This window comes from Sphingopyxis sp. YF1 (genome assembly GCF_022701295.1).
Taxonomy (GTDB): domain Bacteria; phylum Pseudomonadota; class Alphaproteobacteria; order Sphingomonadales; family Sphingomonadaceae; genus Sphingopyxis.
This window is the reverse complement of the sequence record NZ_CP033204.1, coordinates 3,617,697-3,675,367: the sequence shown is the minus strand read 5'-3', so window position 1 is coordinate 3,675,367 and position 57,671 is coordinate 3,617,697. Positions and strand designations below refer to the sequence as shown.

At 68.0% G+C, this 57,671-nt stretch carries 43 protein-coding genes (2 of these 43 cut by a window edge); 29 read left to right on the top strand and 14 right to left on the bottom strand.

All coding sequences use genetic code 11. The features are described 5' to 3' along the window. From secA to EAO27_RS17685, 3 genes are all read right to left on the bottom strand, one after another. Window positions 1-1,244 carry the start of a preprotein translocase subunit SecA gene (gene secA / locus EAO27_RS17695; RefSeq protein ID WP_242772559.1) on the bottom strand. Its footprint begins 1,492 nt before the window's first position, so only the first 1,244 of its 2,736 coding nucleotides appear in the window; it begins with the start codon at window positions 1,242-1,244; its stop codon lies off the left edge, out of view. A gap of 114 nt (window positions 1,245-1,358) precedes the next feature. Continuing rightward, complete coding sequence (locus EAO27_RS17690; RefSeq protein WP_242772556.1) at window positions 1,359-1,610, bottom strand: hypothetical protein; 252 nt, start codon at window positions 1,608-1,610, stop codon at window positions 1,359-1,361. A gap of 99 nt (window positions 1,611-1,709) precedes the next feature. Next, window positions 1,710-2,405 carry an energy transducer TonB gene (locus EAO27_RS17685; RefSeq protein ID WP_242772553.1) on the bottom strand — a complete coding sequence of 232 codons (696 nt, stop codon included), beginning with the start codon at window positions 2,403-2,405 and terminating at the stop codon, window positions 1,710-1,712. Window positions 2,406-2,534: 129 nt separating this feature from the next. Here EAO27_RS17685 and EAO27_RS17680 point away from each other — a divergent pair, with 129 nt between their 5' ends. From EAO27_RS17680 to EAO27_RS17665, 4 genes are all read left to right on the top strand, one after another. After that, window positions 2,535-3,338, top strand: a complete 804-nt coding sequence (locus tag EAO27_RS17680) for an SDR family oxidoreductase (RefSeq protein ID WP_242772548.1) — start codon at window positions 2,535-2,537, stop codon at window positions 3,336-3,338. A 135-nt stretch (window positions 3,339-3,473) separates the two neighbouring features. Continuing rightward, entirely contained in the window at window positions 3,474-3,956 is a 483-nt protein-coding gene (locus EAO27_RS17675) for a peroxiredoxin (RefSeq protein WP_242772545.1), read from the top strand. A 195-nt stretch (window positions 3,957-4,151) separates the two neighbouring features. Beyond that, window positions 4,152-5,648: an AMP nucleosidase gene (locus tag EAO27_RS17670; protein ID WP_242772529.1), complete on the top strand. Its 1,497-nt coding sequence runs from the start codon at window positions 4,152-4,154 to the stop codon at window positions 5,646-5,648. After that, window positions 5,645-6,418, top strand: a complete 774-nt coding sequence (locus tag EAO27_RS17665) for an SDR family NAD(P)-dependent oxidoreductase (RefSeq protein WP_242772526.1) — start codon at window positions 5,645-5,647, stop codon at window positions 6,416-6,418. The genes EAO27_RS17670 and EAO27_RS17665 overlap by 4 nt, the downstream gene beginning before the upstream one ends. 158 nt (window positions 6,419-6,576) lie before the next feature. On the opposite strand, the gene EAO27_RS17660 is transcribed toward EAO27_RS17665, so the two are convergent. After that, complete coding sequence (locus EAO27_RS17660) at window positions 6,577-7,263, bottom strand: hypothetical protein (RefSeq protein ID WP_242772523.1); 687 nt, start codon at window positions 7,261-7,263, stop codon at window positions 6,577-6,579. A 65-nt stretch (window positions 7,264-7,328) separates the two neighbouring features. Next, complete coding sequence (gene purD / locus EAO27_RS17655) at window positions 7,329-8,606, bottom strand: phosphoribosylamine--glycine ligase (RefSeq protein ID WP_242772520.1); 1,278 nt, start codon at window positions 8,604-8,606, stop codon at window positions 7,329-7,331. On the opposite strand from purD, the gene xseA reads away from it, so the two are divergent. From xseA to EAO27_RS17630, 5 genes are all read left to right on the top strand, one after another. Beyond that, the gene (xseA, locus tag EAO27_RS17650; protein ID WP_242772517.1) at window positions 8,605-10,038 is read left to right on the top strand and encodes an exodeoxyribonuclease VII large subunit; all 1,434 of its coding nucleotides are present in this window, start codon (window positions 8,605-8,607) and stop codon (window positions 10,036-10,038) included. The two genes, purD and xseA, sit on opposite strands and share 2 nt — an antisense overlap. Before the next feature lie 77 nt (window positions 10,039-10,115). Beyond that, window positions 10,116-10,322, top strand: a complete 207-nt coding sequence (locus EAO27_RS17645; RefSeq protein WP_242772500.1) for a DUF2093 domain-containing protein — start codon at window positions 10,116-10,118, stop codon at window positions 10,320-10,322. Beyond that, window positions 10,319-11,257, top strand: a complete 939-nt coding sequence (locus EAO27_RS17640; protein WP_242772497.1) for a M23 family metallopeptidase — start codon at window positions 10,319-10,321, stop codon at window positions 11,255-11,257. Before EAO27_RS17645 ends, EAO27_RS17640 begins: the two co-directional genes overlap by 4 nt. A 200-nt stretch (window positions 11,258-11,457) precedes the next feature. Next, window positions 11,458-14,598 carry a TonB-dependent receptor gene (locus EAO27_RS17635; RefSeq protein ID WP_242772494.1) on the top strand — a complete coding sequence of 1,047 codons (3,141 nt, stop codon included), beginning with the start codon at window positions 11,458-11,460 and terminating at the stop codon, window positions 14,596-14,598. 75 nt (window positions 14,599-14,673) lie between these two features. Continuing rightward, on the top strand, window positions 14,674-16,656 hold the full coding sequence (locus tag EAO27_RS17630) for a tetratricopeptide repeat-containing sulfotransferase family protein (protein WP_242772491.1): 1,983 nt from the start codon (window positions 14,674-14,676) through the stop codon (window positions 16,654-16,656). Here the strand turns inward: EAO27_RS17630 and EAO27_RS17625 are convergent. Continuing rightward, complete coding sequence (locus tag EAO27_RS17625) at window positions 16,653-17,369, bottom strand: 2OG-Fe(II) oxygenase family protein (protein ID WP_242772489.1); 717 nt, start codon at window positions 17,367-17,369, stop codon at window positions 16,653-16,655. The two genes, EAO27_RS17630 and EAO27_RS17625, sit on opposite strands and share 4 nt — an antisense overlap. A gap of 115 nt (window positions 17,370-17,484) precedes the next feature. Here EAO27_RS17625 and EAO27_RS17620 point away from each other — a divergent pair, with 115 nt between their 5' ends. The 5 genes from EAO27_RS17620 to EAO27_RS17600 all read left to right on the top strand — a co-directional run bounded on the left by EAO27_RS17620 (window position 17,485) and on the right by EAO27_RS17600 (window position 23,276). Further along, on the top strand, window positions 17,485-17,751 hold the full coding sequence (locus EAO27_RS17620) for a hypothetical protein (RefSeq protein WP_242772480.1): 267 nt from the start codon (window positions 17,485-17,487) through the stop codon (window positions 17,749-17,751). 4 nt (window positions 17,752-17,755) lie between these two features. Further along, a complete protein-coding gene (locus tag EAO27_RS17615; RefSeq protein ID WP_242772478.1) occupies window positions 17,756-18,709 on the top strand; it encodes an aspartyl/asparaginyl beta-hydroxylase domain-containing protein in 954 nt (317 codons plus the stop codon). A gap of 5 nt (window positions 18,710-18,714) precedes the next feature. Beyond that, window positions 18,715-19,338, top strand: coding sequence for a sulfotransferase family 2 domain-containing protein (locus EAO27_RS17610; RefSeq protein ID WP_242772476.1), 624 nt, complete (start codon window positions 18,715-18,717; stop codon window positions 19,336-19,338). A 70-nt stretch (window positions 19,339-19,408) separates the two neighbouring features. Next, complete coding sequence (locus EAO27_RS17605) at window positions 19,409-19,957, top strand: aspartyl/asparaginyl beta-hydroxylase domain-containing protein (protein ID WP_242772474.1); 549 nt, start codon at window positions 19,409-19,411, stop codon at window positions 19,955-19,957. A 418-nt stretch (window positions 19,958-20,375) separates the two neighbouring features. Beyond that, window positions 20,376-23,276, top strand: a complete 2,901-nt coding sequence (locus EAO27_RS17600; protein WP_242772473.1) for a TonB-dependent receptor — start codon at window positions 20,376-20,378, stop codon at window positions 23,274-23,276. A gap of 364 nt (window positions 23,277-23,640) precedes the next feature. Here EAO27_RS17600 and clpB read toward each other — a convergent pair whose 3' ends face one another. Both clpB and EAO27_RS17590 read right to left on the bottom strand, forming a co-directional pair. Beyond that, complete coding sequence (gene clpB / locus EAO27_RS17595) at window positions 23,641-26,220, bottom strand: ATP-dependent chaperone ClpB (protein WP_242772472.1); 2,580 nt, start codon at window positions 26,218-26,220, stop codon at window positions 23,641-23,643. Window positions 26,221-26,350: 130 nt separating this feature from the next. Continuing rightward, window positions 26,351-27,928 (bottom strand): leucyl aminopeptidase, encoded by a 1,578-nt coding sequence (locus tag EAO27_RS17590; protein ID WP_242772471.1) that lies wholly within the window; start codon window positions 27,926-27,928, stop codon window positions 26,351-26,353. A gap of 153 nt (window positions 27,929-28,081) precedes the next feature. On the opposite strand from EAO27_RS17590, the gene EAO27_RS17585 reads away from it, so the two are divergent. From EAO27_RS17585 to EAO27_RS17570, 4 genes are all read left to right on the top strand, one after another. After that, window positions 28,082-30,241, top strand: a complete 2,160-nt coding sequence (locus tag EAO27_RS17585; protein ID WP_242772467.1) for an acylase — start codon at window positions 28,082-28,084, stop codon at window positions 30,239-30,241. A 101-nt stretch (window positions 30,242-30,342) separates the two neighbouring features. Beyond that, complete coding sequence (locus EAO27_RS17580; protein ID WP_242772465.1) at window positions 30,343-33,222, top strand: pitrilysin family protein; 2,880 nt, start codon at window positions 30,343-30,345, stop codon at window positions 33,220-33,222. A gap of 25 nt (window positions 33,223-33,247) precedes the next feature. Continuing rightward, complete coding sequence (locus EAO27_RS17575; RefSeq protein WP_242772463.1) at window positions 33,248-33,550, top strand: hypothetical protein; 303 nt, start codon at window positions 33,248-33,250, stop codon at window positions 33,548-33,550. A 490-nt stretch (window positions 33,551-34,040) separates the two neighbouring features. Then, entirely contained in the window at window positions 34,041-35,300 is a 1,260-nt protein-coding gene (locus EAO27_RS17570) for a multidrug effflux MFS transporter (RefSeq protein ID WP_242772461.1), read from the top strand. A gap of 36 nt (window positions 35,301-35,336) precedes the next feature. Here EAO27_RS17570 and EAO27_RS17565 read toward each other — a convergent pair whose 3' ends face one another. From EAO27_RS17565 to EAO27_RS17545, 5 genes are all read right to left on the bottom strand, one after another. Continuing rightward, window positions 35,337-36,878, bottom strand: a complete 1,542-nt coding sequence (locus EAO27_RS17565) for an amino acid permease (protein ID WP_242772451.1) — start codon at window positions 36,876-36,878, stop codon at window positions 35,337-35,339. Window positions 36,879-37,060: 182 nt separating this feature from the next. Continuing rightward, entirely contained in the window at window positions 37,061-39,214 is a 2,154-nt protein-coding gene (pbpC, locus tag EAO27_RS17560) for a penicillin-binding protein 1C (RefSeq protein ID WP_242772448.1), read from the bottom strand. A gap of 173 nt (window positions 39,215-39,387) precedes the next feature. After that, window positions 39,388-45,222 (bottom strand): MG2 domain-containing protein, encoded by a 5,835-nt coding sequence (locus tag EAO27_RS17555; protein WP_242772445.1) that lies wholly within the window; start codon window positions 45,220-45,222, stop codon window positions 39,388-39,390. Between the two features lie 140 nt (window positions 45,223-45,362). Then, window positions 45,363-45,740 (bottom strand): histidine triad nucleotide-binding protein, encoded by a 378-nt coding sequence (locus EAO27_RS17550; protein ID WP_242772442.1) that lies wholly within the window; start codon window positions 45,738-45,740, stop codon window positions 45,363-45,365. 14 nt (window positions 45,741-45,754) lie between these two features. Next, window positions 45,755-46,087, bottom strand: a complete 333-nt coding sequence (locus tag EAO27_RS17545) for a phosphoribosyl-ATP diphosphatase (protein ID WP_242772439.1) — start codon at window positions 46,085-46,087, stop codon at window positions 45,755-45,757. A 170-nt stretch (window positions 46,088-46,257) separates the two neighbouring features. Between EAO27_RS17545 and EAO27_RS17540 the strand changes: the two genes are divergently transcribed. The 6 genes from EAO27_RS17540 (at window position 46,258) to EAO27_RS17515 (ending at window position 52,205) form a co-directional block, all read left to right on the top strand. Then, entirely contained in the window at window positions 46,258-49,338 is a 3,081-nt protein-coding gene (locus tag EAO27_RS17540; RefSeq protein ID WP_242772437.1) for a TonB-dependent receptor, read from the top strand. A 296-nt stretch (window positions 49,339-49,634) separates the two neighbouring features. After that, entirely contained in the window at window positions 49,635-50,342 is a 708-nt protein-coding gene (gene ung, locus EAO27_RS17535) for a uracil-DNA glycosylase (protein ID WP_242772434.1), read from the top strand. Window positions 50,343-50,352: 10 nt separating this feature from the next. Further along, window positions 50,353-51,111 carry a sulfite exporter TauE/SafE family protein gene (locus tag EAO27_RS17530; protein WP_242772431.1) on the top strand — a complete coding sequence of 253 codons (759 nt, stop codon included), beginning with the start codon at window positions 50,353-50,355 and terminating at the stop codon, window positions 51,109-51,111. Further along, window positions 51,108-51,569 carry a YaiI/YqxD family protein gene (locus tag EAO27_RS17525; protein ID WP_242772428.1) on the top strand — a complete coding sequence of 154 codons (462 nt, stop codon included), beginning with the start codon at window positions 51,108-51,110 and terminating at the stop codon, window positions 51,567-51,569. Before EAO27_RS17530 ends, EAO27_RS17525 begins: the two co-directional genes overlap by 4 nt. Window positions 51,570-51,768: 199 nt before the next feature. Next, entirely contained in the window at window positions 51,769-51,960 is a 192-nt protein-coding gene (locus tag EAO27_RS17520; protein WP_242772425.1) for a hypothetical protein, read from the top strand. 59 nt (window positions 51,961-52,019) lie between these two features. Next, entirely contained in the window at window positions 52,020-52,205 is a 186-nt protein-coding gene (locus EAO27_RS17515) for a hypothetical protein (RefSeq protein ID WP_242772415.1), read from the top strand. A 114-nt stretch (window positions 52,206-52,319) separates the two neighbouring features. Here the strand turns inward: EAO27_RS17515 and EAO27_RS17510 are convergent, their stop codons facing one another. After that, entirely contained in the window at window positions 52,320-52,835 is a 516-nt protein-coding gene (locus EAO27_RS17510; protein ID WP_242772412.1) for a DUF4402 domain-containing protein, read from the bottom strand. Between the two features lie 95 nt (window positions 52,836-52,930). Between EAO27_RS17510 and EAO27_RS17505 the strand changes: the two genes are divergently transcribed. From EAO27_RS17505 to EAO27_RS17485, 5 genes are all read left to right on the top strand, one after another. Further along, the gene (locus EAO27_RS17505; RefSeq protein WP_242772410.1) at window positions 52,931-54,001 is read left to right on the top strand and encodes a type III polyketide synthase; all 1,071 of its coding nucleotides are present in this window, start codon (window positions 52,931-52,933) and stop codon (window positions 53,999-54,001) included. Next, window positions 53,998-54,705: a methyltransferase domain-containing protein gene (locus EAO27_RS17500; protein WP_242772408.1), complete on the top strand. Its 708-nt coding sequence runs from the start codon at window positions 53,998-54,000 to the stop codon at window positions 54,703-54,705. Before EAO27_RS17505 ends, EAO27_RS17500 begins: the two co-directional genes overlap by 4 nt. A 4-nt stretch (window positions 54,706-54,709) precedes the next feature. Further along, the gene (locus tag EAO27_RS17495; protein WP_242772406.1) at window positions 54,710-55,807 is read left to right on the top strand and encodes an FAD-dependent monooxygenase; all 1,098 of its coding nucleotides are present in this window, start codon (window positions 54,710-54,712) and stop codon (window positions 55,805-55,807) included. Window positions 55,808-55,932: 125 nt separating this feature from the next. Then, the gene (gene msrB, locus EAO27_RS17490) at window positions 55,933-56,340 is read left to right on the top strand and encodes a peptide-methionine (R)-S-oxide reductase MsrB (protein WP_242772403.1); all 408 of its coding nucleotides are present in this window, start codon (window positions 55,933-55,935) and stop codon (window positions 56,338-56,340) included. Between the two features lie 152 nt (window positions 56,341-56,492). Further along, window positions 56,493-57,671, top strand: partial view of a PBP1A family penicillin-binding protein gene (locus EAO27_RS17485; protein WP_242780636.1) — the 5' portion only. The gene runs 927 nt beyond the window's last position; 1,179 of the gene's 2,106 nt are visible here — the first part of the coding sequence; its start codon is at window positions 56,493-56,495; its stop codon lies beyond the right edge, outside the window.

Sequence of the window (57,671 nt, the reverse complement as noted above, 5' to 3'; positions counted from 1 at the left end):
TAGAATTCGTCCTCGTCGTCCTTGCGCGCGATCGGGCGGTTGGTCGGGATGGTGACGCAGTTCATCTTGTAGATGTCGAAGAATTCGGCCGCCTCGGTCGCCGCGGTGCCGGTCATCCCGGAAAGCTTGGGATACATGCGGAAATAATTCTGGAAGGTGATCGAGGCGAGCGTCTGGTTCTCGGGCTCGATGTTGACGCCTTCCTTCGCCTCGACCGCCTGGTGCAGCCCGTCCGACCAGCGGCGCCCGTCCATCATGCGGCCGGTGAATTCGTCGATGATCACGACCTTGCCGTCCTTGACGATATAGTCGGTGTCGATCCGGAACATCTGGATCGCCTTCAGCGCCTGGTTGACGTGATGGACGACCTGCGTGTTCTCGATGTCGTAGAGGTTGTTGCCCTGGAGCAGCCCCGCGGCCTCGAGCAGCCGCTCGACATGCTCGGTGCCGTCCTCGGTGAGGCTGATCGACTTCTGCTTCTCGTCCTTCTCATAATCCTCGTCGACGAGCTGGAGCACCACTTCGTTGACGCGGATATAGAGCTCGGACTTGTCGTCGGTCGGGCCCGAGATGATCAGCGGCGTGCGCGCCTCGTCGATCAGGATCGAATCGACCTCGTCGACGATGCCGAAGTTGAATTCGCGGTGCACCATCTGCTCGCGGTCGAACTTCATATTGTCGCGCAGATAGTCGAAACCCAGCTCGTTGTTCGTCGCATAGGTGATGTCGCAGTTATAGGCCTCGCGGCGCTGCGTCTCGGTGAGGTTGGGGACGATGATTCCCGTCGTCAGGCCGAGGAAGCTGTAAACCTGGTCCATCCACTCGGCGTCGCGGCGGGCGAGATAGTCGTTCACCGTGACGACGTGCACGCCCTTGCCCTCGAGCGCGTTGAGATAGACGGGGAGCGTTGCCATCAGCGTCTTGCCCTCGCCCGTCGCCATCTCGGCGATCTCGCCGCGGTGGAGCACGATGCCGCCGATCATCTGGACGTCGAAATGGCGCATCCCGAGCGTGCGGATCGCGGCCTCGCGCACCGTGGCAAAGGCTTCGGGCAGGATCTGGTCGAGCGTCTCGCCGGCGGCGAGCCGGTCGCGGAACAGCTGCGTCTGCGCCCGCAGCGCGTCGTCGTCGAGCGCCTGCAGCGTCGGCTCGAAGGCGTTGATCTTTTCAACAATCTTGCGGATCGAGTTGACGTAACGCTCGTTGGACGAGCCGAACAGGCTCTTGGCAATGCTGCCGAACATAGGGATTTTCCTTGAAAACATGATGGGGTGAGACCGTATGACGGTCGCCGGGTCCTGCGCATGCAGGCCGGAAATCCTGGGGTGCGGGCGCGGTCGGCGCCCCGCCGTCAGCGGCTATTCGAGCGCGCGGTCGCTACCGATGAGGAGGCCGGGCAGGTGCGGCGGCGCGGTCTTGCGCGGCTTGCGGCCGGGAGGTGCGGTGGTGGTGCGGCGGGTCTGCGTCGCCGCCGCGGGGCGCCGGTCGGCGTCATTGGCCTCCGCCTGCCCGCCCGTTTCGGCGAGCAGGAGCAGCGACCCCATGGCGACCGGCGCCGCCGGAGCCGCCATGGCGCGGTCCGCGCCGGCGAGCCCGGTGATCAAGGCCAACAGGGTCAACAATAAACGCAAAGAAATGCCCCTCTTTTCGTCCGGCGCGCGATATATAGCATGCCGGAGGCTGAACATAGGGTGAAAGCGGCGCGGCGTCTAGGGGGACGGCTTGCGCGGTGCGGCCGGTCCGGTATCGGTCACGCTGACCGACATGTCCAGCCGGACGCGCCGCTCGACCGCCGTCCCGTCGGCGTTGCGGAAGGGTTCGAACCGCGGAACGCTCGTGCACGCATCCTCGCCGCGAAAGGGCAGGCCGCCGGGATCGCCGAATGTCTCGACCTTGCAACCGCGCGGCTCGCCGTCGGCGCCGAGTATGAATTCGAGGCTGATCGCGCCGTCGGCGAAGCGATTGGGAAAGGGCCCCGGCATCGTCCAGCGCACGCGGTTGCTGTAGGTCCCGCCGACCGCGTCGCCCGCCGCGTTGGTGCCGGGCCGGAAACGCGCGCGCTCCATCGCCAGGTCGCAGGTCCGGCCATCGAGGTCCTCGTGCCCGCTGCTCGACGTCACATCGCAGCGGGTCGGCGTTCCGCTCGCATCATAGGTCAGGCGAAAGCCCGTCGTGCCTTCGCGCCGCTCGCGCATCGCCAGCACCGGATAATCGTCGCTGGTCACCCATTGCCCCGGATTGCCGACCGGATGGCCAGGCGCCTCCAGTCCGACCCGCTTCGGCGCCATCGGCGGCGGAGCGGGGGGCCGCAGGATGACTGGCGGCGGCGGGACCGGGGGCACCTGTCCGTCCGGCGCCATGCCCAGCGCGGCCATCGCGATGAACCCGTTCACTGCCAGCAGCATCTTCACCCTCCCCGTTGGACTGCGTCCTGACTGCCAGTCACGCCGCGCGCTGCCAAGCACGATTGCCGCTTGACGCACGCCGCGGCTTTGCCGCATCCAATTGACAATCATGTAAGGAGGGAGAGGTCAATGGCGCGCAAGGCGATCTTCATCACCGGCGGCGGTTCGGGCATCGGCCGCGCGACCGCGCGCCACTTCGCAGGCCAGGGCTGGTTCGTCGGCATCGCCGACGTCAATCGGGCCGGGATCGACGAGACCGCGGCGCTGCTCCCCGACGGCGCCGCCTCGCGCCACGTCATGGACGTGCGCGACCGCGACCAGTGGACCGCCGCGCTCGCCGATTTCGCAAAGGAAAGCGGCGGACGGCTCGACGTGCTGTTCAACAACGCCGGCATCGGGTCGGGCGGGCAATATATGGACATGGCGCCCGAAGAAGCCGACCGGCTGATCGCGATCAATTTCGGCGGCGTCGTCAACGGCATCTATTGCGCGCTGCCGCTGCTCAGGGCGACCCCGGGATCGACGATCCTCAACACGGGGTCGGCCTCGGGCTTCTACGGCGTCGCGGGGCTTGCGGTCTATTCGGCGACCAAATTCGCGGTGCGCGGCCTGACCGAGGCGCTCGAAATCGAATTTTCCAAACATGGCATCAAGGTCCGCTCGCTGATGCCCGGTTTCATCGACACGCCGCTGCTCGACCAGGTCAGCGCCGACAGCAACGAACCCGCGCGCAACCGCCTGTCGGCCAGCGGCTTCGAAATCTCGCCGGTCGACGATGTCGCGCGCGCGGCGTGGGGCGCGGTGCACGGGACAAGCGTCCATGTCCCCGTCGGCAAGATGGCGCGCCGCCTGTCGCGCATCGCGCGCTGGTTCCCGGGGCTGATCGCGCGCCAGTCCAAAAAGATCGACGGGCTCGGCACCGCGGGGCACTGACCCTCCGGTCGGCGCGGCATCCATGGCCTTGCCGCGGCGTTGAAATTCCGTGCCGCCGTGTCGTCATCCTTGACTCGCGCCCGCGCGCACCCAATGTCACGCCCCGACCAATCCCCCCAATGAAAGGATGCCGAGATGACGATCCAGACCGGAGACAAGCTGCCCGAGACCACGCTGGTCAAGGTGACCGAAAGCGGTCCCGAACAGGTCAGCACCGCCGATTATTTCAAGGGCCGCAAGGTCGCACTCTTCTCGGTCCCCGGCGCCTTCACCCCGACCTGCTCGGCCAAGCACCTGCCGGGCTTCGTCGACAAGGCCGACGAACTCAAGGCCAAGGGCGTCGACGAGATCGTCTGCACCGCGGTCAACGACGCCTTTGTGATGGGCGCGTGGGGCAAGAATGCGCAGGCCGGCGGCGCGGTGACGATGCTCGCCGACGGTAATGGCGATTTCGCTGAAGCGGTGGGCCTGACGATGGACGGCAAGGCGTTCGGCATGGGCAAGCGCGGTCAGCGTTTCTCGATGATCGTCAACGACGGCGTCGTCGAACAGCTCAACGTCGAAGCCCCCGGCGAATTCAAGGTGTCGAGCGCCGACCATATGCTCGAACAGCTGTAACGGCGATACAATCCTCCCTGCGCCGCAGGCGTGGGGAGGTGGCAGCGGCGGAGCCGCTGACGGAGGGGCTTTGACGCCGACGTTGCGGCCCCTCCACCACCGCTTCGCGGTGGTCCCCCTCCCCATCGCTGCGCGAAAGGGAGGATCATGTCCGGCCCCTTCCCATCTGTCACAATTTCGTGCAAGAACGCCGCGATGACATCGACCTCATCGCACCAGACCCCCGACACCGCCGCCCCCGAAGTCGCCGAGCGCGTCGACGCGATCATCGCCGAGCTTCAGGACAGGTTCCGCGCCGCGGTGGGCAACCTCAAATCGGCGATCGCCGCCTATGTCCGCGACGGGACATTGCCCCCCGCCGACGCCGCCGCGACGGGGCTGTTCGACTATCCCGCGATCCGCCTCACCACCAGCGGCGAGCTGCGCGCAGGACAGGACGGGCACAACCTCTCCTTCGGCCGCTTCGAACGCGGCGGCGAGTTCGTCACCACCGTGACGCGTCCCGACCTGTTCGCCGATTACCTGCGCGACCAGCTCACCCTGCTCGTCCGCCACTATGACGTTACCCTGTCGGTGACGCGCACCGGGCAACAGATTCCCTTCCCCTACGTGCTCGACGCCAGCGACGGGTCGGACATGGGCCGCATCACCCCGCTCGAACTCGCGCGCCATTTCCCGACCACCGAACTCGCCGATATCGGCGACGAGCTCGCCGACGGGCTGTTCGGCATGGACCCGGCCAAGCCGCAGCCGCTCGCGCTGTTCGACGCGCTGCGCACCGACTTCTCCCTCGCGCGCCTCCGCCACTACACCGGCACCGCGCCCGAGCATTTCCAGCGCTACATCCTCTTCACCAACTATCATCGCTACGTCGACGAATTCGTCGCCTGGGCGGGCGCGCAGGTCGGCCAGGGCCGCTACACCGCGCTCGCGGGCGCCGCGGGGCTGTACGTCGACCAGCCCGGCGTCAACGCCAGCGCGCTCGTCGCCGACAGCGCCTGGCGCCGGCACCAGATGCCCGCCTATCACCTGATCGCCCCCGACGGCGCGGGCATCACGCTCGTCAACATCGGGGTCGGCCCCGCCAACGCCAAGACGATCTGCGACCATCTCGCGGTGCTGCGGCCCGAGGCGTGGCTGATGATCGGCCACTGCGGCGGGCTGCGGCCCAGCCAGCGCATCGGCGACTATGTGCTCGCGCACGCCTATCTGCGCGACGACCATATCCTCGACAGCGTCCTGCCTCCCGAAATTCCGATCCCCGCGATCGCCGAAGTCCAGCTCGCGCTCGCGAGCGCCGCCGAGGCGGTGTCGGGCACCAGCGGCGCCGACCTCAAGAAGCGCATGCGCACCGGCACCGTCGTCACCACCGACGACCGCAACTGGGAACTGCGCTACACCGATTCGGCGCTGCGCTTCTCGCAGTCGCGCGCGATCGGCATCGACATGGAATCGGCGACGATCGCCGCGCAGGGCTATCGCTTCCGCGTGCCCTACGGCACCCTGCTCTGCGTCAGCGACAAGCCGCTCCACGGCGAACTCAAGCTGCCCGGGCAGGCGAACCGCTTCTACGAGGAAGCGATCGCCGCGCACCTCCAGATCGGCATCCGCGCGTGCGAGACGATGCGCGACGAAGGCGCCAAGCTGCACAGCCGCAAACTCCGCGCGTTCAACGAGCCGCCGTTCCGTTGAGCGATGCCCCGAACCGCTCGCGCTCGGTGGCCGGCCGCGTCGCGATCGTCACCGGCGCGGCGAGCGGCATGGGCCGCGCCACCGCGCTGCTGCTCGCGAGCGAGGGCGCGAAGGTCGCGGTCACCGACCTCGATCGCGCCGCGTGCGAAGCGGTCGTCGCCGAGGCCGGGCCGAACGCGCAGGCCTTTGCGCTCGACGTCGCCGACGGCGAAGCGATCAAGGCGGTGGTCGCCGAGATCGCGGCCACCTTCGGCGGCATCGACATCCTGATCAACAACGCCGGCGTCTCCAGCTTTGCCCCGCTCGACGCGGGCGACGAATATGAGGCGATCTGGCACCGCGCGATCGCGGTGATGCTCACCGCGCACCAGCGCATGGTGCGCGCCGCGCTGCCCTGGCTGCGGCAAAGCGATGCGCCGCGCATCGTCAACATCGCCTCGACCGAGGGCCTCGGCGCGACGCCCGGCGACACGCCCTATGTCGCGGCCAAGACGGGCGTCACCGGGCTGACGCGCGGCCTCGCGGTCGATCTCGGGCGCGACGGCATCACGGTCAACTGCATCTGCCCCGGCCCGATCCGTACCGGGATGACCGACAAGGTGCCCGAAGAGGACAAGGCCATTTTTGCCAAGCGCCGCACCGCGCTCCGCCGCTACGGCGAACCCGAGGAGGTCGCGCATGTCACGCTCGGCCTCGTCCTCCCCGCCGCCAGCTATATCACCGGCGCGGTGATCCCCGTCGACGGCGGGCTGACGGCACGCAACGCATAGGCGGCGTCGTCGGGACCGGCGAGCGGACGTTCGGCGCGTTTCCGCCTTTCCGGATTGGGATCCGGATCAGAAGAAGCGCCTGCAAGGCGGCAGGCGGGCGCCTCCTCCCCATCGCTGTGCCGCAGGGCGGTCCGACGTCGGCAACCGGTCGGACGGGCCTAGAGCTCGCCGCCTAGCGCGCCGTATTTCGCTTCGAAGCCGGGCTTGTCGCCGCGCGCCAGATAGCCGGCCTGGTCGACCAGATTGTCGCGCGCGATGCGGCCCTGGAAGGCGCCGAGCTGCGGATCGATCGCCGCGATGTCGGTATCGGTCCAGTCGGCGATCTGCTGGAAACGGGTGACGCCCAGGCCGCCGAGCAGCGCGGCCAGCTTGGGGCCGACGCCCTTGAGCAGCTGGAGATTGTCGGCCTTTGCGGCGGCGGGCGCAGATGTGGGGGCTGGGGCCGCTGGCTCTTCGGGTGCGGCGGGCGCGATTGCGGGGGTGGGCGCCGGTGTCTCGGGTGTCGCCACCGGTTCGGTGGCCGCCACCGGGGTTTCGGCGGGCGGCGCTGCGGCTGCCGTCGGTTCCTCGGGAACCACCGCGGCAGCGGGCGGGGTGGGCGGCGCGGGCGTCTGCACGATCGGGGCGGCCGGCGCGGGCGGGGCCTTTTTGAAGGCGGGTTCGGCGACGACGATGTCGGGCCTGGCGGGCTCGAGCGGCTTGGCGGGCTTGGCCGGTTGGGCGGCGGGCGGCGCGATTTCGTCGGGCTTGCGGCGTGCGAACAGCCACCAGAGGAGCGCGATCGCGACGATCGCGACGATCGCGACGACCGCCGCGACGATCCAGTTTTCCTGCAGCCACATCATCTCGTCCACTCCTGCTTTGCTGTGAGCCTATCGGGCGTCGGGGCCGGCGACCAGCCCGTCGGTGTTCAGAGCGCTTCGCGCGCGACTTCGCGCCAGCCGATGTCGCGGCGGCAGAAACCGCTGGCGAAATCGAGCCTGTCGACCGCGGCATAGGCGCGCGCCTGTGCTTCGGTCACGCTCTTGCCCGTCGCGGTGACGTTGAGCACGCGCCCGCCCGCGGCGACGATCGCGCCGTTGGTGCGCGCGGTGCCGGCGTGAAAGACGCGCACTCCGCCGGCTTCGGCGTCGGCGATGCGGCGGATCGCGCCGCCCTTTTCGGGGGTGCCCGGATAGCCGTTGGCCGCCATCACCACGGTGAGCGCATAGTTGGCGGCGAAGGCGGGGGGCTCGGCAGCGGCGAGCGCCGCGGTCGCCGCGGCGTGCAGCAACGCGGCGAAATCGCCCCGGAAGCGCATCATCAGCACCTGGCATTCGGGATCGCCGAAGCGGCAGTTATATTCGATCAGCTTCGGGCCTTCGCCGGTGAGCATCAGCCCCGCGAACAGCACGCCCACGTAGGGCGTGCCCTCGGCGGCGAGGGTGGCGACCGTCGGGCGGATGATGCGGTCCATGACGGCGGCTTCGAGGTCGGGGGTGAGCACGGGCGCGGGGCTGTAGGCGCCCATGCCCCCGGTGTTGGGACCGGTGTCGCCGTCGCCGACGCGCTTGTGGTCCTGCGCGCTGCCGAACGCGATGACGTCGCTGCCGTCGGAGAGCGCGAAGAAGCTCGCCTCCTCGCCGGTCATAAATTCCTCGATCACCACTTCGGCGCCGGCGCCGCCGAAGGCGCCGTCGAACATGTCGGCGATCGCCGCCTCGGCGTCTTCGCGCGTCTCGGCGATAATCACGCCCTTGCCCGCGGCGAGCCCGTCGGCCTTGATCACGACGGGGATCGAAAAGCCTTCGAGCACGGCATGCGCTTCGTCGGCGCTGGTGCAGCGGACATAGGCGGCGGTGGGGATGCCCGCGCGCGCGCATAAATCCTTGGTGAAGCCCTTCGACCCTTCGAGCCGCGCGGCCGCGGCCGAGGGGCCGAAGGCGGGAATGCCGATCTCTCCGAGGCGGTCGGCGAGGCCCGCGACGAGCGGCGCTTCGGGGCCGACGACGACGAAGTCGATGCCGTGCGCGCGGACGAAGGCGATCAGCCCGTCGAGATCGTCGACCGCGATCGAGACGCATTCGGCGTAAAGCTCGATCCCCGGGTTGCCCGGCGCGGCATAGAGCTTGGCGCAACTCGGCGATTGTGCCAGTTGCCACGCCAGCGCATGTTCGCGGCCCCCCGACCCGATGAGCAGGATATTCATGTCAGTCCCTTTTCCCGATCCGGCGTCCGACGATGGCACCGAAGCGCGGCTGTTAGCCGAGGCCGCGCCCGGCGACAATGCGCCGGCTTTGTCGGTCAGCCAATTGTCGGCGGCGATCAAGCGCACGGTCGAGGGCGGCTTTGCGCGCGTGCGCGTGCGCGGCGAGCTGTCGGGGGCGAAACGCGCGGCGTCGGGGCATTTCTATGCCGCGCTCAAGGACGACAATGCGCTGATCGACATGGTGATGTGGAAGGGGCAGGCGGGCCGCCTCGCCTTCCGGCCCGAGGACGGGATCGAGGTGATCGCGACCGGCAAGCTCACCACCTATCCCGGCCGCTCCAAATATCAGCTCGTCGTCGACAGCCTCGAGGTCGCGGGCGAAGGCGCGCTGATGCTGCTCTTCGAAAAGCTCAAAGCACGATTGGGCGCCGAAGGACTTTTCGACCGCGAGCGCAAATATGACCGGTTGCCCTATCTGCCGCGGACGATCGGCGTCGTGACCTCGCCGACCGGCGCGGTGATCCGCGACATCCTCCACCGCCTTGCCGACCGCTGCCCGACGCATGTCATCGTCTGGCCGGTGCTGGTGCAGGGCGACGGCGCGGCGGGGCAGGTGGCGAACGCGATCCGCGGCTTTGACGCCATTTCCCCCGGCGGCCCGGTGCCGCGCCCCGACCTGGTGATCGTCGCGCGCGGCGGCGGGTCGATCGAGGATCTGTGGGCGTTCAACGAGGAAGTGGTGGTGCGCGCGATCGCCGATTGCCGCATCCCGACGATCAGTGCGGTCGGGCACGAAACCGACGTGACGCTCGCCGACTATGCCGCCGATGTGCGCGCACCGACGCCGACGGCGGCCGCCGAAATGGCGGTGCCGGTGCGCGCCGAGCTGATGGCGCAGCTCGCGGCGTGGAACGGCCGGATGATCGCGGCGGCGAACCGGCAGCAGGCGCTGTCCGGCGAGCGGCTGGCGGCGCTCGCGCGGCACCTGCCGAAGCGCGAGGCGCTCTACGCGCCGCAGCGCCAGCGGCTCGACGATGCCGGCGAGCGGCTCGACCGCGCGCAGCGCCACCGGCTGGCGGTGACGACCGAACGGCTCGCGACGCGCGCGGGGGCGCTGCGTCCGGCGCTGCTGGCGCGGGCGTGGGACCGCGACCGCGCCAGGCTTGAAGGGCTGGGGCGGTTGCTCGACAGCCTCGACCCGCGCGCGCTGCTGTCGAAGGGCTATGCGATGGTGCGCGACGCCGACGGCGCGATCGTCGCCAGCGCCGCGCGCGCGCGCGCCGCCGCGCACCTGCGGCTCCAGTTCGCCGACGGCGAGGTTCCCGTCGCGGTGGGCGGTGGCGAGGGAGAAGAGGGACCTCCGTCTGTCCCGCGACCGGCGCGCAAGCCGGGGGCGTCCGCGCCGGGGCGAGGGCAGGGCGAGCTTTTCTGAGCGGTGCAGGGGGTGGCCGCGGCGCGCCGGCCTGCTATGGTCACGGCGATGATCCTTTTCGAAACGGACCCCGAATCATGCTGATCGCCAGCCGCAACCGCCTCGCCCGCCTGCATTACGGCCCCAACGGCTATCGGGTGCTCGCGCCGGGCGACCATGTGCTGTGCGCGGTCAGCGGTGCGCCGATCGGGCTCGACGAGCTGCGCTATTGGTCGGTCGCGCGGCAGGAGCCCTATGCGAGCGCGGCGATTTCGGTGCAGGCGGCGCTCGACGCCAAGGCATGATCGGCGCGCACGACTGGCGGTTCGGCGCGATCGCGCTGGGGCTGCTCGCGACCGCGGGAGGCTGCGTGCCGCCGGTCGATGCCGCCGCGACGGCCTCGGCGCCCGATGCCGTCCGCGACGCGCCCGCGCACACCGCGCCGCCTCTGCCCGTCGTGCCGGCTGCGCCGGTCCTTCATGATTTCGCACTGGCCGGATCGCCCGAACAGGGCGGCGTGCTGCTCGGTCAGGCGCCGGGCGGGACGCGCACGCTGTCGCTCGACGGCAAGCCGGTCGCGCTCGCCGGCGATGGCGGCTTCCTGATCGCCTTCGACCGCGACGCCGGGCCGGTGGCGCGCCTCGTGGCGACGCTCGCCGACGGCCGCACGGTCGCGCGCGACCTCATCGTCGCGCCCGGGCGGTGGCGGATCGAGCATATCAACGCGCCGTATCGCGGCAGCGCGTCGAGCGATGCCGAATTCGCGCGCCGCCGTCCCGCCGAACTCGAGCAGATCGCGGCGGCGCGGGCGACCGACCACGCGTCGGATGGCTGGCGCCAGCGCTTCGTCTGGCCGGTGTCGGGGCGCCGGTCGGGCTTCTTCGGGGCGCAGCGCGTCTATCAGGGCAAGCCCGGAAGCTATCACAGCGGCGCCGATGTCGCGGTGCTCGCGGGCACGCCCTTCGTCGCGCCCGCCGACGGCGTCGTCGTGCTCGCGGCGGCGGCGCCCTTCACGCTCGAGGGACATCTGCTCATCGTCGATCACGGCATGGGGCTCAACAGCGCCTTCCTCCATTGCCAGCGGCTCGACGTGAAGGTGGGCGACCGCGTCGTGCAGGGGCAGCGGCTCGGCACCGTCGGTGCGACCGGGCGTGCGACCGGCCCGCACATGCACTGGGGCATGACATGGCGCGGCGCGCGGATCGATCCCGCCAAGGTCGCGGCGCCGATGGCGGGCTGACGCGCGGCCGAACTGGTAACCGTTGCAACAATATGTCGCCGTTAACGCTGCGACGAGTCATTGTATTTCGCCGGGTCCGGCGGTTGTTGCAAATACGTCACAACAGCGCGTGAAACGGCCTAAAGCGCCGGGAATTTCCTTTACTCTACATGAATGAAAGGTCATCCCCCATGCTATCGGGGCATCTGTACGCTGGAATTATGGCCTGCGCGACGGGGGTCCGGGTAACTCATCCATCAGTAGCAAGGGACTGCACTGTGAAGAAAACCCAATATTTCAAGTTGAAACTGAGCGCCGCGCCCCTCGTCTTGGGCGTCGCGATGGTTTCGGCTCCCGCTCATGCGCAGGAAGCGCCCGAAGCCGAAAGCGACGCGACCATCGTCGTCACCGGCTCGCGCATCGCGCGTCCGAACCTCGATTCGAACAGCCCCGTTGCGGTTGTCAGCGGTGAAGCGACGGTCGAAAACGCCGACGTCACGCTCGACACCTTCCTGAACACGCTGCCGCAGGTCAACCCGGCCGGCACGACCACCTCGAACAACCCCGGCAACGGCGGTCAGTCGAACATCAACCTGCGCGGCCTCGGTTCGAACCGCAACCTCGTGCTGATCAACGGCCGCCGCCCGATGGTGTCGGCGTCGGACCAGACGGTCGACCTCAACACGATCCCGCAGGGCCTGATCGAACGCATCGAAATCGTGACCGGCGGTGCCGGCGCGGCCTATGGCGCCGACGCGATCGCGGGTGTCGTCAACCTGATCCTCAAGGATAATTTCGAAGGCATCGACCTCCGTGCGAGCTATTCGAACTCGATCCCCGAAACCGATGCACGCGAATATCAGATCAGCGGCATCATCGGCGGCAACTTCGCCGACGGCAAAGGCAACATCGCCTTCTCGGCCGAATATTCGAAGCGTCAGGGCATGATCAAGGCGCAGCGCGACTTCGCGTCGCAGGCGACCTCGACGACGCTGTCGTTCCCGACCGGTTCGTACACGAACAGCGCCGGCAACCCGATCAGTCAGGCCGCTGTCAACGCGCTGTTCGCCAGCTATGGTGTTGCACCGGGTCAAGTACCGTCGACCGCCCAGCTTGGTTTCAACTCGGACGGCTCGCTGTTCGGCCGCGGCTCCTTCAACAGCCCGCTCGATGTGTCGAACTTCCGGTACGACCTTGATTCGCCGGCGAACCCGAACCTCAACTTCTTCCCCGATTTCTACAGCTACAACTTCGACATCGTGAATATTCTCGTCCTCCCGCTGGAGCGCAAATCGGCGTTCCTGACGGCGAACTACGAGATCAATCCGGCGTTCGACGTGTTCGTGCAGGGTGGCTACACCAACTATAATTCGGCGACTGCGCTGGCTCCGACCCCGGTTTCGACGGGTATCGTGAACCCCGGCAACACGGGGGCTTCGGTGCTCAACGCGCGCTCGCCGCTCGTGACCAACTTTCATGACACGGGCCCGGGCGAGGGCGTGACTCGCGGTCGTATTACCGGTTTCGTCGTTCCGGTCACCAACCCCTTCGTGTCGAACGACCTGCGGACGCTGCTCAACAGCCGTACCGGTGATGACCCGAACCTGACCGGCTCTGGCGCCAATGAAGGCATCCGCATCGGTTATCGCTTCCTCGGCACCGGCCTGCGCGAGCAGCAGCTTGAGAATGAAGTCATCCAGGGCCTCGTCGGCTTGCGCGGTGAATTCGCTCCCGGCTGGCGTTACGAAGCTTATTACAGCTGGGGCGAAACCACGATCGACCAGCGCGCGACGGGCAACGTCAACGTCCAGAAAGTCCAGCAGCTGCTCGAAGCGCCGGATGGCGGCAAGAGCCTCTGCGAAGGCGGTTTCAACCCGTTCGGTATCCAGCCCTTCTCGAAGGCATGCGTCGATTTTGTCGACGAAGTCGGTGTGACGAAGACGACCTTCACCCAGAAAGTCGCGCAGGCCTATGTTTCGGGCGAACTGACCGATCTGCCGGGCGGCCCGCTGGGCGTCGTGTTCGGTGTCGAGCAGCGCAAGTTCAAATATGAATTCGATCCGGGTGCGCTGTTCGGTCCGATCGCCGGTTTCAACACCAGCACGCCCGACCTTGGCACCAACAAGTTCCTCGACTTCTTCGGCGAACTTCGTGCCCCGATCATGGACAATCTGGAACTGTCGCTGACTGCTCGCCATTCGAAGAGCGATTTCAACGACATCGCCAATGGCGTCAACGGCGCGCCGTCGAACGACTGGACCTATGGTGGCACCGTCACCTTCAGCCCGATCGATCAGGTTCGTCTGCGTGCCAGCTATCAGCACTCGGTTCGTGCGCCGAACTTCGGCGAGCTGTTCTCGGGCGGCGGCAGCTTCCCGCAGATCTTTGACCCCTGCTCGGTCAACAGCAACTTCCGCCAGACGGGCGGCGCTGCGGCGGCAAAGCTGTGCACCGATACCGTCCGCGGTGGCGGTGTCAGCGATGCCAACATCAACAGCTTCGTCGCCTCGCCGGGCGCACAGGCGTTCATCACGACGACGGGCAACGCAAATCTGAAGCCGGAAAAATCGGATACCTTCACCGTCGGTGCGGTGTTCCAGGTCGCCGGCCTGACGGGCTCGATCGATTATTACAACATCAAGATCAAGGACACGATCCTCAACCCCGACGTCAACGAAATCATCGCATCCTGCTATGGTTATAATGACATCAATCCGAATCTTGATGCGGCGAACCCGTTCTGCGGCGCGATCGGTCGTTCGGGCGATTCGATGACCGGTATCTACCTTCCCGCTTCGCTGGGCGGGGACGCAAATGGTTACTTCCAGTTCGTCAACGCCGGGTCGGTCAAGACCTCGGGTGTCGACGTTCAGCTGGGCTACCGCCTGCCGACCGAGTTCATCAACGAAGACAGCGCGCTGAACTTCAACCTGGCGGTCAACTATCTGATCGACTTCAAGAACGTCGGTCTCGGCGGTCTGAAGACCGATTATGCCGGTACGGCCTCCTACTTCGGTGCGGGTCTCGGCACGAGCTTCCCGCGCTGGAAGGCGACGCTCAACACCAAGTTCAACATCACGCGTGAACTGAGCTTCGACAGCCGCATCCGCTTCATCGATGCGATGGAAAACCGTGCGGCGCGCCAGTATGTCGGCGAAACCTTCACGGGTCCGGGCAGCGTCTTCTACTTCGACTTCGCACTCCAGGCCGAAGTCGATGCGATGACCTTCCGCATCGGTCTGAACAACGCGTTCGACCGCAAGCCGGAAACCTACTCGCCGAACGTCCAGTCGGGCACCGATCCGTCGCTCTACGACGTCATCGGTCGTCGCGCCTATGTGTCGGCCCGCCTGAAGTTCTAAGCTTCGGACGTCACGAACAAGGAGAGGGCGGGACTGGTGTCCCGCCCTCTTTTTTTATACGCAGGGACGATGACCGTGACCGATCGATTGCGCGCCGCCTATGCCGCCTATGCCAGGGGCGATTTTGCCACTGCGCGTGCGCAGGGCGAGGCCGCGTTGCGCGCCCAGCCCGCCAATGCGACCGTGCTCCAGCTGCTCGGTGTCGTCAGCTGTCAGGCCGGCGCGCTACGCGAAGGGGCCGGTTATCTGCGCCGGGCGCTCGCCAACGGCGGCGATACGACCGATAACCGCATCAATCTTGCGCGCGCGCTCTCCGACCTCGGCGAGCATGACGAAGCCGCGCGCGTGTGCGCCGAAGGCGATCTTGCGGGATCGGGCGAACTGCAGGCGATGCAGGCGCAGATATTGAAGGCGCAGGGCCGTACGACCGAGGCCAGTTGGGCCTATGAAAAGCTGGTGTCCGAAAATCCGGAGGATTTCGCCGCGTGGAACAATCTGGGTAACGCCCGGCACGAGGCGGGTGACCTTGAGGGCGCGCTGACGGCATTCCAGCATGCGCGGCAGATCGACGAGAAATCCTCGCTCGTTCACACCAATATGGGGCGCGTGCTGATCTCGATGGACCGCTACGAGGATGCGTGCCTGATTCTGGAAAAGGCGGCGCTGCTCGCGCCGAAGGATCCTGCGCCGCTGCTCGAACTCGGCCGCACGCTGACCAGCATCAACCATCTCGAGGGCGGGCTCCGCGCGCTCGGCACCGCGGCGCGGCTCGATCCCAACGACCCGCGGATATTCCTTGCGATCGCGGTCGCCTTCCTCGACATGGAAAACAACGACCAGGCCGAGCGCGCGCTGCGCTTCGCGATCAAGGCCGACCCGAACTTCATCCCCGGCTATCTCAATCTCGGCATCCTGTTCGAAAAGGCCAATCGTGTCGACGAACTGGACCAGCTGATCGCGGCCGCCGAGGGGGCGAAGCTGGCGGGCGACGAAATCGATTATTTGCGGGCGCTCCGGTTGAGCCGCGAAGGCGACCGCGCGGGGGCGCTCGATCTCGTTCGCGATCTCCATTCGCCCGCGATCAACCCGTCGATCAAGGCGCAGTTCGCCGGTCAGCTCGCCGACCGTCTCGGCCGGACCGAGGACGCGATCACCTTCTACGACGAGATGAACCGCGCGCAGGCGCAGAGCCCGATGGGCGTCGGCGTCGATCGCAGCGCCTATCAGCGCGGCATCGCCCGCCTCGACGAACGCACGACGCCCGCGTGGTTCGCCGGCTGGCCCGCCGGCCCGACATCCGGAACGCGTCCCGCGCCGGCCTTCCTCGTCGGTTTCCCGCGGTCGGGAACCACGCTGCTCGACACGATCCTGATGGGGCACAGCGGCGTTCATGTGCTTGAGGAACTGCCGATCATCGAGACGCTGTCGAAATCGGTCGGCGACCTCGACGCAATCGCGGGCCTCGATGCCGCCGGCGTCGCCGGCTTGCGCGATCGTTATTTTGCCGAACTCGAGAAGGCGTCGCCCGCGGCCGCGGGCCAATTGGTGATCGACAAGAATCCGCTGTCGATGATCCGCATGCCGCTGATCCACAGGCTTTTCCCCGACGCAAAGATCATCCTTGCGATGCGGCATCCCTGCGACGTCGTGCTCAGCTGCTTCATGCAGAATTTCAAGCCGACCGAGGCGATGGCGAGCTTTCTCGACCTGCCCAACGCCGCGCGCACCTATGATCGCATCTTTCAATATTGGGAAACCTGCCGCGCGGTTTTTCCGCTCGATGTCCGGATGCTGCGCTACGAAGCGATGGTCGCCGACGCCGGTGCGGCGGTGCGGCCGTTGTTCGACTTCCTCGGGCTCGACTGGGAGGAGGCGGCGCTCGACCATCAGAAGACCGCTGCGGCGCGCGGCTATATCCGCACGCCGAGCTATGCGCAGGTGATGGAGCCGATCTATGCGTCGGCGAGCGGGCGCTGGAAACGATACGAAGCGCAGATGCGCGAAATCCTGCCGATCCTGGAGCCGTGGGTCGAACGTTACGGTTACAGCTTCGATTAACCTGCGGCGCGCAGCCAGCCGGTGATCGACAGGCGCGCTTCGGGAGCGAGCGGCGTCACATAGCTGACGCTGTGCGGTTGCGGGACGGCGAACAGGCGCAGCGCGCCCATTTGCGGGACAAAGGCCTCGTCGATATTGCCGTCTTCGCCGTGGAACATCAGCAGGCCGCCCCATTCGGCGCGCCAGCGCGGCGCCAGCGAAAAGACATAGGCGGCGCGGCGGTGCTTGCCGTCGACATCGTCGTCGTGGCAGGTCAGGAAATGCCCTGCGTCATAGCGCGTCGCCTGCCCGTCGGCGAAAGCGAGATCGCCGACGCCCATGGCGTCGCCGATGGTGCCGAGGACCGTCGGCGAGGAGAGAAAGGCGACGAAGCGGGCGACCGGGTCGTGCGAAGCGGCGTCGCCGCCATCGGGCGCGCGGATCGCTTCGTAGCGATACTGAAATCCGTCGCGCCCCGCCGCGACGATGCGCCGGTCGAGCTCGGCTCGCTGCGCGCCGTCGAGTGTCGCCCAGGCGTCGCGCGTCATTTCATAGACGTTGGTGCCGGCGTTCATCACCAGCGTCCAGTCGGTCCGGACGGCCAGATTCTCGCGCAGCGCAGCGGCTTGTCCGCCAGCAAGCAGGCAAGGGATTTCGATACGGCCATGGGCTGCGAAACGCCGCGCGATCCCGTCCCAGTCGATGCGGTCGGACAGCGCGAAATCGGAGCTCATCGGAAGCGCTTTTCCTGCGGTTTTCAGGCGAGACCAGGCACCTTGGGCAGTTTGACAGCCGGGGGGGCGAGCGAATATATCGACGACAGCGATATTGCTCTGGAGACGAGTTGTCATGCGCAAACTGAACTGGATGATTCTGGCCGTCGTTCCCCTGCTCGCAGGTGCGCCGGCCATCGCGTCCGACTCCGCCGGCTCCACCGAGGCCGCGAAGGCCAATCCGAAGGACAGGATGGTGTGCAAGCGCACGCAGCAGACCGGCACGCGCTTCAAGAAGGAAGTGTGCAAGACGGCCGGGCAGTGGGACGCGATTGCGGAACAGCACCGGCGCGACCTGTCGGAAACCGTCGACCGGCCGCAGGTCGAAATTCGCCGGGAATGACGCGATGAAGCTCGGCGCGCCGCTGATCAAGCTGCCCCGTCAATATTGTGCGGAGACGCTGGAGCAGGAGGTCGCGGCGCTGCCGCAATCGGCGTGGCTGCCGCATCCCGGCCGGTTGCCGGGCAATGACGCGGTGCCGCTCATCACCCCCGCGGGACAGGTTTCGAACGGCTTCAGCGGGCCGATGGCGCCGACCGACGCGCTGCGCCAATGCCCCTATATCATGGAAATCATGGCCGATCTCGGGGCGGTCTGGGGGCGAAGCCGGCTGATGGGGCTCGCGCCCGGTGCGGTGGTGCCCGAACATGTCGACGTGGGCTATTATTGGCGCACGCATATCCGGATCCACATTCCCGTGGTCACCAATCCGGGTGTCGCGTTCAGCTGTGATCAGGAAACGGTGCACATGGCGCCGGGCGAATGCTGGCTGTTCGACAGCTTCTGCCTCCACAATGTCCGCAACGCCGGCGACCAGAAGCGCGTGCACCTCGTCCTCGACACCGTCGGCGGCGAAAGGCTGTGGGCGATGATCGATGCGGCGAGGCGCGCGGGGCGTGACGGTCAGCCGGTCGAGCGTGTCGCGCCGGGATCGGTCAGGCCCGAGGCGCTCGCGTTCGAGCAGGTGAACCTGCCAGCGATCATGTCGGTCTGGGAAGTCCGCTGCCACGCCGATTTCCTGACGCGCCAATGTCCGGCGTCGCCCGCCCTCGACGAAGTCAGGGCGCGGCTCGAGCAATTCGCGAACGCGTGGGGCGCATTGTGGGCGCAGCATGGCATCGATCCCGCGGGCCTCCCGGCATATCGCGCGCTGATCGATGCGGTGCAGCGCGACCTGCAACGGCTCGGCGCGCCGCGGATACTGCTCGACAACGACGTGCCGCTCGACCGGGCGCTCGCCGAACTGATCTTCATGGTTGCCGCGCCTTCGCCGGCCGGCATGACCGCCGCGGCCGCCTGATCCCGATGATCGTTTCGCACCGGCACCGCTTCGTCTTTACAGCGATTCCGAAGACGGGGACGCATTCGGTCCGCCACGCGCTGCGCACGCACCTCGGCCCCGACGACATGGAGCAGGCGCGCCTTTTTGTCGAAAAGGCGTTTCCGATCCCCGAGCTCGCGCGGATCGGGCACGGGCACATCAGCCTCGCCGAAGTGCGGCCGTTCCTCGGCGAGGAGGCGTTCGGCAGCTATCTGAAATTCGCTTTCGTGCGCAATCCGTTCGACCGCTTCATTTCCTATTGCGCCTTCGCGACCAGCCGCGAAGGAACATTCGATCGCGATCCGAAGCGCGTGATGCGCCATTTCCTGTTCACCGCGCCGCCGATGCAGCACATCATCTTTCGCCCGCAGCACCTGTTCATCACCGGTCCCGATGGCGCGCTGCTGGCCGATGCGGTCGGCAAGGTCGAGGAGATGCAGGCGTCCTATGATGCGATCGCCGCGCGCATCGGCATCGCGACGACGCCGCTCGACCATGCCAATCGCTCGCGCCGCGGCGCCTACCGTGACTATTATGATCAGGAGACGATCGACGGGGTCGCGAAAATCTATGCCCGCGACCTCGATCTTTTCGGCTATGATTATTGACGCCGGGCAAGCGAGACCAAGCATGTATCCCAATCCGCGAAAGACGACGAGTATCAGGCGGCTGGGCGCGGTGGACATCGGCGCCCTCAAGGCGGCCGTGCTCGCGATTCCCGAGAGCCTCTGGCAGGCCGAGAATGCGGACAAGCCCAACCGCTTCGAAGCGCTCGATGCGACTGCACACATCGTCTTTCGCTTCGTGTCGAGCGTGCGCGACTGGCGCGAGTCTTACGCGCGTCCGCTCTGGGCCGAATGGGAGCCGCTGCTTGCGCCCGTCCTCGCCGCGGCGACCGCGGATTATGGCTATGCGAACGGCCTATTCCCGCGCGTGATGCTGGCGCGCATGCCGGCGGGCGGGGTGATCCGGCCGCACCGCGACGCCAACCCCGCCGCGAAATGGCCGCACAAGATTCACGTCCCGATCCAGACCAGCGACCGCGTGACCTTCCGCATCGACGGGCAGGGTTTCCATCTGCCCGAGGGCGAGGCGGCCGAGGTAAACAATATGGGGATTCACGCCGTCGAAAATGGCGGCAGCGAGCCGCGCATCCACCTGATCTTCGAATATTATGACGCCGACCAGCCTGACCCGGCGTGGCTGGCGTCGATGGCCGGAGCCTGAGCGCCCGCGCCGCCGGCAATTGCGCCTTCGCCGCCGCAATCTTCCCTCGCATTGGGGCTTGTCGTTCACGAAGGCTACGCCGTTCGGCTGGCCGTGCCGGCGATCGCGCCGCTCCCGACAGAAATGTTCGAGTCACCGAACGCGCCGCCGGTGATGGCGCCGTGACCCGGGGGGCTGCGCCGTCGCCGACACAAAATTACTCAAGAGGCTTGCGGGAAGTCATTGTATTACGACATGTTTTTGCAACTGTTGCATATGGGGCACAGTTGGGACCCAAATTCCCGTCGATACGGGTAATTCACTTTACTCGCTAAGCATCGGCCGTCAGCGGGGACCCCCTCCGGAACCGCGGGTCCGGACCGGCTTGGACCGGTTCGCGCTCGCCCGGTGATGTGTGTACAGTATAAGGGTCTGAATTTTGAAGAAAAACCAGTTCTCCAAGCTGAAGCTTGGGGTCGCCCCGGTGGTTTTGGGTGTCGCGCTCGTATCGACTCCCGCCATCGCGCAGGACGCCGCGGCAGATGAAGCCGCGAGCGGAGACGTCATTGTCGTGACCGGCTCGCGTATCGCGCGCCCCGACCTCGATTCGGTCGTTCCGGTCGCCGTGATCGACAGCCAGTCGCTCGAACGCGACGCCGCGATCAACATCCAGGACGTGCTTCAGGAAATGCCGCAGGTCGGCATCGGCACGAGCCGCACCAACAGCAACTTTTCCACCAGCGCCAATGGCGTGGCGACGATCAACCTGCGCAACCTCGGCGAGAGCCGGACGCTCGTTCTCGTCAACGGTCGCCGCTACATCGCGGGTCTCGCCGGTTCGTCGGCGGTCGATATCAACAATATTCCGACCGACTTCATCGAGCGCGTCGACATCACCACCGGCGGTGCCTCGTCGATCTATGGTTCGGATGCGGTCGCCGGCGTGGTGAACTTCATCCTCAAGGATTCGTTCGAGGGTGTTCGCGTTCGCAGCCAGTATAATGTGACCGAAAAGGGCGACAATCCGCGCTATTTCGCGAGCATCACCGCGGGCACCCGCTGGGGTGCCGACGATCGCGGCTCGATCATGCTCAATTTCTCCTACGACAAGGACACGGGCCTGCTGTCGCGCAAGCGCGCGATGTCGGCGGAGGATTGCTATTTCGACATTTGCGGTCCCGACGCTTATTCGACCTATTCGGCGCAGGGGCGGTTCGAGCTGCTCGATGCCGCTGGCGAGCTCGCCGACGGGTTCAATGGCGGCAGCCTGTTCTCGTTCGACGAGAACAACAATCTGATCGCGGGTGGCGGCACGGGTTTCAACCGCAACGGCGTCCGCCGCATTTCGGTGCCGGTCGAACGCTACCTCGCCAATGCGGTGATCAACTATGAGCTGACCGACAGCATCAAGGCCTTCTCGGAAATCACCTATGCCAAGGTGAAGTCGAGTTCGCAGATGGAAGCGACACCGCTCGATTACACCGACCTCTATGACGATGGTGGCATTCCGCTCACCAACGCCTTCATCCCGCAGGACGTGCGCGACCAGATCGCCGCCTATAATGCGACCCCCGAAGGCCTCGCCGCACCGATCACGTCGCTCGGCTTCCGTCGCCGCCAGAACGAGGTGTTCAACCGTTCGAACCGCGCGTCGCGCGACACCTGGCGCGTTGTCGCCGGGCTGAAAGGTGACATCACCGACAAGTGGCAGTTCGAAACCAGCTATGTCTATGGCCGTTTCAAGGACTTCACTGCCAGCGAGGACATCGACAGCGCACGTTACCGTAACGCGCTCGATTCGATCAGGCTCGGCGACGGCAGCATCGTGTGCCGCAGCGACGCCGCGCGCGCCGAAGGGTGCCAGCCGATCAACATCTTCGGGTTCGGCACCGCCAGCCCCGAAGCATCGGCCTATGTCCAGGCGGTGGTTCCCAAGTCGCAGGAAACCGTTCAGCAGCAGCATGTCTTCTCGGCGGTTGTGTCGGGTACGCCCTTCGCGCTTCCCGCGGGCGACGTCGGCGTTGTATTCGGTACCGAATATCGCAAGGAAAAGAGCGTTGACGACCTTGACGCCCTTACCAACAGCGGTGGCAATTCGGGCAATGAAATCCCCGACACGATGGGCAAGTTCAATGTCTGGGAAGTGTTCGGGGAGGTCAATGTGCCGCTGCTGCGCGATCGTCCCTTCTTCGAGAATCTGTCGGTCGGCGGTGCAGTACGCTACTCCGACTACAGCCAGCGTCAGGTGGGCGGCGTGGTGTCGTGGAGCGTCAACGGCGACTGGTCGCCGGTGCCCGGCCTCGGCTTCCGTTCGACCTATTCGGTGGCCAACCGCGCCCCGAATATCTCCGAATTCGCTTCGCCTCCCAGCGAAACCTTCGCTGCGGTTTCGGACCCGTGCAACGGCGTAACCGCTGGCCGCACCAATGCGGCGGACGATGCCTGCCGCGCGATTCCGGCGATTGCCGCCGCCATCGCGGCGAACGGCTCGTTTGCGTACTCCCTCGCGGATATTCAGGGCATCAACGGCTTCGTTGGGGGCAATCCCGACCTCAAGGAAGAAACGGCGAAGACGCTCACCATCGGTGCCGTCATCCAGCCGCGCATCCTGCCCGGGTTCAGCATGACGGTCGACTATTTCGACATCAAGGTGAAGGACGCGATCAATGTGATCGAGCGCGACGAGTCGATCAAGCAGTGCCTGCTGACGAGCAACGACACCTTCTGCGATAATGTCGTCCGCAACGCTGCAACGGGCCGCGTCACGCGGGTCGATGCAACGCTGCTCAACGTGGCGAAGCTGAGCACCAAGGGTATCGACGTCGGCATGCGTTACCGCACCGGGCTTGGCCTGTGGGGCGACGACCGTCTCGAGCTGTCGGGCAACTACACCTACCTGATCGATTTCAAGTCGCAGGGTGACCCGTCGGCAACCGTGCGCGATCTGGCGGGCGAGGTCGGCTATTCGGAGCACAAGGCGTCGGTGCGCGCGGCCTATCTGAAGGGTCCGCTGACCTTCAGCTGGCAGATCAACTATCTGGGCAAGGCCGTGGGCGACATCGACTATATCGGTGACACCACCGTCTATGGTGACAAGCTGACGCTCGACGAACTGAACCGCGTCGGCGATCGCTTCTACCACGACGTCCAGGCGCGCTTCGACGTGGGCGACAACAAGGACTTTGCTTTCTACGCAGGCATCGACAACCTGTTCGGAAGCAAGGCGCCGTTCCTGCCCGGAACGCCGTTCGCGAATTCGCCGACCGGCACCGAAACCGCCGCGGACGTCTATGACGTCTTCGGTCGCCGCTTCTATGTTGGTGCGACGATCAAGTTCTGATCGATCCGCCAATGGCGAAATGAGAAAGGCGGGCCTCGTGCCCGCCTTTTTTATGCCCGCGAAAGCGGCTGTGGGACGCGCTACCAAGACGTGGCCGGTTTCGGCACGCCCCGTTGGCGAGCGGCGAAAACGAGCATCCGCTTATCGACGATGAACCTCGCTTGTTTGGTCCCGGCTTTTCACCAGCGGATTGAGTGAGTCCGCTTCGCAGCGCGTGCTGCGCGATCGGGCGGCGACGATCAGCAGCGGTATGATGTTGCGCCGCGTGTTCCGGCGCATGCGCGCTGGTTGGGGCGGAATTTCGGCCCCTAGGGGCGGCCTTCGCTTCAAAAATGAAAGGGCGGCATTTCTGCCGCCCTTTTTGTTACGCTGCAGCCAGCTTCAGCGCGCCGTCGCCTTCGTCGACGCGGATCGTCGAACCGTCCCTGACCTCGCCCTTGAGGATCAGGTCGGCGAGCGGATCCTGCAGATATTTCTGCACCGCGCGCTTGAGCGGCCTTGCGCCATAGACGGGGTCGTAACCGACCCGTCCGAGCCAGGCGCGCGCCGCGTCGGTCAGGTCGAGCGTCACCTTGCGATCGGCGAGCAGCTTCTGCACCCGCGCGACCTGGATATCGACGATGCCGCCCATATGCTGTTGCGCGAGGCGGTGGAAGAGCACGATCTCGTCGAGCCGGTTGAGGAACTCGGGCCGGAAATGCGCGCGCACCACCTCCATCACCGCGGGTTCGGCCTGTTCGACCGGGGCGTCGTCGGGCAGCGCCGCGATCGCCTGGCTGCCGAGGTTCGAGGTCAGGATGATCAGCGTGTTGGTGAAGTCGACCGTACGGCCCTGCCCGTCGGTCAGGCGCCCGTCGTCGAGCACCTGGAGCAGGATGTTGAACACGTCCGGATGCGCCTTCTCGACCTCGTCGAACAGCACGACCTGATAGGGCCGGCGGCGCACCGCTTCGGTGAGCGTGCCGCCCTCTTCATAGCCGACATAGCCCGGGGGCGCGCCGACGAGGCGCGCGACGCTGTGCTTCTCCATGAACTCCGACATGTCGATGCGGACCATCGCATTGTCATCGTCGAACAGGAAGCGCGCGAGCGCCTTGGTGAGCTCGGTCTTGCCGACCCCCGTGGGGCCGAGGAAGAGGAAGCTGCCGAGCGGGCGATTGGGGTCCTGCAGCCCGGCGCGCGCGCGGCGGACCGCGGTCGAGACGGCGCGGACCGCCTCGTCCTGCCCGATGACGCGCTTGCCCAGCGTTTCTTCCATGCCGAGCAGTTTCTCGCGCTCGCCTTCCATCATCCGGTCGACCGGAATGCCGGTCCACTTGCTCACCACGGCTGCGATATCGTCGGCCGTCACTTCCTCGCGCAGCATCGCATTGCCTGCCGCGGCCTGCGCCGCTTCGAGCTGCTTTTCGAGGCCGGGGATGGTGCCGTAGCTGAGCTCGCCGGCCTTCGCGAGGTCGCCCGCGCGCTGCGCCTGATCGAGCGCCGACCGCGCCGCGTCGAGCTCTTCCTTGATCTTCGCCTCGGCGTGGATCTTGTCCTTTTCGGCGTGCCATTTCTGGGTGAGTTCGGCCGACTGCTGCTCGAGATTGGCGAGTTCGGACTGCAGCGTCGCGAGCCGGTCCTTCGACGCGGCGTCGCTTTCCTTGCCGAGCGCGGCCTCCTCGATCTTCATCTGGATGATGCGGCGGTCGAGGCTCTCGATCTCCTCGGGCTTCGATTCGACCTCCATGCGGATGCGGCTTGCGGCCTCGTCCATCAGGTCGATCGCCTTGTCGGGCAGGAAGCGGTCGGAGATATAGCGGTTCGACAGCGTCGCCGCGGCGACGATCGCGGCGTCGGTGATCCGCACGCCGTGGTGCAGCTCGTATTTCTCCTTGATCCCGCGCAGGATCGAGATCGAATCCTCGACCGTCGGTTCGCCGACGAAGACGGGCTGGAAGCGCCGCTGGAGCGCGGGGTCCTTTTCGACATGCTTGCGATATTCGTCGAGCGTCGTCGCGCCGATGCAGTGGAGTTCGCCGCGCGCGAGCGCGGGCTTGAGCAGGTTCGAGGCGTCCATCGCGCCCTCGCCCTTGCCCGCGCCGACCAGCGTGTGCATCTCGTCGATGAACAGGATGATCTCGCCCTCGGCCGCCTTGACGTCGTCGAGCACGCCCTTGAGCCGCTCCTCGAACTCGCCGCGATATTTGGCGCCCGCGATCAGTGCGCCCATGTCGAGCGCAAGCAGGCGGCGGTCCTTCAGGCTGTCGGGCACGTCGCCGTTGACGATGCGCAGCGCGAGGCCTTCGGCGATCGCGGTCTTGCCGACGCCGGGTTCGCCGATCAGCACGGGGTTGTTCTTGGTCCGGCGCGCGAGGATCTGCACGGTGCGGCGGATCTCCTCGTCGCGGCCGATCACGGGGTCGAGCTTGCCCTCGCGCGCGACTTCGGTGAGGTCGCGGGCGAATTTCTTGAGCGCTTCGTAGCGGTCTTCGGCCGAGGCGGTGTCGGCGGTGCGGCCGCCGGTCAGCTTGGCGATCGCGGCGTTCAGCGCGTCGGCCTTTACGCCCGCATCGGCAAAGACCTTGCCCACCGGCGTGCTCGGCGCGAGAACCATCGCGAGCAGGATGTTCTGCACGGCGACGAATTCGCTCCCCGCCTTCGCGGCGACCTGTTCGGCCTGGTCGAGCAGGCGCACGGCATCATTGTCGAGGCCTGGCGTTTGCTGGGCGCCCGATCCGGACACGGCGGGCACCTTGGCGAGGAGCACGTCGATGCCCTGCACCGCGCGCGCGGTGTCGCCGCCGCTGTTCGCGATCAGCCCTGCGGCCATGCCCTGATTGTCCTCGAGCAGCGCCTTGGCGACATGCTCGGGCGCGATCCGCTGGTGGTTCATGCGGATCGCGATCGTCTGCGCCGCCTGCAAAAAGCCCTTGGCGCGATCGGTGAATTTTTCGAGGTTCATTCGGAAAGCCCCTTTCTCTGATTGAGAGATAGTGTTGCTTTTGGGCAACACAAGGGGCTTGCGACGCGACGGGCGCCATCGGCCCCCGCCGCCCCGGTCGATGCCGGAGCGGCGGGAAAAACCGGCGCGATCAGTCCCCCGAACGCGCGAGCTGGTCGAGCAGGCGCACGCCGAAGCCGGTCATGCCCTTCGGGACCAGCGGCGAATTGCTCTCGCTGCGGTTGACGCCGGCGATGTCGAGGTGCGCCCACGGCATCTTTTCGTCGACGAAGAAGCCGATGAAATGCGCACCGAGGCTGGCGCCGGGGCCGCCGCCGCCGCTGTTGCGGACGTCGGCGATGTCCGATTTCACGCGGTCGGCGTAATTTTTATGGAGCGGCATGCGCCACAGTTCCTCGCCGCTCGCGGCGCCCGCGGCGAGCAATTGCGCGGCGAGCGCGTCGTCGCGCGCGAAGAGACCGGCATATTGGTCGTCGAGCGCGCCGACGATCGATCCGGTCAATGTCGCGATATTGACGATCGCGCGCGGCTTGTACGCCTGCGCGACATATTCATTGGCGTCGGCGAGGACGAGCCGGCCTTCGGCGTCGCTGTTGACCATCTCGATCGTCTTGCCCGACATCGTGCGCACGACATCGCCGGGGCGCTGGGCGTTGCCGTCGGGCATATTCTCGGCAAGTGCGGCGACCGCGACGACATGCACCGGCGCACGCGACCTGGCGAGCGACAGCGCGGCGCCGACCACCGAAGCGGCCCCCGACATGTCGCCCTTCATATTGCCCATGCCCGCGCCGGGTTTGAGCGATATGCCGCCCGAATCGAAGGTGATGCCCTTGCCGACCAGCGCCAGCGGCGCATCGGGCGATCCCGCGCCGCGATAGCGCACCAGCATCATGCGTGATCCGCGCGGGCTGCCCTGGCCGACCCCGACGATGCTGCCCATGCCGAGCTTGCGCATCGCGGCTTCGTCGAGCACTTCGATGCTGACCCCGCCGACGCCCGAAAAGGCCTTGCGGACGTCGGCCACGAAGCTTTCGGGATAGACGACATTGGCCGGTTCGTTGGCAAGGTCGCGCGACAGGCGCACCCCGTCGGCGAGCGGCTGGTAGCGCCCGGCGTAGGTGGCCCCGGCGGCGGCCGCATCGCCGCCGACGATCGTCACCGCGTCGGTGGCGGGCGGCTTGCGGTCGACGGTCTTGTAGCGGTCGAAGCGATATTGGCCGAGCGCGAAGCCATAGGCCGCCTCGGCGCCCTCGGTGCCGGTGAAGGCGCCGGTGAGCGTCACCGGCTGGGCGTCGGACCGGACCTCCTGCGCGGCCTTGCCGCCCGCTTCGGCGCGCGCGAGCAGCGTCGGGGCGCTGCCCGTGCCAACGAGCAGGATGCGGTTGTGTGCCCCGATACCGCGCAGCGACAAGGTCGCATTCGCCTTGCCCTCGAACTTGGCGCCGGCCACCGCCGCCTCGATCGCGGCGCGTTCGGCGGTGCCGATCCCGACCGCGTCGAGCGCGGGCAGCGCGGCGCTGTCCATCAGCACGACGAGCACGCCGCGCGCCGGGGCGGCGGCGGCGAAGCCGATCGGCCGTTCGGGGCTGTTGGCGATGGTACCGGGTGCGACGCCTGACCCGGTTACCGTCTGCGCGATCGCGGCGGGGGCGGTCAGCGAGGCGAAGGAAAGGCACGCGGCAAGCAGCAGGCTCTTGGTAGGCATGAAGAAGGAACTCCCTGTTATTCCGTCGGTCTTGGTCCGAACCATCGCCTAGCACGACCGGCCCGGCCTGCAATCGCCGCTCGACGAACGACAGGCGCTTGCCATCGGGCACCGCCGCCGCCAGACAGGCCATCCGCGAGCGAGGGGACCGACATGTTGCGCAGGCTGGGAATCACCATGCTGATCTTGCTCGCCCTCGCGGGTGTGACGCTCGCCGTGTGGGAGCCCTTCACCGCGCGGCCGCCGCAGGCGCCGGCGTTCTCGCCCGCCGATATCCGCATCGCGCGCGACCGTTTCGGGGTGCCGCATATCTTCGGCAAGACCGACGCCGACGTCGCCTATGGCGTCGCCTACGCGCACGCCGAGGATGATTTTGCGACGCTGCAGGAGGTGCTGGCGATGACGCGCGGGCGCGCCGGGGCGATGTTCGGGCCCGACGGCGCCGCGATCGACTATGCCGCCGCGCTGCTCGACATCCGCAAGACCAGCGCGCGCGACTGGCCGCGGCTCCCCGCCGACGTGCGCGCGCTGTTCACCGCCTATGCCGCGGGGCTCAACCATTATGCCGACAAGCATCCCGACGAGGTCCGGCTGTCGGGGCTGTTCCCGGTCACCGGCGAAGATGTCGTCGCGGGCTTCGTGCTGCGCTCGCCCTTTTTCTTCGGGCTCGATTCGGTGCTCGGCAGCCTCGTCGAGGACAAGGTGATGGGGCGCGAGGGCGGGCCCGAGATGGACGCGACGGGCAAGCTGATCCCGCGCAAGGACACGCCGTTCGGCAGCGATCCCGCCGCCAACGGGTCGAATGCGATGGCGGTCGCGCCGGGCCGTGCGGCCGACGGCGCGACGCGGCTCGTCTCCAATTCGCACCAGCCGTGGACCGGCGGCGTCGCGTGGTACGAACTCGTCGTCCACAGCGAGGAGGGCTGGGATTTCGCGGGCGCGAACTTCCCCGGCTCGCCCTACCCCTTCCTCGGCCACAACAAATATCTCGGCTGGACCAACACGGTGAACCGGCCCGACCTGATCGACATCTATCAGCTGACGCTCGACGACAGCGGCGAGAATTACCGCTTCGATGGCGGATGGCGTCCGCTCGAGGCCGAACGGGTGTGGCTCAAGGTCAAATATGGCCCCTTCGTGCTGCCGGTGCCGAAGATGGTGTATCGATCGGTACACGGCCCGGTGATCAAGAATGACAAGGGCGCCTTTGCGATCCGCTACGCCGGGATCGACCAGGCGAATATGGTCACCCAATATTACCGGCTGAACAAGGCGAAGAATTTCGGCGAATGGCGCGCCGCGATGGCAGGACAGGGCGTGCCCGCGACCAATTTCATCTACGCCGACCGCGAGGGCAATATCGGCCTTTTCTACAATGCGATGTTCCCCGACCGGCCCGCGGGATACAACTGGCGCGGCATTCTGCCCGGCGACACGTCGGCGACGCTGTGGACCAGGACGCTGCCGTTCGACCGCGTGCCCGCGCTCGTCAATCCGCGCTCGGGCTATGTGATGAACGCGAACAATGCGCCGTGGGTCGCCGCGGGCCCCGGCGATGAACTCGACGCCGCCGCCTTCTCTCCGCTGCTCGGCATCGAGGATGACATGAGCAACCGCGCGTCGCGGCTGATCGACCTGTTCGAGGCATCGGGGCCGATCGACGAAGCGCGGCTGAAAGCGATCAAATATGACACGACCTACGCGCGGACGGGTTATGCCAAGGCGTGGATCGACCGCATCCTCGCGCTCAAGCTCGCCGACGATCCCGAACTCGCGAAGGCGCAGGCATTGCTCGGCGCATGGGACTGGAATCTCGACGGCAAGGGGCAGGGCGACGCGCTCGCGCTGATGGTGCTGCGCCCCGCGAACCGCGTCCATTACCAGCGGCTCGCCGAACGTCCCGATCCGCGCGCGACGCTCAAGGAAGCCGCCGACCATCTGCAGAAATATTTCGGGACGCTCGACCCGCGGCTGGGCACGCTGCTGCGGCTGCGCCACGGCGAGGGCGAGCATCGCGTCGACCTGCCGCTCGACGGCGGCAACGACACGATCCGCGCGTCGACGCTGTGGGATGCCGAGCCCGACGGACGGCTGAAGGTCCGCCACGGCGACAGCTTCATCATGTTCGTGACGTGGGACCGCGACGGGCGGCTGCATTCGGAATCGATCCAGCCTTTCGGGGCGGCGACGACGCGGCCGGACAGTCCGCATTACAACGATCAGGCACCGCTGTTCGTCCGGCGCCAGTTGAAACCCGTGCTGTTCGATCCCGCCGCGCTATGGGCGACGAAGCCGCGCGTCTATCGCCCTTGAACGCCGCGGCGCGCTGTCCTAAACCGCTGATACAGTGCCGTCCGGCACATCGAACTGACGCAGGCGCACCGCGCCTGCCCGCCTTGATCTAGGGGATTTTCATGGCTCGCTTTCATCGTTTCGCGCTGGCGCTGGCGCTGTCGACTTCGCTCGTCGCCGCCGGGCCGGCGCTCGCCAAAGCCAAGGCCACCGATCCGGCGCCGATCGCCGAACTCGTAAAGGCGGTTGACATCCCGTATCAGGCCTTCACGCTCGACAATGGCTTGCGCGTGATCGTGCACGAGGATCGCAAGGCCCCGGTCGTCGCGGTGTCGGTGTGGTACCGTGTCGGGTCGAAGCACGAGCCCAAGGGCAAGACGGGCTTCGCGCACCTGTTCGAGCATCTGATGTTCAACGGTTCCGAAAATGCCCCCGGCGATTTCTTCGAGCCGCTGCAACAGGTCGGCGCGACCGACTTCAACGGCACCACCAACGTCGACCGCACCAATTATTTCGAGACGGTGCCGACGGGCGCGCTCGATCGCGCGCTGTTCCTCGAAAGCGACCGCATGGGCCATCTGCTCGGCGCGGTGACGCAGGACAAGCTCGATAACCAGCGCGGCGTTGTCCAGAATGAAAAGCGCCAGGGCGACAACAATCCCTATGGCCTGCTGCGCTACGAGATTTTCGAGAATCTCTTCCCCAAGGGGCATCCCTACCACCACAGCACGATCGGTTCGATGGGCGACCTCAATTCGGCGAGCCTCGACGATGTGAAGAAGTGGTTCACCGACAATTACGGTCCGAACAATGCGGTGCTCGTGCTCGCCGGCGACATCGATGTCCCGACCGCCAGGGCGAAGGTGACCGAATGGTTCGGTGACATCCCGCGCGGCCCCGCGGTCACCGCGCCCGCGACCGCGGTGCCGACGCTGCCCGCGCCGCTCGCGAAGGAGGTCAAGGACCTGATCCCGACGACGCGCATCTATCGCATGTGGGCGATCCCCGGCCTCAACGACGCCGACGCGGTGCCGCTGCAGATGGCGATGAGCGTGCTCGGCGGCCTGTCGTCGTCGCGCCTCGACAATGCGCTGGTACGCAAGGATCCGATCGCGGTGAGCGTGTCGGCGGGCGCGCAGCCATTCGAGGATGCCGGCATCCTGCTGATCCAGGCCGACGTGAAACCCGGGGTCGACCCGGCGCATGTCGCCAAGCGCCTCGACGAGGAAATCGCAAGCTATCTGGCGAGCGGCCCGACCGCCGACGAACTGCAGCGCGCCGCGGCGAGCTATGTCGGCGGGGCGATTTCGGGGCTCGAATCGGTCGGCGGCTTCGGCGGCAAGGCGGTCGCGCTTGCCGAGGGCGCGCTCTATTCGAACGACCCCGGCTATTACAAGGTCGAGCTCGACCGCATGGCCAAGGCGACCCCCGCCGAAGTGAAGGCGATCGCGAACAAATGGCTGTCGCGTCCTGCCTTTTCGCTGACCTATACGCCGGGCGAGCGGACCGAGGGCGGCGAGAATCGCGGCGGTGCGGTGATCGCGGGCAAGGCGGGCGATTTCGTCCAGCCCGACCGCTACTGGAACCCCGCGCTCGGTGACGTCGGCCCCGACATGGGGATGGGTACGTCGATCGCCGACCGCTCGCAGCTTCCCGCGGTGAGCGACTTGAAGGCGCTCGACTTCCCCGCGATCGAGCGCGCCCGGCTCAAGAACGGCATCGAGGTCGTTTTCGCGCATCGCTCGGCGGTGCCGACGGTCAATGTCGCGGTCAGCTTCGATGCCGGTTATGCCGCCGATCCGCATGACGCGCTGGGCACCCAGTCGCTGATGCTGAGCCTGATGGACGAGGGCACGAAGACGCTCGACTCGATCGCCTTCGCCGAGGCGAAGGAGCGGCTCGGCGCACAGATCGACGGGTCGGCCAACGCCGACGAGACGGTGTTCAGCCTGTTCGCGCTCAAGCCCAACCTCGCGCCGTCGCTGACCCTGCTCGCCGACTATATCCGCAACCCCGCCTTCGACGCCAAGGAGCTCGACCGCGTGCGCGCGCAGCAGCTCAACCGCCTCAAGGCCGAACTCAACAATCCGAACGCGATCGCCAGCCGCGTGCTGATGCCCGCGCTTTACGGAGCCGAACATCCCTACGGCATTCCGCCGTCGGGGCTCGGTGACGCCAAGGCGGTGACCGCCGCGACGCAGGCGCAGCTCGCGGCGTTCCATTCGACGTGGATCCGCCCCGACACGGCGCGCATCTTCGTCGTCGGCGACACCACGCTGAAGGCGGTCACCAAGCAGCTCGACGCAGCCTTCGGCAACTGGAAGGCGCCGGCGACGGCGAAGCCGGTCAAGCATTTCGAAATCGCGATCCCCAAGCCGCAGCCGCGTATCCTGCTCGTCGACCGACCCAAGTCGCCGCAGTCGGTGATCCTCGCGGGCAAGGTGCTCGATGCCAAGGGCGGCGACCAGCTCGAGGTCCTGCGTTCGGCGAACGACATTTTCGGCGGCAACTTTCTCTCGCGCTTCAACATGAACCTGCGCGAGACCAAGGGCTGGTCGTACGGCGTTCGCACGCGCATCTCGGGCGACAAGGACCGGCTGACCTGGGTGGCCGCGGCACCGGTGCAGGCCGATCGCACGGGCGATTCGATCAAGGAGTTCCGCAGCGACCTCACGGCCTTCCTCGGCGACAAGGGGGTGACCGCCGAGGAGCTCGAACGCACCATCAACGGCAGCGTCCGCGAATTGCCGGGCAGTTTCGAAACCTCGGGCGACGTGCTCGGCGGGCTGCGGTCGATCGTGAAGTTCGGCCGTCCCGACAATTATTACGAAACGTTGCCCGCAACCTACGAGGCGATGAAGGCACCCGAGATCGACGCCGCGGCGCGCCAGGCGCTGAGCGTCGACGATCTCGTCTATGTCGTCGTCGGCGACGCGGCGGTGGTGAAACCGCAGCTTGACGGATTGGGGCTGACCGTGGAAACGGTGTCTCCCGCTAACTAACATCAGTTTCAGTAGGAGAGCCCGGATGTCTCAAGTCGATGGCAGCTATGATTGCGTAACCAAGTCGCCGATGGGCGACCAGAAGTCGGTGTTCACCGTCACCACCAGCGGTGACAGCTTCACCGGCCAGAACGCCGGGGCGATGGGTTCGCTCGATGTCGAGAATGGCAAGGTCGACGGCAACAAGCTGACCTGGACCATGAACATGAAGGTGCCGATGCCGATGACGCTCGAATGCGAAGCGACGATCGACGGCGACGCGCTGACCGGCACGATCAAGGCCGGCGCTTTCGGTTCGATGGCGATGACCGGTACCCGCCAGGGCTGACCGGTCACCGATCTGCGAAAAGCGAAGGGCCGCCCCGAAAGGGGCGGCCCTTTTGCGTTGATGGAACACGCGCGCGAAGCCGTAAAGCCGCGGCGATGACGCGCCGGCCTTTGGGGCCGGGTGTCCTTCCGGCAAAACCTGGCCCGGGCTGTCGGTCGTTTTCGGGCAGACGACCGGCTGCGGCCACAGGATCCTCCCTGTCGCGCAGCGATGGGGAGGGGGACCGTCCGCGAAGCGGATGGTGGAGGGGCCGGCAACGCTGCGCCATAGCCCCTCCCGTCAGCGCTGCGCCTTCGGCGCAGTTTACCCTGAGCGCCTGCAAGGCAGTCGAAGGGCGCTGCCACCTCCCCATCGCTGCGCGACAGGGAGGAGCGGCAGGAAGCGAACGTCCGCTTCCCACCCCAAAGCTGCCTTCCGTCGGTTCGTTGCGTCGCGCCGGGATCGGCGGGGGCTATCCAAAACGGGCGGGCGGGCGCATAGCGCTGTTGCAATGCACAATATTCCTGTTTCTTCCCCGCCCGAAACGACCCGGCCCGGACTTCCCGGCCCGCGCGAGATGGTCGTGATGATGGCGATGGTGATGGCGCTCAACGCGCTCGCCATCGATGCGATGCTGCCCGCGCTCCCTGCGATCGCCAAGGGGCTCGGGGTCGCCGTTGCGAACGATCGCCAATATGTGATCTCGATCTATATCTTCGGGACCGCGCTCGGCGCGCTCGTCTATGGTCCGCTCGCCGACCGGTTCGGGCGCAAGGGGGTGCTCGTCCCGGCGCTGATCGCCTACACGCTGTTTGCGCTTGGCTGCGGGCTCGCGACCAGCTTTCCGATGCTGCTGGCGCTGCGTTTCGGGCATGGCGTCGTCAGCGCCGCGCTCGGCGTGATCGTCGTCGCGGTGATCCGCGACCTGTTTTCGGGCGACGCGATGGCGAAGCGGCTGTCGCTGATCTTCCTCGTCTTCATGATCGTCCCGATCATCGCGCCGACGATCGGCGCCGGGGTTGCCGCGCTCGCGGACTGGCGTGCGATCTTCCTCGTCCTCGCCGCGATGGGCGTCGTCATGCTGCTGTGGCTGCGCCGCCTGCCCGAAACGCTCGACCCCGCCGATGTGCGGCCGCTCGACGCGCGGACGATGGTCGCGGGCTGGATGACGGTGACGCGGCACCGCCGCGCCGCGGGCTATATGCTCGCCTCGGGGGTGATGCAGGCGGCGCTGTTCGGCTATCTCAACAGCAGCGAGCAGATCATCGCCGAAGTGTTCGACGCGCAGTCGCTCTTCCCGCTCGTCTTCGCCTGCGTCGCGGTGGGCATCGCGATCGCCAATTTCTCGAACGCCGCGATCGTCGAGCGCTTCGGCGCGCGGCGGGTGTCGCAGACCGCGGTTTTTGCTTTCATGGCGACCTCGATCGCGCAAGTCGCCGCGGCGCTGGGCGGCACCGAGACGCTCGCCATGTTCACCGGGCTGATGATGGTCAACGTCGGGCTGATCGGTTTCATCGGCAGCAATTTCGGATCGATCGCGATGGAGGATTTCGGGCATATGGCCGGCATCGCCTCCTCCTATCAGAGCTTTGCCAAGGCGCTTGTCGCGGCGCTGCTCGGCGCCTTCATCGGCCAGCAATATGACGGCACGACGCTGCCGCTCGCTTACGCCTTTCTGGCCAGCGCCGCCGCCGGCCTGCTGCTGGTGCTGTGGGCCGAACGCGGCAAGCTCTTTACCCGTCCGGGTACCGCGCCGAAGAGCCCCTATTGAGGACAAAAAGAAAGGGGGCCGACGCCCCCTTTCCCGTCAATCCTTGAACGACGGCACCGGCGGAACCGGCGGCGGCGGCGCGTCGGCATCGTCCTCGTGCACTTCGACATGGCCGCGCCCGACATGGCTGCGCGAGCGGCTGTAGAGGAAATAGACGATGAGTCCGACCCCCGCCCAGATCAGGAAGAGGTTGATGCTCTTCTGGTCGAGGTTGAAGAAGAGATAGAGGCACCCCAAGATCGCGATCGGCGCCGTGATATAGATCAGCGGTGTCTTGAACGGCCGGTGACGGCCCGGATCGGTGCGGCGGATCACCATCACCGCGATCGACACTGCGGCGAAGGCGAAGAGCGTGCCCGAGTTCGAGATGTTCGCCAGCTGTCCCACGGGGAAGAAGGCGGCGAACAGCGCGACCGCGATGCCGGTGATGATCGTGATCACGTGCGGCGTGTTGAACTTGGGGTGGATCTTCGAGAAGGCCTGCGGCAGCAGTCCGTCGCGGCTCATCACGAAGAAGATGCGGGTCTGGCCGAACATCATCATCAGGATGACCGAGGGCAGCGCGAGGCCAGCGGCGAGGCCGATCAGGTTGCCGATCTGCGGCCAGCCGATTTCGCGCAGCGTCCAGGCAAGCGCTTCCTTCGAACAGACGACTGCCTGGTCGCCGATCGCGCCGCACGCGGCGGCAAGCTCGCGGCTGCCGGGTTCGAGCGCGTGGCCCGCGGCAGCGTCGATCCCGACCGGCTGCGCGCCGACCGAGCCGATGACGCCCGCGGCGACGAGCAGGTAGAAGATGGTGCAGATCGCAAGGCTGCCGATCAGGCCGATCGGCATGTTGCGCTGCGGGTTCTTGGTTTCCTCGGCCGCGGTCGAAACCGCGTCGAAGCCGACATATGCGAAGAAGATCGACGCCGCGGCGGCGCCGATGCCGCCGATGCCGAGCGGCGCGAAGGGCTCGAAATTCTCCATGTTCATCACCGGGACGGCGAGGATGATGAAGAGCGTCAGCGCGGTCACCTTGATGACGACGAGGATGGCGTTGATCGTGGCCGATTCGCGCGTGCCGATGACGAGGAGCATGGTGACCACGCCGGCGATGAACATCGCGGGCAGGTTGATCATGCCGCCGTCGAACGGCCCGAGCACGAATTTCGCGGGTATGTCTATCCCGAAGCTATGCTCGATCAACCCGACGACATAGCCCGACCAGCCGACCGACACCGCGCCCGCGGCGACCGCATATTCGAGGATCAGCGCCCAGCCGACCATCCATGCGATGAGCTCGCCCATCACGGCGTAGCTGTAGGTGTAGGCCGAACCCGACACCGGCACCATCGACGCCATTTCGGCGTAGCAGAGCGCGGCGAAGGCGCAGACGAAGCCGGCGATGATGAAGCTGATCATCATGCCCGGGCCCGCCTTTTGCGCGGCTTCGGCGGTGAGCACGAAAATCCCGGTCCCGATCACGGCGCCGATCCCCAGCATGGTGAGCTGGAAGGCGCCGAGCGTTCGCGTAAGCGATTTTTTCTCCGCCGTCGCCAAAATGGCATCCAGCGGCTTTACGCGGTCAAACAACATAGAGAATGTCCCCTTGTCGGGCCGCCACGACCGGCGCCCGTCTCCTGGCCGCGCAGACTAGCCGCTCCGCTCGTCAGCGCAACTTAATTTCAGAGTTGTGACAGGCCGAAAGCGGCGAGTCGCGGCGGGATGGCCGGGGTCGGGCAAACATGTCCGGCCGCCCGGCAAAAGGGCGCGTGGGGTCAGCGCACCGTGAAGCGGACGCGGTCGACCATGCGGCCGCCGGGATCGACGAGCGTCAGCATGTGCGCGCCGGGGCGCGGCAGGATCTGCTGGCCCGCATCGGCGTCGCCGAGCGGGGTCTTGTCGAGGAGCAGGCGATAGCCCGCAACCTCGCCGCTGACCGCGACCGCGAGCCGCTGGCGGTCGATCGGGATGTCGGGGTCGAGCGCATAGACGCTGCCGCTGACCGGGCTGGTGATGCGCGGGCGCCGCGCGGCGGCGGGGGCGGCCGCCATTTCGGCCTGGCCGGTGCCGCGGATGAAATATTCGCGGCGCGGCGGTTCGCGCGTGCCGGGGAGCGCGATCTGCTTTGCCTCGACCCCCTCGGGCATGGCGGGGGGCTTGCCGGGATTGCCGGCGTGGAGCGCCATCATCACGTCGCGCCAGACCGGTGCGGCGCCCGAGGTGCCCGAGACGGCGCGCATCGAATCGCCCTCGAGATTGCCGACCCACACCGCGACGGTGAAGCGGTCGGACCAGCCGACGCACCAATTGTCGCGCATGCCCTTCGAGGTGCCGGTCTTGGCGGCCGCCCAGAAGGGCAGGCGCAGCGCGCTGTCGGCGCCGAAGGCGTCGGCGCGGGCGGTCGCGTCGGCGAGGATATCGCCGACGATGAAGGCGGCAGCCGGGGAGACGACCGCGCGCGGACCGTCGCGATCGTCGCGCGCTGCGGTGAAGTGAACGGGGGACCATTGTCCCGAATTCGCAAAGGTCCTGAAGGCGTTGGCCTGTTCGACCAGCGACACTTCGGCCGAGCCGAGGGCCAGGCTGAAGCCGTAATATTCGCCGTCCTCGACGATGCCGTGATAGCCGAGCGCCCACAGCCGGTCTCGGAACTGCTGGACGTCGTCGATGACGAGCGCGCGCACCGCCGGGACGTTGAGCGAGGCGGCGAGCGCCTGGCGGACGCTGACCGGGCCCTTGAAGCTGTGGTCGTAATTCTTGGGCACATAGAGCCCTGAGGCGGTGTCGAGCTGGACCGGGCTGTCGTCGAGGATCGACGCGGCGGTGAGCCAGCGATGCTCGATCACCTGCGCATAGAGGTGCGGCTTCAAGGTCGAGCCCGCCTGCCGCCGCGCGTTGGCGCCGTCAACCTGCGCCGCGGTCGATTTCAGACCGACGCCGCCGACATAGGCGAGCACGTCGCCGGTCGCGTTGTCGAGCACGACGACCGCACCGTCGCGCACGCGGTCGGCGCCGAGCCCCGAAAGCTGGCGGCGGAGCGCGACGATCGCGGCTTCCTGGATGCGGCGGTCGATCGTGGTGGTGACGCGCTTGCCGGGCTTGTCGAGCAGGCGGACTGCGAGGTGCGGCGCGAGCGCCGGATCGAGCTCGGCGATGCGCTCGCCCGAGACGAGCGTCGCCGCGGCGGCGCGGAGCGGGCCGCAGTCCTTTGGTGCGCGCCCGGTCGCCCGGGCCGCGCGGCAGGCGCGCTGGCCGAGCGCCTCGGCGCCCGCGGCGGGGTTGGGGAGGAGGCCCGCGAACAGCGCGGCGTCGGTGCGGTCCATGTCGGCGGGTTTCTTGCCGAACAGCGCGCGCGCCCCGGCGCCGATCCCCTGCGTCTCGCCGCGCAGCGGCACGAGGTTGAAATAGGCCTCGAGCATCTGCTCGCGGCTCCAGTCCGCCGCGAGCGCCTGTCCGGCGCGCATCTGACGCAGCTTGGCGAGCCAGCCGCGCTGGCCGGGGAGCGCGAGGTCGGGTGCAAGGAAACCCGCAAGCTGCATCGGCAGCGTCGAGGCGCCGCGCGAGCGCCCGCCGGTCCCCCCGAGGTTCAGGCGGGTTCTCGCGGCGCTGGCGATCGCAAGCCAGTCGACCCCGCCGTGCGACCAGTAGCGCTTGTCCTCGCTCGCGACGACGGCGCTGCGCACCGGTTGCGCGATGTCGGCGAGCGGCACCCATGCCATGCGGCGCCGCGCAAAATCGACGCGCTCGCTGTCGAGCAGGCGGCCGTCGCGGTCGTAGAGCCACGCCTCGCTGGGTTTCCAGCCCTGGCGCACCTCGTCGTAGGACGGCATCGCCGGGGGCTTGGTGAGCAGGTGGGCGATCGTCGTGAGGATGAGCAGCGCGAGCGCGAGCCAGGCGAGGGCGTCGCGGATGCGGGATTTGGCGGGCATGGACTGAGCGGCCTAAAGAATCCTCCCCGTGCCGCAGGCATGGGGAGGAGGACCATCCGAAGGATGGGGGAGGGGCTGCGACGCCAGCGCCAAAGCCCCTCCGTCAGCGCTTCGCGCTGCCACCTCCCCATCGCTGCGCGACAGGGAGGATCTTATTCGCACACAGCCCACCATCACGGCGCCACGCTCGCCACGGTCAGCGGCGCGTTGGGCCACTGGCCGCGGATCGCGGGCGAATACATCGCCTCGACGCGCGTCGGGGGCAGGGTGAATTTGCCCGAACCGTTGAGCCGCACGACATATTCGACCGCGTGGGTGCCCGCGGGCATCCAGCCGAAATGGCCGCGCCAGCTGTCCTTGCCGCGTTCGACATAGCTCGGCTGCGCGCCGTCGCCACCGGCCTGTTCGCCGAGCATCTGCGACTGGCCGCCGAGATTGCCGACGATCGTCGCGCCCGGCGCGATCGGGTCGTTGACGACGACCCACGTGCGGCCGGCGGCGGCGGTGACCTCGATACGCACCTTGATCACGTCGCCGCGCGTCAGCGTACCCGGGGTCGCCGCCTTGACGACGCTCACGCTGCGCTTGATCCGGTATCCCGCGTTGAGCGGTTCCTTGAGCGGCACCGCGGCCTTGACGCTGACCACCGCCCACGGCGAACCCGTGCCGTCGTGGGCGAGGCGCATCGTTCCCGCGGCGAGCGGGACGCGCAGCGGGCTGACCGCATCGGGAAGCGGCCACGCCTGCGTCGCGCTGGCGCCCATCAGCTCGATGCGGCTGACGCCGGTGATCGCGCTGGCGGGATACAGCTCGGCGAAGCGGCGCACGACGACCGAACCCCAGGCGTTGGCGGGGGTGGTGTCCCAATGGCCGCGGCGCTGGCGCTGCGCGACGCCGACCATCAGCTTGCCCGCGTCATTTTCCCAGCCCTTGCGGCCGAGCACCGCGTCGAGCGCCTTGATCGCCATCTCGTCGCCGCTGACCATCATCCACCACGGCGCCTTCGCATCGTCGACGAGATCGACGCGCGTGCCTTCGTAGACGAGGCGCTTCCGGAGTTCGGCCTCGGCCGCGGTGCGCAGCGCGGGGGCGTTGCGGACCCCGGGGGTGCGTTCGATCGCGATCAGCCAGTCGGCGAGCGTGCCCGTCGCCATGTCGGCGGGGACCATGTCGATCGCCGCGACGAGGCGCGGGCTCGACGCCCCGCTCCGCGCGAGCGCGGCGAGCGCGGCGACGCGGACCGGGCGGATGTCGTAGGGGCCGTAGCCGCGGCGCGACAGCCGCCCTTCGACCACCGCCTGCAGCGCCTTGACCATCTTCGCCTTCGAATCCTCGGGGATGGCAAAGCCGTTGGCGGCGGTGATCGCCAGCACGTGCGCGGTGAGTTCGGCCGAGCCCTCGAGCCGGTCGTTGGGCCAGTAGCGGAGCAACCCGTCCTTATCGAGATAGGTCGGGAGCGCGCCCGCCAGCGCCTGCCAGCGGCCGACGTCGTTGAGCGCGACCGCGCGCGAAACCGACTGTTCGAAACAATTATAGGGGTAGAGCGCCATATAGTCGCGCACCCCGGCGAGCGGCGGCGCGAGCGTGCCCGCGAGCGCGACATCGACATAGCCGCCCGCGAGCGCGCCGGTCGGGATGCCGATCGGCAGGCTGGTGTCGGGGCCGACGCGGAAGAGGCTGGCGGCCCAGGTCTCGACCGGCACCGCGGGCTCGACGATCTGTTCGAAGACGAGGCGGTCGCGCGCCTTGCCGTCCTTCGTCGCGGCCTCGACGGTCCATTCGAGCGGACCCGCACTTTCGGGTGCGGTCATCGACCAGCTGATCGGCACCGCGCCGCCCGCCGGGATGGTGACGGTGAGCGGCGGCGCGGTCGCGACCGCCGGCGACAGCGTCGGCGTGGCGGTGACCGTCATCGCCCTGTCGGTGCCGTTGCGCAGCGTGAAGCGCGCGTCGTAGGTGTCGCCGGTGCGCACGAGGTCGGGGAGCCCGGCGAAGACGCCGAGATCCTGGACGGTGCGGACGCTCGCTTCGCCGGTGCCGAAATATTGCGACCCGTCGGTCGCGATCGCGACGAGGCGGAACGCCGACAGATTGTCGCTGAGCGGCACGTCGACGGTTGCGCGGCCCTTGGCGTCGAGCGGGACGCGGCCCTTCCACAGCAGCACCGGGCGGAAATCCTCGCGGGTGAGTCCGCTGAGGTCGCCGCCGCCGCCGCCGCCGGGTTCGAGCGCCTTGCGGCCATAGTGGCGCTTGCCGACAACCTGCATCTGCGCGGTCGAGGTGAGCACGTCGAGCGTGCGCTGGCCCATCATCGCGTCGATCAGCTTCCAGCTGTCGTTCGGCGCGAGCTGGAGCAGCGCCTCGTCGACCGCGACGAAGGCGACGTCGGCGTTTGCCGGCGGCTTGCCACCGGGCGCCTTGACCTCGATGCTCGCCTTCGCGGTTTCGCGAACGGCATATTTTTCCTTGTCGGCGCGGACCTTGACCGCGAGCTGATGCCCTTCCCAGCCGACCTTGATGCGCGCGATGCCCATGCGATAGGCGGGCTTGGCGAGGTCGACGAGCGCGGTCGGCGGGGCGCCCTCGCTATTTTCGATCTGGAAACCTACCGCGCGCTTCATCTTGCGGAACCAGCTTTCCTGGCCGGTCACGCGACCGCGCACCGCCATCACCGAGACATAGACGTCAGGGGCATAGGTGGCGGGCAGCTTGACCTTCACCACGGGATCGGTGCCCTTGAGCGGCATCACGAAGCTCGACAGCACGCCCTCGCGTTCGACTGTGACGAGCGCGGTCGCTTCGCGGAAGGGCATGCGGACCTGGAAGCTCGCGGTGTCGCCCGCGGCGTAGCGCGGCTTTTCGGCGATCACGTCCATGCGGTCGCCATTGTCGCCGCCGAACCACCAGTCGTCGTCGCCCGCGAGCCAGACCGAGCGCACCGCGCGCGCTTCGTTGCCGTCGGCGTCGACGGTGGTCGCGACGACGGTGACCTCGCCCGAAATGCCGGGCGCCATCGCGCAGCGCGCGCGGCCGAGCTTGTCGGTGGTGGCGCTGCACGCGGCGTCGATGCGTTTCGTGCGCATCTGGTTGTCATAGGCGTAGAAGCCGCCGATCAGGCGGCGCCGCGCGGTGATGATCTCGCGGCTGTAGAGCGCGACCTGGACACGCTGGCCCGCGATCGGCTTGCCGTCGAGTCCGAGCGCGACGAAATTGAGCCGCAGGTCGTTGTCGCGCATCAGCCAGCCATCGGTCTTCAGGCCCAAGCGAACGGCGGAGGGGAAGAGGGTGATGCGGCGGCTCGACGTCAGCGTCTCGCCATTGGCGTCCTCATAATCCATCTCGACCGCCATCTGGGTCGGTTCGACGATCGGCTGGTCGACCATGACACTGGTCGTCGCGGCGCCGTTGGCGTCGAGGCGCAGCGGCACCGAACGCGCAAGCGGCAGGTCGGCCTCGGGCTCCTCGCCGCTGTCGTCGAGCTGGACGATGCCTTCCTTCACCGGACGGCCGTCGAAATCCCAGTCGGCATAATCCTCGGGCGGCGACCAGCGCGGCGCGAAGCTGGTGCGCAGCTCGACGGGCATGTTCGGTGCGGGGCCGCCCGACAGATAGCCGACGAACAGCGACAGCGGCACCTGCCCCGGGCGCACCAGCGCCTCCTTGGGCCCGGTCACGGTCGCCTTCATCGTCGGCAGGCGATATTCGTCGACCTTGACCGACTGGCTGGTCCAGATCGTCTTGTCCTCGCCGTCCTTGTCCTTGGTCACGAAGACGAGGTCGTAATCGCCCATCGGGGCCGACGCAGGCACGTTCCACACGTTTTCGCCGCTGCCGCCCGTGTCGATGCTGAACGGCATCTCGAACTCGGTATCCGAACCGCGGTGGACGAGGCGGAGCTTGCCCGCCATCGGCTTGGGGGTCGAAAAACCGGTGCCGACGGGACGGCGCAGGATGTGCTTCATATGGACGCTCTCGCCCGCCTTGACGAGCGCGCGGTCGAACAGCGTGTGGAGGATGTCGTCGCGTTCGGACCAGCCATAGGGCAGGTCGAAGTCATAGGGGCGGATGCCGCTGCCCCAGTCGGTGAGGGTAAAGCTGAAATCGTCGCCGCTGCGCGCGCTGACCATCAGCGCATGGCCTTCGCTCACTGCCGGGTCGGGGTTTTCCTCGCAGCCCGAATAGGTTTCGGGCTTGGGGAGGCCCGAGGCAAAGGCGAGACGGCCGGCCTTGTCGGCGGTGCCGCGCGCGAGCAGGCGCCCGGTGCAGCTGTCGGTGACGCGGATCTCGGCGCCCGCGACGGGCAGGCCGGTGTCGAGTGAGGTCACCCACGCGAGCGAGCTTTCGCGGCCCCATTTGAAATGCACCGCCATGTTGGTGACGAGCGCGGCGGTGGTGACGTAGCGTGTTGCCTTGCGCCCGAGCAGCGCGGCGCCGAGTTCGGGACTCGCGACCTCGACGATATGGAAACCCTTTTCGCCGAGCGGGATGCCGACGACCTCGAACTCCTTGCCGCCCGCGGCAGGGGACAGTTGCAGGTCGCGGCGCTCGCCGCCCGCAGGCGCGCCGTCGAACACCGACTTGGTACCGGTGTAATTGACCGTGACGTCCTTGCCGCTCGCGTCCTTTTCCTCGCGATAGTCGGTGTCGTCGGCGTCGGCGACGCGTTTCAGCCAGCGCGCGATCGCGGCATCGTCGTCGCCGACCTTGAGCAGGCTGGCGGGCATCTTGAGGTTCGACTGCACCATCGACGCCTCGACCCCGCGCACGGTGACGGGCAGCACGCCGCCCTCGCTCGCCTCGAGGATGCCGAATTCGGCGGCGAACTTGACCAGCGGCGGCGCGCGGTCAATGTGGAATTTGAGCGGGAAATTCGTCCGGTTCTGCAAGCTTCGGCCGCTCTGGTCGGTGACGTCGGCGGGGAGCACGAGCGTTGCATCGACATTCTGCGGCAGCGGGCCGGTGAAGCGGACCGCGGTGACGAAGGCATCGTTCTTGTCGTCGTCGTCGAGCTTCGGCGCCACACTCTTGCCGTCGGCGGTCCTGAGCGTCGCGGCGAGCGCGGTGTCGCGCGCGACCGGCGAGGCGAAGCTCAGCGTGATGTCCTTGAGCGGGTTGCATCCCGCCTGCGGATTGACGCGGCTGCACGACATTTTGGCGGTGAAGGCGGGGCGTACGTCATAGTCGAAACGCTGGTCGCGCCCCGCGGTGCGCGCCGGCGCACCCGCTTGGCTGATGCGCGCGTCCCAGACGAGCGCCATCTCGCGCCCGGGGGGCAGCGGGCGGCGGCATTTCACTGGCACGATGCGTTCGAGCACCGCGGCGCGATCGGCGCCCGCGGCGGGGAGTTGCAGCGGAAGACCGCCGTTGTACGCGAATTCCTGCCGCTGCCAGCTGCTGTTGCCGAGGCCGTCGAGGATTTCGGCGGCGGTTTCGGGCTTGAGCACGTCGACCGGGATCTTCTCGCCGATGCCGTCGACCGCGCAATAGGCGTAGCGGCCGACCGAGGCGCGGTCGGCGCCGACATTGGTCGCGACGAGGAAGATCTGATCCTCCTCGATCCCGTCATAGGTGCCGCCGACGAGCACCGCGCGCGCCGAGGGGCCGCCCGAATCGAGCTCGAAGCGGCTGTTGCCGCCGACCCACGTGCCGCCGGCGGTGCGCAGGTTCGGGGTGAGCTCGACCGCGCAGCTGACCCCGCCGGGGAGCGATTTGTCGAATTCGAGCACCCAGGTGCGCGTGTCGACCCAGCGGCCGGTGCCGGGAACGGGGCAGTCGTGCTTGGCGGGGGGCTTGGCGCGCGGGTCGCCGAGCGGGACCATGTCCTCCGAAAAGCGCAGGGTGAAGCGGCTGATCGTGCCGTCGCCGTTGCCCGCGCTGCCCGGGGTGGCGAGAATGACCTGCGGCGTGGTGTCGCCGCCCGCCGCCGCGACGAGTACCGCGAGCGGGACGAGGAGCGCGAATTTCGCCTTTGCGGCCAGCGTCTTGCCCCAGCCTTGCCATGCCGCCATCGCCCAATACTCCTGCCGGTCCCGAGGCTCTATCCTGCTGGAAACAGGCGCGTCTGTCCACCCGTTGCCGCATGTGGCGCACGGTTAACCGCAGTGGTGCGCAGCGCTGTGATCGCGGTCATTGACCGATGCGAAAAGGCCTAGCGGACGAGCATCGGGCCGAGCTTCTGGCCCGCGAAGAGGTGGACGTGGAGGTGCGGCACTTCCTGGTGGCTGTCGGGCCCGATATTGGCGAGCAGGCGATAGCCGGGCGCGACGAGCCCGAGGTCGCGCGCGACGCGGCCCACCGCGCGGACGAAGCCCGCGATCTCGGCCTCGCTGCCGCGTTCGGAAAAATCGTCCCAGCTGACATAGGCGCCCTTGGGGATGACGAGGATGTGCGTCGGCGCCTGCGGGTTGATGTCGTGGAAGGCGAGGGCAAACTCGTCCTCGTAGACGGTCTTCGACGGCAGTTCGCCGCGCAGGATGCGCGCGAAGATGTTGGTCGCGTCATAGGGAAGGGTGGCGTCGATCGGCATGGGGACTCCTGTGCTTATGGCTGGCGCGCGGCTTTTTCGGCGTGGCCCGAGGTGCCGTGGCGGCGGTCGAGTTCGGCGGCGATCGCGTCCCAGCCAAGGCCCCGTTCGGCGAGCAGGATCGAGAGGTGGAAGACGAGGTCGCTCGCCTCGCCGATCAGCGCCGGATCGTCCTCGCTGATCGCTGCAATCACCGTCTCGACGGCTTCCTCGCCGAGCTTCTGCGCGATCTTGCCGCGGCCCTTTGCGGCGAGGCTCGCGACATAGGAGGCCTCGGCCTCGCCCGCCGCCAGCCGGTCGTGCACGACCGCCTCCAGCCGCCCCAGTGCTTCGCCCATCGCCTTGCTCATCGCGCGATCCTTTCGGATGCGTGCCTAGACGCGCCCGGCGTACACGACAAGTCATCGGCACCGGCGCGCGGGCGACGAAATTTTATGCCGCAGTAACCATATCGAAAGGCGACCGGGCGTAGTTTTGCGGAGCCGGGGGGCGGGATCAACTTCTAGTTCGGACAAAATTCATGAAAACGGGCACCAGCTCCCAGGTGTTTCTGGCCGCCACGGCCTCGCTGATCGCGCTCGCGGCCTCACCCGCCGCGGCGCAGACGGAGGGCGATACGATCGTCGTCACCGGATCGCGCATCGCGAAGAGCGAATTCACCAGCGCCGACCCGATCCAGATCGTCGATTCCGATTCGGCCAGATTGCAGGGGCAGGTCCAGCTCGCCGAGATATTGCAATCGACGCCCGCCGCGCAGGGTTCGGTCCAGATCACCTCGGCGCTGTCGAACCGCTTCGTCGCCAACGGCGGCAACGACGTCCAGACGGTGTCGCTGCGCGGGCTCGGCGCCGAACGCACGCTGGTGCTGATCAACGGCCGGCGCGCGGGTCCCGCGGGCATCCGCGGCGCGGTCGCGCCCTTCGACCTCAACGTGCTGCCGCTGTCGGTGGTGCGCGAGGCCCAGATCCTCAAGACCGGCGCCTCGTCGATCTATGGCTCCGATGCGGTCGCGGGCGTGGTCAACATCCTGACCCGCGACGACCTCGACGGCTTCGAAGGCGGCGGATTTTCTTCGGTCACCCAGCATGGCGGGGGCGAAAGCTATGGCGTCGATGCGAGCTTCGGCAGGAAATTCGAGCGCGGGCATGTCTTCGCGACGGTCGACTATTTCCGCCAGCAGAACCTCACCCGCCGCGACCGCGGTTTCCTTTTCTGCTCCGAAGAATATCTGAAGCGCGAAGCCGATGGCAGCCGCGCCGACATCGTCGATTTCCGCACCGGGCGCCCGGCGTGCAGCAGCACGCAGGCAAACATGATCGTGTTCAGCGATTTTTCGGGGGTCGACCCGGACGGCTTTCCGACCTTCGGCCCCGGGCTGATCGCGCCGAACGGGCAGGCGATCTATGCGGGCCAATATGGCGCCGAATTCGCGGGCGTCGGGATCCCGATCAACGCCTACAACCCGATTGGGGTGTTCGGGCCCGCCGATTTCTTCGGGGTCAATTTCGACGGACCATCGACCGGCGCGCTCAACCAGTTCGAGCCCGCCGAACAGGATTCGGACGTGTTTTCGCGCGTCAGCCGGATCAGCGCCTTCGCCGAGGGCGCCTACGATATCACCGACGGGATCACCGCCTATGGCGAATTCCTGTTCAGCAACCGCAAGTCGGCGGGCAACGGCGTCCAGCTGATGACGCTCGAGCAATTCACCGGCGCGTCGATGCTGCCCTTCTTCCTGTGCGATCCGGCCGCGTTCAACTGCGATCCCGGCGATCTGGGCGATCCGCTCAACGGCGACTTCGTCGGCAATCTGATCCTGCGTCCGCGGGTGCTGGTGAAATCGCAGAGCGAGGCCGACGTCGATTATTATCGCGGCGTCCTTGGCCTGCGCGGGACGATCGGCGCGGCGTGGAAATGGGACGTTTACGGCCAGCACAGCCGGTCGGACGCCCGCTATGCGCAGGATATCATCTATCGCGACGCGCTCGCGTCGCAGACGCTGCGCACGCGCTCGTGCGCGGGCACGGTGACCGCGATCCGCGGCGTGCCGTGCATCGATGTCGATTTTACCGATCCGCGCGTGCTGCGCGGCGACTTCACCCCCGAAGAGCGCGCTTTCCTGATGGGACGCGAGACCGGGCGGACATTGTTCAAGCAGACGTCGGCCGAGGCGCTGGTGACGGGCAAATTGTTCGCCCTGCCCGCGGGACCGGTCGGCGCGGCGTTCGGGGCGAACATCCGCCGCGACGAAATCGCCGACACGCCGGGCGCCGCGACGCTCGCGGGCAATGTCGCCAATTTCACGACCTCGGGCATTACCGCCGGGCGTACCGTGTCGAAGGAAGTGTTCGGCGAGGTCGAACTGCCGCTGCTCGAAGGCGTGCCGATGATCGAGCGGCTGACGCTGTCGGGTGCGGCGCGTTATACGCATGTCGAGGCGACCTCGCGCTCGGGCGCGCGGGATGATTTCAGCGACACGACGTGGAAGGTCGGCGCCGACTGGGCGGTCAACGACTGGCTGCGTTTGCGCGGCACCTGGGGCACCTCGTTCCGCGCACCGGCGCTGTTCGAACTTTTCCTGCAGGACCAGACGGGCTTCCTCGGCCAGCAGGATATCGATCCGTGCATCCAGACCGCGGCACGGCTCGCGGCGGGGGCGATCAGCCAGCGCGTTTTCGACAATTGCGCCGCCGACGGCATCGACCCCGATTATGCCGGGGGCGTCGGCCCCGCGACGATCACCTCGGGCGGCGGCCTCGGCCGGCTGAAACCCGAAACCTCGACCGCGAAAACGGTGTCGGTCATCCTCACCCCCGATCTGTCGGGCGCGCTGTGGGGCGGGCTCAAGACGCGCCTCGCGGTCGACTATTTCGACATCAAGGTGAAGGACGAGATCACGCTGCTCGGCGCGGGCAACATCCTGACCAGCTGCTATGATTCGGACAAATTCGCGACCGAGGCCTTCTGCGGCCTGTTCACGCGCACGGCGGCCGGGCCCGACGCGCAGAGCGTCGCGACGGTGACCGATCGCTATGTCAACATCAGCCGCCAGCGGAACCGCGGCGTCGACCTGTCGCTCGCGGTCGATCAGGACCTCGGCAAGCTCGGCGCGCTGGCCTTCCGTGCGCAGATGACCTGGCAGATCGAGGACAAGGTCGAACTCTTCCCCGGCACGACGATCGACGACAACGGCAAGATCGGCAATCCGAAATGGGTCGGCGACTTCAACCTCGGCTGGATGAAGGACGGCTGGACGCTCTTTTACGGGCTCGACGTCACCGGGGCAGCATCGAACATGGCCGACCTGCTGCGCGCGCAGGGCGGCGATCCCTGCCGCACCTCGGGCTTCCGTCCGGGCGGGCGTTTCTGCCCCGACGTCAGCGTGCCCGCGACCTTCTATCATTCGCTGTCGCTGAGCCGCGATGTCGCCGAACGCTTCCGCATCACGCTGGGGGTCGCCAATCTGTTCGATACCCCGCCGCCGCGGGTGTCGACCGTGGTCGCGGGAACCGCACCGGTGATCGGACAGGCGCCCGCCTTCGGGACGCAATATGATTATCTCGGCCGCCGCTTCTTCCTGAGCGTGCGCGGGAAACTGTAGAAGCCGGGCAGGGCGGTTTTTGGGGTGGGAAGCTGTGACTAGCGATCCTCCCTGTGGCCGCAGGCCATGGGGAGGGGGACCGCCGCCGCAGGCGGTGGTGGAGGGGCGGCAACGCTGCGCCATAGCCCCTCCGTCAGCGCTTCGCGCTGCCACCTCCCCATCGCTGCGCGACAGGGAGGATTTCCGATGGCCGCTCCCGGTCGTTAGCGGCCATTCGGATCGCCCGCGATCGCGTCGCCCAAAAAGGCAGGGGAACGGGACTGGACAAGCCCGCGCGCCTCTGGTGAAGCCGCATCATGGCCGAAGTGAAGCTTCATCCCGACTGGCTCGCGCACATTGGCGGCGAGTTCGAGCAGCCCTATATGGCGCAGTTGAAGGCGTTTCTGGCCGACGAGCGCGCCCGCGGCAAGACGATCTATCCGCGGCCCGCGCACTGGTTCGCGGCGCTCGACGCCACCCCGCCGCAGGATGTGCGCGTCGTCATCCTGGGGCAGGATCCCTATCACGGACCGGGGCAGGCGCACGGCCTGTGCTTTTCGGTGCAGCCGGGGGTGCGCACCCCGCCGAGCCTGGTCAATATCTACAAGGAAATGCGGGACGACCTCGGCATCCCGCCGGCGCGCCACGGCTATCTGAAAAGCTGGGCCGAACAGGGCGTGCTGCTGCTCAACAATTGCCTGACGGTCGAGGCCGGCCTTGCCGCGTCGCACCAGAAGCGCGGCTGGGAACGCTTCACCGACGCCGCGGTCGCCGCGGTCGCCGCCGACCCCGCGCCCAAGGTCTTCATCTTGTGGGGCAGCCACGCCCAGAAGAAGGCGGCGAACGTCGCCGGGCTGGCGACGGGCAGCCCGCACCTGATCCTGCGCGCACCGCATCCGTCGCCGCTGTCGGCGCACAACGGCTTTTTCGGGTCGAAGCCGTTCAGCCAGGCGAACGCCTTCCTTGCGGCGCACGGCCGCAGCCCGATCGACTGGGCGCTGCCCGAAAGTCCCGCCGCCGAATGAGCCCGCGCCGGTGAGCATCCTGGCGGACCCCGTGACGCTCGCCGTGCTCGTCGCCGCGGTGATCCTGCTCGGCATGGCGAAGGGCGGGCTCGCCGGGGTCGGCGCGCTCGCGACGCCGCTCGCGGCGCTCGTGCTGCCCCCCGCGACCGCCGCGGCGCTGCTGCTGCCGGTGCTGATCGTGCAGGATGTGATCAGCGTCTGGGCGTTCCGCAAGACGTGGGACGGCTGGATCATTGGCTGGATGCTACCCGGCGCCGCGCTCGGTGTCGCGGCGGGCTGGTTCTACGCCGAGCGCGTCGACGAGGCGCAGCTGATGGCGGCGCTGGGCGCGATCACGCTCGCTTTCGGCCTCTATCGCCTGTGGGTCGAGCGCGGCGGACGGATCGTCGCGGCGTCGCGGTCGCCGGGCTGGGTCGGCACGATCTTTGGCGGCATCATGGGGCTGACGAGCCAGATCGCGCACGCGGGCGGGCCGCCGTTCCAGATGTGGGTGACGCCGCGCAAGCTGCCGCACCTGACCTTTATCGGCACCAGCGCGATCCTCTTCGCGATCGTCAACTGGATGAAGGTGCCCGCTTATCTCGCGCTCGGCGCCTTTCCGCACGAGGTGGTCGTCGCGGCGCTGCTGCTGATGCCGCTCGCGATCGTCTCGACGCTGCTCACCGTGCGCTGGATGAAGCGGATGAACCCCGAACGCTTCTATGTGCTTGTCTATGTGCTGATGGTGCTGCTCGGCGCGAAGCTCTTCTGGGACGGGGCGCACGGATGAGTGCGCCGGTCACGATCCTGGTCGATGCCGACGCCTGCCCGGTGAAGGACGAGGTGTACAAGGTCGCGTGGCGGCACGCGGTCGCGGTCAAGATCGTCAGCAACAGCCGGCTGCGCGTGCCCGAGCACCCGCTGATCGAGCGGGTGGTGGTGTCCGATGGTTTCGACGCCGCCGACGACTGGATCGCCGACGCGGCGACGCCGCGCAGCATCGTCGTCACCGCCGACATATTGCTCGCCGACCGCGCGCTCAAGGCGGGGGCGATGGTGCTCGCCCCGAACGGCAAGCCCTTTACCGCGGCGTCGATCGGCCCGGCGATCGCGACGCGCGCGATCATGGCCGACCTGCGCGCGGGAATGGGCGACGGGGTCGGCGGACCGCCGCCCTTTTCGAAGGCCGACCGTTCGACCTTCCTCCAGGCGCTCGACGCCGCGCTGGTGCGGCTGAAGCGCGGCTGATTCGCGCCGATTCGCGGGTCCGACCTTTCCGGACGATTTTCTTTTGCTGCAATTTCAGGGAGCTGCGAACATTTTTCGCGGCCAGTGATGTGGCTCACGGTCGTGCGGCGGCGGTGCGGACATAAGCGGGGCATCGGGAACACCCCGACCCCATTTTGAACCGAACACCGATTTTGACCCCATTCGAAAGGAAAGACCCATGACCAGGAAGATGCTCCTCGCCCCCGTCGTCGCGCTCGGCCTCGCGCTGTCGGCGACCCCTGCGATGGCCCAGTCGGCGCAGCCCGCGCAGCAGGGCATGACGATCTCGAACGGCCCGATCAACTATCTGATCGGCCTGCTGCTTCCCGCGGTGCAGAAGGTCCGCGAAGCCGCTCCGCGCGGCCGTTGACCCGCCGCCGGGCCGGCTTGCCCGCCGGCCCGCACGGCCTTTCAGGAAAGATGACCCCGATGACGAAGCGTTCCCTCCTCGCTCCCCTCCTCGCGCTCGCCGTGGCGCTGCCCGCGGTTCCCGCGATGGCGCAGTCGGCGCAGCCCGCACCCGCCGCGCCGGTGCTGCGCACCAATCCGGTTGCCTATCTGATCGGCATCCTGCTCCCCGCGCCGCAGGTGCCGCGCGATTCGGGCAATCGCTGACGCGATCCGCGCGCGCTTCCGGTGCCGGCCTTGCGGCCGGTCCTGCAGGACCCTCCCGCCGTTGCGACCCCGGCGGGAGGGTCTTTGCGTGCCGCGCCCGCCGGCGCCGACGCTTTATTGATATTCGACCGTCACCGGAATCCGGCCGCGATAGTCGCCGTCGTCGAGCCCGGCGATCCGGAGGCGGCCGCCGAAGCGGAATTGCAGCCGGCCGTCGGGACCCAGCCGCGGCGCGGCGGAGAGGTCGGTGACGAGGCCGGTGACGCGCGCGCTGCGGCCGTACCCCCCCTCGAGATCGACCGCCGCCGGCAGCAGGACGCGCACCGCGGCGCCGGGTTCGCCGCGCACCGTAACGGTGCCGGTGACCGCGAAACCGCCGAGGTCGATGACGTCGCCGCTCAGCCGCCGCGCGCCCGAGAGCGGGTCGAGGTCGACCGTGCCGCCCGCTGCGCCGACCGCGACGCGGCTGAAATCGAGCTGGGTGTCGACTTCGACGCGCAGCGGCGCTTCGGCGGGGCGACTCGCGCTGCGGGCCGCCGGGTCGGCATTGCCGCAGAGCAGGCATTGTGCCGCCGCGCTCGCGGGGGCGGCGAACAGGAAGCCGAGGGTGAGGCAGGCGCGCAGTTTCACCCGCTTTTGATAGGCGCTTCATGGTTAAGCCGCGGTAAAGCTGGCGAGGCGCTTATCCGCTGGCCAGTCCCCCGCTTTTCGGTCACACCCGCCGCATGACCAGCACGCCGTCCGCCCGGCTCAACGCCCTCGCCACCGCGACGCCGGGTCACGATATCCACCAGGCGTTCATCGAATGGGCGACGCCGCGGATTGCCGACGACCGGATGCGCGCGCTGTTCGCGCGCATGGCGGGACGGTCGGGGATCGCGCACCGCTGGTCGGTGCTGCCGCCGACGCCCGCGGGCGGATCGCCGGTCGCGCCGGGCGGATTCTATGACGTCCCCGGTCTGCCGCCGACCTCGGCGCGGATGGCCGCCTATGCCGATCATGCGCCCGACCTCGCGCTCGCCGCGATCGCAAGGCTCGGCGATGCCTTCGCGCTGGCGCGGGTGACGCATCTGGTGGTCGCGAGCTGCACCGGCTTCGTCGCGCCGGGGATCGACCAGATCATCGCGCGCCGGCTGGGGCTGGCGCCGACGGTCGAGCGCGTGCTGATCGGCTTCATGGGCTGTTACGCCGGGGTTACCGCGCTGCGCAATGCGCGCCATATCGTGCGGTCGGACCCCGAAGCGGTGGTGCTGGTGGTGAGCGTCGAGCTGTCGACGCTGCACCTCAGCCTCGCCGACACGCCCGAGCCGCTGCTCGCGATGCTCCAGTTCAGCGACGGCGCCGCGGCGGGCATCGTGTCGGCGGCACCCGGCGGGATATCCCTTGGCGAAGGGCGCAGCCTCGCGCTCGACGACAGCGCGGACCTGATCCGCTGGGACATCGGCGACAGGGGGTTCGCGATGCAGCTGTCGGGCGAGGTGCCCGGGCGGCTGCGCGCGGCGCTGTCCGATGCGGCGGTCCAGCGCACGCTGTTCGGCGACGGCGGGCCGCCGCCGCTGCTCGCGGTGCACGCCGGCGGCCGCTCGGTGCTCGACGCGGTCGAGGCGGCGCTCGGGGTGCGCGCCGACGCGCTCGCGGACAGCCGCGCGGTGCTCGCTGCGTGCGGCAACATGTCGTCGGCGACGATCCTGTTCGTGCTCGCGCGGATGATGGCGCGCGGCGCGCAGGGCGAGGGAGTCGCGATCGCCTTTGGCCCCGGCCTCGCCGCCGAGGCGATCCGCTTCACCGCTCCATGACCCCCTTTGCCAGCCTCGCTGCGCCGATCGAGGCCGAGGAAGAGATGGACGCCGCCGACCTCGCGCCCGTGCGCTATGCGGCAGTGCTGGGCGACCTGTCGCGGATCAACGCGCTGACGCTCGCGGCGCGGCCGACCTTGGCGTTCCTCGACCGGGTGCGGGGGCGCGGAACGGGCGACCGGCCATGGCGAATCCTCGACGTCGGTTTCGGCGCGGGGGACATGCTCGCGCGGATCGCGCGCTGGGGCGACAGGCGCGGCGTTGCGCTCGACCTGGTGGGAGTCGATCTCAACCCCAAGAGCGCGCCGGTCGCCGCGGCGCGTCTGGGCGCGCGGGCGCGGCTGGTCACCGGTGATTATCGCGATCTGGCGGGCGACGGCTGGGACATCATCGTGTCGAGCCTTGTCGCGCATCATATGACGCCCGGCCAGCGCCGCGATTTTCTGGCTTTCATGGAAAGCGAGGCGGCGCTGGGCTGGCTGGTCAACGACCTGCATCGGCGGCGATTGCCCTTCATGGGGTTCCCGCTGCTCGCGGCGCTCGCGCGGGTCGATCCGATCGTGCGGCGCGACGGGCAGCTGTCGGTCGGACGCAGTTTCCGGCGCGGCGAATGGGCCGCGCTGCTCGCCGAGGCGCTGCCCGGCGTCCCGGCGCGCATCTTTCGCAGCTTTCCCTACCGGTTGTGCGTCGAGCGCGTGCGGTGATCCGGTGACGGGCGCCCCCGACGCGATCGTGGTCGGTGCCGGGCCTGCCGGAGCGGCGGCGGCGATCGGGCTGGCGCGGGGCGGCGCGCGTGTTCTGCTGCTCGAACGGTCGCGCGACACGGGCGACGCGCTGTGCGGCGGTTTCCTGAGCTGGCCGACGCTGGCGCGGCTGGCGGCGCTTGGGATCGGGGCCGACATGCTCGGCGGACAGGTGGTGCGCCGTGTGCGGCTGTTCGCCGGCGAGGCGCAGAGCGAAACCCCGCTGCCCGCCGCCGCGATGGGCGTGTCGCGGCGGCGGCTCGACTCGGCGTTGCAGGCGGCGGCGGTCGCGGCGGGCGCGGGGCTCGAACGCGGTATCGTCGCGACCGCGATCGAGGACGGCGCGGTGCGGACGCGTGACGGCGCGGCGCTGCGCGCGCCGTCGACCTTCCTCGCCGCCGGCAAACATGGCTTTCGGGGTTTCGCGCGCGAGCCCGCGACGTGGCAGCGCGCCGACCCGGTGATGGGGCTGCGGCTGCGGCTGCCGCCGCACCCGGCGCTCGACCGGCTGGTCGAGGATGCGGTCGAGCTGCACCTGTTCGATCGCGGCTATGCGGGGCTGGTGCGACAGGAGGATGGCAGCGCGAACCTGTGTCTCGCGGTCCACAAGTCGCAGCTGGGCGCGTCGCCCGAGGCATTGCTGCGCCGGCTCGGCGACACGAACCCGCATCTGGGCGAACGGCTGGCCCGGGCCGACTGGACGGTCGCGATCGATGCGATCGGGCATGTACCCTATGGATGGCGGAGCGGCATCACGACGCCGGGCTTGTTCCGACTCGGCGATCAGGCGGGGGTGATCCCGAGTCTGGCGGGCGAAGGGATGGGCATCGCGCTCGCGAGCGCCGAAGCCGCGGTGGCGGCGTGGCGCCGCGGTGCAGCCGACGCGGCACCCGCGTTCCAGCGGGCGCTGGCGGCGCGCATGGTGCGCCCCTTCGCGCTCGCGAACATCGTGTGGCGCGTGGGGGAGAGCCGGCGGGGCGGACCCCTGATGGTTCGTGCGGCGGCGCTCGCCCCGCCGCTCGTCCGCGGAATGACACGCGCGACGCGGTTGCCGGGCGGCTGAATCCGTTCGCCCTCCTTCTCGCCGCGGGTTCGGGCGGCTTCCCCTTGCGGAGCCCGGCTTCGGCGCCGATATCAGGCGCAACAGGCGCCGCCGCCCATCGGCGCGCAGGAAGGAGCTTCCCCAGCATGACCGACTCACAGCCCGACCGGCCGCTCGACCCGATGGCGCACCATGTGCTGCGCGAGGGCGGCACCGAGCGCGCCTTCACCGGCAAATATACCGATCACAAGGGCGACGGCGTCTATCGCTGCGCCGGCTGCGGCGAACCGCTGTTCGACAGCCGCACCAAATATGACAGCGGCTCGGGCTGGCCGAGCTATACCGCGCCCGCCGCCGACAGCGCGGTGACCGAGCACCGCGACGCGAGCCACGGCATGGTCCGCACCGAGGTGCGCTGCGCGAAATGCGAAGGCCATCTCGGCCATGTCTTTCCCGACGGCCCCGGGCCGACGGGGCTGCGTTACTGCATCAACAGCGCGGCGCTTGACTTCGCCGGTCGCGGGCCGGATGACGCGCAGACCGGCGAGGGCTGACCACCAGTCCTCGGGGCTGACGCGTACAGGGGCGCAGCGAGGGAAGGGAATCGGCTTTGCGCCGCGAAAGACAGCAGGCAAGTTCGGGTAAATCATCGTCGTCGGGTAACGGCAAGCGCGCACCATCGGGCGGCGAGCCGCCGCGCTGGCGCGTGTGGCTGCGCCGTGCGTGGCGCTGGGGCCTCGGGCTCGCGCTCGTCGGCGTGGTTGCGCTGGCGGTCGCGGTCGGCATCGCCGTGCAGCGCATTCCGAGCTTCGAGGAACTCAAGAAATCACCCGCCGGGCAGACGATTCGCGTCCATGCCGCCGACGGTACGGTGTTCCTGTCGCTCGGCCCCAATTACGGACGCTGGCTGACGCTCAGCGAAACGCCGCAGGTGATGCAGGATGCGATGGTGGCGGTCGAAGACCGGCGCTTTCGCTATCACCCCGGGCTCGACCCGGTCGGGATGAGCCGCGCGGCGGTGGTCGCGCTGCAGAACCGCGGCAGCGGGCGTCGCATGCAGGGCGCCTCGACGATCACGCAGCAGCTCGCGCGCAACATCTTCCTGTCGAACAGCTATGATTTCCGCCGCAAGGCGCGCGAGATGGTGCTCGCGCTGGCGCTCGAATGGAAGTTTTCGAAGGACGAGATCCTCGAACTCTATCTCAACAAGGTCTATTTCGGCGGCGGCAGCTATGGCATCGATGCTGCGTCACGGCGTTTCTTCGGCCACAGCGCGACGCAGATGTCGCTGTCCGAGGCGGCGGTGGTCGCGGGACTGGTCAAGGCGCCGTCGCGCTATTCGCCGACCGCCGACGCGCAGGCCGCGCTCGGCCGCGCCGGGGTGGTGCTTTCGGTGATGGTCGACGCGGGGGTGATCACCCAGTCGCAGGCCGACGGGGCCAAGCCTGCCGACGTCCAGCTGGCGCAGGAGACCGGGCAGAACAGCGCGCGCTATTTCAGCGACTGGGCGCTGCCGCAGCTCGACATGCTCATCGACGAGGGCAGCGAGGCGATCGACGTCTACACCACCATCGACCTCAATATGCAGCGCGCCGCGACCGCGGCGATCCAGGCCAATGTGCCCGGCGGGGCGCAGGGCGCGTTGGTGTCGATCGACCGCGACGGCGCGGTGCGCGCGATGGTCGGCGGCACCGATTATGTCGCGTCGAACTACAACCGCGCGACGCAGGCGGTGCGCCAGCCCGGATCGGCGTGGAAGGTCTTCGTCTATATGGCTGCGCTCGAGGCGGGCTATAAGGTCAACGACGAGGTGGTCGACGAGCCGGTGACGATCCGCGGCTGGAGCCCGCGCAACTCGTCGGGGCGTTTTTCGGGCGCGATGGAC

What these genes read in the sequence shown, in the direction of transcription:
- EAO27_RS17685 (WP_242772553.1), bottom strand. Translation starts at nt 2,405, where the DNA reads ATGCTGCTGGCAGTGAACGGGTTCATCGCGATGGCCGCGCTGGGCATG.
- EAO27_RS17680 (WP_242772548.1), top strand. Translation starts at nt 2,535, where the DNA reads ATGGCGCGCAAGGCGATCTTCATCACCGGCGGCGGTTCGGGCATCGGC.
- EAO27_RS17675 (WP_242772545.1), top strand. Translation starts at nt 3,474, where the DNA reads ATGACGATCCAGACCGGAGACAAGCTGCCCGAGACCACGCTGGTCAAG.
- EAO27_RS17670 (WP_242772529.1), top strand. Translation starts at nt 4,152, where the DNA reads ATGACATCGACCTCATCGCACCAGACCCCCGACACCGCCGCCCCCGAA.
- EAO27_RS17660 (WP_242772523.1), bottom strand. Translation starts at nt 7,263, where the DNA reads ATGATGTGGCTGCAGGAAAACTGGATCGTCGCGGCGGTCGTCGCGATC.
- xseA (WP_242772517.1), top strand. Translation starts at nt 8,605, where the DNA reads ATGTCAGTCCCTTTTCCCGATCCGGCGTCCGACGATGGCACCGAAGCG.
- purD (WP_242772520.1), bottom strand. Translation starts at nt 8,606, where the DNA reads ATGAATATCCTGCTCATCGGGTCGGGGGGCCGCGAACATGCGCTGGCG.
- EAO27_RS17645 (WP_242772500.1), top strand. Translation starts at nt 10,116, where the DNA reads ATGCTGATCGCCAGCCGCAACCGCCTCGCCCGCCTGCATTACGGCCCC.
- EAO27_RS17640 (WP_242772497.1), top strand. Translation starts at nt 10,319, where the DNA reads ATGATCGGCGCGCACGACTGGCGGTTCGGCGCGATCGCGCTGGGGCTG.
- EAO27_RS17635 (WP_242772494.1), top strand. Translation starts at nt 11,458, where the DNA reads ATGGCCTGCGCGACGGGGGTCCGGGTAACTCATCCATCAGTAGCAAGG.
- EAO27_RS17625 (WP_242772489.1), bottom strand. Translation starts at nt 17,369, where the DNA reads ATGAGCTCCGATTTCGCGCTGTCCGACCGCATCGACTGGGACGGGATC.
- EAO27_RS17620 (WP_242772480.1), top strand. Translation starts at nt 17,485, where the DNA reads ATGCGCAAACTGAACTGGATGATTCTGGCCGTCGTTCCCCTGCTCGCA.
- EAO27_RS17615 (WP_242772478.1), top strand. Translation starts at nt 17,756, where the DNA reads ATGAAGCTCGGCGCGCCGCTGATCAAGCTGCCCCGTCAATATTGTGCG.
- EAO27_RS17610 (WP_242772476.1), top strand. Translation starts at nt 18,715, where the DNA reads ATGATCGTTTCGCACCGGCACCGCTTCGTCTTTACAGCGATTCCGAAG.
- clpB (WP_242772472.1), bottom strand. Translation starts at nt 26,220, where the DNA reads ATGAACCTCGAAAAATTCACCGATCGCGCCAAGGGCTTTTTGCAGGCG.
- EAO27_RS17590 (WP_242772471.1), bottom strand. Translation starts at nt 27,928, where the DNA reads ATGCCTACCAAGAGCCTGCTGCTTGCCGCGTGCCTTTCCTTCGCCTCG.
- EAO27_RS17585 (WP_242772467.1), top strand. Translation starts at nt 28,082, where the DNA reads ATGTTGCGCAGGCTGGGAATCACCATGCTGATCTTGCTCGCCCTCGCG.
- EAO27_RS17580 (WP_242772465.1), top strand. Translation starts at nt 30,343, where the DNA reads ATGGCTCGCTTTCATCGTTTCGCGCTGGCGCTGGCGCTGTCGACTTCG.
- EAO27_RS17575 (WP_242772463.1), top strand. Translation starts at nt 33,248, where the DNA reads ATGTCTCAAGTCGATGGCAGCTATGATTGCGTAACCAAGTCGCCGATG.
- EAO27_RS17570 (WP_242772461.1), top strand. Translation starts at nt 34,041, where the DNA reads ATGCACAATATTCCTGTTTCTTCCCCGCCCGAAACGACCCGGCCCGGA.
- EAO27_RS17565 (WP_242772451.1), bottom strand. Translation starts at nt 36,878, where the DNA reads ATGTTGTTTGACCGCGTAAAGCCGCTGGATGCCATTTTGGCGACGGCG.
- pbpC (WP_242772448.1), bottom strand. Translation starts at nt 39,214, where the DNA reads ATGCCCGCCAAATCCCGCATCCGCGACGCCCTCGCCTGGCTCGCGCTC.
- EAO27_RS17555 (WP_242772445.1), bottom strand. Translation starts at nt 45,222, where the DNA reads ATGGCGGCATGGCAAGGCTGGGGCAAGACGCTGGCCGCAAAGGCGAAA.
- EAO27_RS17550 (WP_242772442.1), bottom strand. Translation starts at nt 45,740, where the DNA reads ATGCCGATCGACGCCACCCTTCCCTATGACGCGACCAACATCTTCGCG.
- EAO27_RS17545 (WP_242772439.1), bottom strand. Translation starts at nt 46,087, where the DNA reads ATGAGCAAGGCGATGGGCGAAGCACTGGGGCGGCTGGAGGCGGTCGTG.
- EAO27_RS17540 (WP_242772437.1), top strand. Translation starts at nt 46,258, where the DNA reads ATGAAAACGGGCACCAGCTCCCAGGTGTTTCTGGCCGCCACGGCCTCG.
- ung (WP_242772434.1), top strand. Translation starts at nt 49,635, where the DNA reads ATGGCCGAAGTGAAGCTTCATCCCGACTGGCTCGCGCACATTGGCGGC.
- EAO27_RS17525 (WP_242772428.1), top strand. Translation starts at nt 51,108, where the DNA reads ATGAGTGCGCCGGTCACGATCCTGGTCGATGCCGACGCCTGCCCGGTG.
- EAO27_RS17520 (WP_242772425.1), top strand. Translation starts at nt 51,769, where the DNA reads ATGACCAGGAAGATGCTCCTCGCCCCCGTCGTCGCGCTCGGCCTCGCG.
- EAO27_RS17515 (WP_242772415.1), top strand. Translation starts at nt 52,020, where the DNA reads ATGACGAAGCGTTCCCTCCTCGCTCCCCTCCTCGCGCTCGCCGTGGCG.
- EAO27_RS17505 (WP_242772410.1), top strand. Translation starts at nt 52,931, where the DNA reads ATGACCAGCACGCCGTCCGCCCGGCTCAACGCCCTCGCCACCGCGACG.
- EAO27_RS17500 (WP_242772408.1), top strand. Translation starts at nt 53,998, where the DNA reads ATGACCCCCTTTGCCAGCCTCGCTGCGCCGATCGAGGCCGAGGAAGAG.
- msrB (WP_242772403.1), top strand. Translation starts at nt 55,933, where the DNA reads ATGACCGACTCACAGCCCGACCGGCCGCTCGACCCGATGGCGCACCAT.